The sequence below is a fragment of the Giesbergeria anulus genome, assembly GCF_900111115.1.
Classification (GTDB): Bacteria; Pseudomonadota; Gammaproteobacteria; order Burkholderiales; family Burkholderiaceae_C; genus Simplicispira; species Simplicispira anulus.
Genome location: NZ_FOGD01000010.1, coordinates 1 through 55,818 on the forward strand (window position 1 = coordinate 1; position 55,818 = coordinate 55,818).

The 55,818-nt window shown below is 57.0% G+C and carries 56 protein-coding genes and 1 pseudogene; 25 read left to right on the forward strand and 32 right to left on the reverse strand.

Going from position 1 to position 55,818, the window contains the following annotated elements; all coding sequences use genetic code 11:
* The 9 genes from BMX55_RS12690 to BMX55_RS12730 form a co-directional block, all read right to left on the reverse strand.
* On the reverse strand, positions 1–290 hold a 290-nt coding region (locus tag BMX55_RS12690), incomplete at its 3' end, for a GTP-binding protein (protein WP_245751436.1).
* Positions 291–451: 161 nt separating this feature from the next.
* Positions 452–2,554 carry an elongation factor G gene (gene fusA / locus BMX55_RS12695; RefSeq protein ID WP_091458294.1) on the reverse strand — a complete coding sequence of 701 codons (2,103 nt, stop codon included), beginning with the start codon at positions 2,552–2,554 and terminating at the stop codon, positions 452–454.
* A gap of 151 nt (positions 2,555–2,705) precedes the next feature.
* A complete protein-coding gene (gene rpsG, locus BMX55_RS12700) occupies positions 2,706–3,179 on the reverse strand; it encodes a 30S ribosomal protein S7 (RefSeq protein WP_091458297.1) in 474 nt (157 codons plus the stop codon).
* 162 nt (positions 3,180–3,341) lie between these two features.
* Entirely contained in the window at positions 3,342–3,719 is a 378-nt protein-coding gene (gene rpsL / locus BMX55_RS12705; protein ID WP_056266875.1) for a 30S ribosomal protein S12, read from the reverse strand.
* 121 nt (positions 3,720–3,840) lie between these two features.
* Positions 3,841–5,010 carry a D-alanyl-D-alanine carboxypeptidase family protein gene (locus tag BMX55_RS12710; protein WP_091458298.1) on the reverse strand — a complete coding sequence of 390 codons (1,170 nt, stop codon included), beginning with the start codon at positions 5,008–5,010 and terminating at the stop codon, positions 3,841–3,843.
* A gap of 68 nt (positions 5,011–5,078) precedes the next feature.
* The gene (locus BMX55_RS12715; RefSeq protein WP_091458466.1) at positions 5,079–5,720 is read right to left on the reverse strand and encodes an alpha/beta hydrolase; all 642 of its coding nucleotides are present in this window, start codon (positions 5,718–5,720) and stop codon (positions 5,079–5,081) included.
* A gap of 14 nt (positions 5,721–5,734) precedes the next feature.
* On the reverse strand, positions 5,735–6,085 hold the full coding sequence (locus tag BMX55_RS12720; protein WP_091458300.1) for a (2Fe-2S) ferredoxin domain-containing protein: 351 nt from the start codon (positions 6,083–6,085) through the stop codon (positions 5,735–5,737).
* Between the two features lie 13 nt (positions 6,086–6,098).
* On the reverse strand, positions 6,099–7,211 hold the full coding sequence (locus tag BMX55_RS12725) for a VanZ family protein (RefSeq protein ID WP_091458302.1): 1,113 nt from the start codon (positions 7,209–7,211) through the stop codon (positions 6,099–6,101).
* 28 nt (positions 7,212–7,239) lie between these two features.
* Positions 7,240–7,668, reverse strand: coding sequence for a CopD family protein (locus BMX55_RS12730; RefSeq protein ID WP_091458306.1), 429 nt, complete (start codon positions 7,666–7,668; stop codon positions 7,240–7,242).
* A 31-nt stretch (positions 7,669–7,699) separates the two neighbouring features.
* Here BMX55_RS12730 and hemB point away from each other — a divergent pair, with 31 nt between their 5' ends.
* Positions 7,700–8,707 carry a porphobilinogen synthase gene (gene hemB / locus BMX55_RS12735; RefSeq protein ID WP_091458308.1) on the forward strand — a complete coding sequence of 336 codons (1,008 nt, stop codon included), beginning with the start codon at positions 7,700–7,702 and terminating at the stop codon, positions 8,705–8,707.
* 10 nt (positions 8,708–8,717) lie between these two features.
* Here hemB and BMX55_RS12740 read toward each other — a convergent pair whose 3' ends face one another.
* Together BMX55_RS12740 and BMX55_RS12745 are read right to left on the reverse strand one after the other, a co-directional pair.
* Complete coding sequence (locus tag BMX55_RS12740) at positions 8,718–9,818, reverse strand: helix-turn-helix domain-containing protein (RefSeq protein WP_143059675.1); 1,101 nt, start codon at positions 9,816–9,818, stop codon at positions 8,718–8,720.
* A gap of 118 nt (positions 9,819–9,936) precedes the next feature.
* Positions 9,937–10,179 (reverse strand): hypothetical protein, encoded by a 243-nt coding sequence (locus tag BMX55_RS12745; RefSeq protein WP_091458312.1) that lies wholly within the window; start codon positions 10,177–10,179, stop codon positions 9,937–9,939.
* Positions 10,180–10,543: 364 nt separating this feature from the next.
* Here BMX55_RS12745 and BMX55_RS12750 point away from each other — a divergent pair, with 364 nt between their 5' ends.
* The 5 genes and pseudogenes from BMX55_RS12750 to BMX55_RS12770 all read left to right on the forward strand — a co-directional run bounded on the left by BMX55_RS12750 (position 10,544) and on the right by BMX55_RS12770 (position 13,977).
* The gene (locus BMX55_RS12750; RefSeq protein ID WP_091458314.1) at positions 10,544–10,858 is read left to right on the forward strand and encodes a helix-turn-helix domain-containing protein; all 315 of its coding nucleotides are present in this window, start codon (positions 10,544–10,546) and stop codon (positions 10,856–10,858) included.
* Positions 10,859–10,860: 2 nt separating this feature from the next.
* A pseudogene (locus BMX55_RS12755) lies at positions 10,861–11,262 on the forward strand (type II toxin-antitoxin system MqsA family antitoxin).
* A 306-nt stretch (positions 11,263–11,568) separates the two neighbouring features.
* A complete protein-coding gene (locus tag BMX55_RS12760) occupies positions 11,569–13,137 on the forward strand; it encodes a GmrSD restriction endonuclease domain-containing protein (RefSeq protein ID WP_091458315.1) in 1,569 nt (522 codons plus the stop codon).
* Between the two features lie 136 nt (positions 13,138–13,273).
* Positions 13,274–13,663 (forward strand): RidA family protein, encoded by a 390-nt coding sequence (locus BMX55_RS12765; protein WP_091458318.1) that lies wholly within the window; start codon positions 13,274–13,276, stop codon positions 13,661–13,663.
* 83 nt (positions 13,664–13,746) lie between these two features.
* On the forward strand, positions 13,747–13,977 hold the full coding sequence (locus BMX55_RS12770) for an addiction module antitoxin (RefSeq protein WP_091458319.1): 231 nt from the start codon (positions 13,747–13,749) through the stop codon (positions 13,975–13,977).
* 23 nt (positions 13,978–14,000) lie between these two features.
* Here BMX55_RS12770 and BMX55_RS12775 read toward each other — a convergent pair whose 3' ends face one another.
* Positions 14,001–14,489 carry a GNAT family N-acetyltransferase gene (locus BMX55_RS12775; RefSeq protein ID WP_091458321.1) on the reverse strand — a complete coding sequence of 163 codons (489 nt, stop codon included), beginning with the start codon at positions 14,487–14,489 and terminating at the stop codon, positions 14,001–14,003.
* Positions 14,490–14,525: 36 nt separating this feature from the next.
* On the reverse strand, positions 14,526–15,197 hold the full coding sequence (locus tag BMX55_RS12780) for a cytochrome b/b6 domain-containing protein (protein WP_091458468.1): 672 nt from the start codon (positions 15,195–15,197) through the stop codon (positions 14,526–14,528).
* Between the two features lie 152 nt (positions 15,198–15,349).
* On the opposite strand from BMX55_RS12780, the gene BMX55_RS12785 reads away from it, so the two are divergent.
* Positions 15,350–15,808 carry a c-type cytochrome gene (locus BMX55_RS12785; protein ID WP_091458322.1) on the forward strand — a complete coding sequence of 153 codons (459 nt, stop codon included), beginning with the start codon at positions 15,350–15,352 and terminating at the stop codon, positions 15,806–15,808.
* 9 nt (positions 15,809–15,817) lie between these two features.
* Here BMX55_RS12785 and BMX55_RS12790 read toward each other — a convergent pair whose 3' ends face one another.
* Positions 15,818–16,321, reverse strand: coding sequence for a TlpA disulfide reductase family protein (locus BMX55_RS12790; protein WP_091458324.1), 504 nt, complete (start codon positions 16,319–16,321; stop codon positions 15,818–15,820).
* A gap of 164 nt (positions 16,322–16,485) precedes the next feature.
* Here BMX55_RS12790 and BMX55_RS12795 point away from each other — a divergent pair, with 164 nt between their 5' ends.
* From BMX55_RS12795 to ptsP, 3 genes are read left to right on the forward strand one after another with little or no spacing between them, the layout of a single operon-like run.
* Positions 16,486–16,884, forward strand: a complete 399-nt coding sequence (locus BMX55_RS12795; protein WP_091458326.1) for a PTS sugar transporter subunit IIA — start codon at positions 16,486–16,488, stop codon at positions 16,882–16,884.
* Positions 16,885–16,901: 17 nt separating this feature from the next.
* Positions 16,902–17,171, forward strand: coding sequence for an HPr family phosphocarrier protein (locus BMX55_RS12800; protein ID WP_091458327.1), 270 nt, complete (start codon positions 16,902–16,904; stop codon positions 17,169–17,171).
* Positions 17,172–17,217: 46 nt separating this feature from the next.
* Positions 17,218–18,975, forward strand: coding sequence for a phosphoenolpyruvate--protein phosphotransferase (gene ptsP, locus BMX55_RS12805; RefSeq protein ID WP_091458329.1), 1,758 nt, complete (start codon positions 17,218–17,220; stop codon positions 18,973–18,975).
* A gap of 4 nt (positions 18,976–18,979) precedes the next feature.
* On the opposite strand, the gene mltA is transcribed toward ptsP, so the two are convergent.
* Together mltA and BMX55_RS16270 are read right to left on the reverse strand one after the other, a co-directional pair.
* Entirely contained in the window at positions 18,980–20,113 is a 1,134-nt protein-coding gene (gene mltA, locus BMX55_RS12810) for a murein transglycosylase A (protein ID WP_091458330.1), read from the reverse strand.
* Between the two features lie 210 nt (positions 20,114–20,323).
* On the reverse strand, positions 20,324–20,788 hold the full coding sequence (locus tag BMX55_RS16270) for a hypothetical protein (RefSeq protein WP_143059676.1): 465 nt from the start codon (positions 20,786–20,788) through the stop codon (positions 20,324–20,326).
* A gap of 588 nt (positions 20,789–21,376) precedes the next feature.
* Between BMX55_RS16270 and BMX55_RS12815 the strand changes: the two genes are divergently transcribed.
* Entirely contained in the window at positions 21,377–21,724 is a 348-nt protein-coding gene (locus BMX55_RS12815) for a sll1863 family stress response protein (protein WP_091458333.1), read from the forward strand.
* A 66-nt stretch (positions 21,725–21,790) separates the two neighbouring features.
* Here BMX55_RS12815 and BMX55_RS12820 read toward each other — a convergent pair whose 3' ends face one another.
* The gene (locus BMX55_RS12820) at positions 21,791–22,966 is read right to left on the reverse strand and encodes a cytochrome-c peroxidase (RefSeq protein WP_091458335.1); all 1,176 of its coding nucleotides are present in this window, start codon (positions 22,964–22,966) and stop codon (positions 21,791–21,793) included.
* 116 nt (positions 22,967–23,082) lie between these two features.
* A complete protein-coding gene (locus BMX55_RS12825; protein WP_091458337.1) occupies positions 23,083–23,712 on the reverse strand; it encodes a response regulator transcription factor in 630 nt (209 codons plus the stop codon).
* A gap of 520 nt (positions 23,713–24,232) precedes the next feature.
* Here BMX55_RS12825 and BMX55_RS12830 point away from each other — a divergent pair.
* Together BMX55_RS12830 and BMX55_RS12835 are read left to right on the forward strand one after the other, a co-directional pair.
* A complete protein-coding gene (locus BMX55_RS12830; RefSeq protein WP_091458339.1) occupies positions 24,233–25,987 on the forward strand; it encodes a methyl-accepting chemotaxis protein in 1,755 nt (584 codons plus the stop codon).
* Between the two features lie 18 nt (positions 25,988–26,005).
* Entirely contained in the window at positions 26,006–26,377 is a 372-nt protein-coding gene (locus tag BMX55_RS12835; protein ID WP_091458342.1) for a hypothetical protein, read from the forward strand.
* A gap of 21 nt (positions 26,378–26,398) precedes the next feature.
* Here the strand turns inward: BMX55_RS12835 and BMX55_RS12840 are convergent, their stop codons facing one another.
* A complete protein-coding gene (locus tag BMX55_RS12840; protein ID WP_091458344.1) occupies positions 26,399–27,520 on the reverse strand; it encodes an alkene reductase in 1,122 nt (373 codons plus the stop codon).
* A 230-nt stretch (positions 27,521–27,750) separates the two neighbouring features.
* On the opposite strand from BMX55_RS12840, the gene tauA reads away from it, so the two are divergent.
* From tauA to BMX55_RS12855, 3 genes are read left to right on the forward strand one after another with little or no spacing between them, the layout of a single operon-like run.
* A complete protein-coding gene (tauA, locus tag BMX55_RS12845; RefSeq protein WP_091458346.1) occupies positions 27,751–28,764 on the forward strand; it encodes a taurine ABC transporter substrate-binding protein in 1,014 nt (337 codons plus the stop codon).
* A complete protein-coding gene (locus tag BMX55_RS12850; RefSeq protein ID WP_425432071.1) occupies positions 28,754–29,590 on the forward strand; it encodes a taurine ABC transporter ATP-binding protein in 837 nt (278 codons plus the stop codon). Before tauA ends, BMX55_RS12850 begins: the two co-directional genes overlap by 11 nt.
* A gap of 34 nt (positions 29,591–29,624) precedes the next feature.
* Complete coding sequence (locus BMX55_RS12855) at positions 29,625–30,470, forward strand: ABC transporter permease subunit (RefSeq protein ID WP_091458472.1); 846 nt, start codon at positions 29,625–29,627, stop codon at positions 30,468–30,470.
* Positions 30,471–30,516: 46 nt separating this feature from the next.
* Here BMX55_RS12855 and gstA read toward each other — a convergent pair whose 3' ends face one another.
* The 4 genes from gstA to BMX55_RS12875 form a co-directional block, all read right to left on the reverse strand.
* Positions 30,517–31,122 (reverse strand): glutathione transferase GstA, encoded by a 606-nt coding sequence (gstA, locus tag BMX55_RS12860; RefSeq protein WP_091458348.1) that lies wholly within the window; start codon positions 31,120–31,122, stop codon positions 30,517–30,519.
* Positions 31,123–31,219: 97 nt separating this feature from the next.
* Positions 31,220–32,833, reverse strand: a complete 1,614-nt coding sequence (pap, locus tag BMX55_RS12865) for a polyphosphate:AMP phosphotransferase (protein WP_091458350.1) — start codon at positions 32,831–32,833, stop codon at positions 31,220–31,222.
* Positions 32,834–32,905: 72 nt separating this feature from the next.
* A complete protein-coding gene (locus BMX55_RS16865; RefSeq protein WP_091458352.1) occupies positions 32,906–34,468 on the reverse strand; it encodes a methyl-accepting chemotaxis protein in 1,563 nt (520 codons plus the stop codon).
* The gene (locus BMX55_RS12875; protein WP_091458474.1) at positions 34,465–35,037 is read right to left on the reverse strand and encodes a cob(I)yrinic acid a,c-diamide adenosyltransferase; all 573 of its coding nucleotides are present in this window, start codon (positions 35,035–35,037) and stop codon (positions 34,465–34,467) included. The genes BMX55_RS16865 and BMX55_RS12875 overlap by 4 nt, the downstream gene beginning before the upstream one ends.
* 149 nt (positions 35,038–35,186) lie before the next feature.
* Between BMX55_RS12875 and BMX55_RS12880 the strand changes: the two genes are divergently transcribed.
* Together BMX55_RS12880 and BMX55_RS12885 are read left to right on the forward strand one after the other, a co-directional pair.
* Positions 35,187–36,617, forward strand: a complete 1,431-nt coding sequence (locus BMX55_RS12880) for an FAD-binding oxidoreductase (protein WP_091458354.1) — start codon at positions 35,187–35,189, stop codon at positions 36,615–36,617.
* Positions 36,618–37,300: 683 nt separating this feature from the next.
* Complete coding sequence (locus BMX55_RS12885; protein WP_091458356.1) at positions 37,301–38,719, forward strand: aminotransferase-like domain-containing protein; 1,419 nt, start codon at positions 37,301–37,303, stop codon at positions 38,717–38,719.
* Positions 38,720–38,721: 2 nt separating this feature from the next.
* Here BMX55_RS12885 and ccoG read toward each other — a convergent pair whose 3' ends face one another.
* Positions 38,722–40,164: a cytochrome c oxidase accessory protein CcoG gene (gene ccoG / locus BMX55_RS12890; RefSeq protein WP_091458358.1), complete on the reverse strand. Its 1,443-nt coding sequence runs from the start codon at positions 40,162–40,164 to the stop codon at positions 38,722–38,724.
* Positions 40,165–40,478: 314 nt separating this feature from the next.
* Here ccoG and BMX55_RS12895 point away from each other — a divergent pair, with 314 nt between their 5' ends.
* Both BMX55_RS12895 and BMX55_RS12900 read left to right on the forward strand, forming a co-directional pair.
* On the forward strand, positions 40,479–42,020 hold the full coding sequence (locus BMX55_RS12895; RefSeq protein WP_091458360.1) for a YifB family Mg chelatase-like AAA ATPase: 1,542 nt from the start codon (positions 40,479–40,481) through the stop codon (positions 42,018–42,020).
* 90 nt (positions 42,021–42,110) lie between these two features.
* The gene (locus BMX55_RS12900) at positions 42,111–44,567 is read left to right on the forward strand and encodes a GspE/PulE family protein (RefSeq protein WP_245751448.1); all 2,457 of its coding nucleotides are present in this window, start codon (positions 42,111–42,113) and stop codon (positions 44,565–44,567) included.
* 84 nt (positions 44,568–44,651) lie between these two features.
* On the opposite strand, the gene tnpA is transcribed toward BMX55_RS12900, so the two are convergent.
* Entirely contained in the window at positions 44,652–45,080 is a 429-nt protein-coding gene (gene tnpA / locus BMX55_RS12905; protein ID WP_091458478.1) for an IS200/IS605 family transposase, read from the reverse strand.
* A 45-nt stretch (positions 45,081–45,125) separates the two neighbouring features.
* On the opposite strand from tnpA, the gene BMX55_RS12910 reads away from it, so the two are divergent.
* Entirely contained in the window at positions 45,126–46,208 is a 1,083-nt protein-coding gene (locus tag BMX55_RS12910) for an RNA-guided endonuclease InsQ/TnpB family protein (RefSeq protein WP_091458362.1), read from the forward strand.
* A 102-nt stretch (positions 46,209–46,310) separates the two neighbouring features.
* On the forward strand, positions 46,311–47,204 hold the full coding sequence (locus BMX55_RS12915; protein ID WP_091458363.1) for a CoA transferase: 894 nt from the start codon (positions 46,311–46,313) through the stop codon (positions 47,202–47,204).
* A 33-nt stretch (positions 47,205–47,237) separates the two neighbouring features.
* Here BMX55_RS12915 and BMX55_RS12920 read toward each other — a convergent pair whose 3' ends face one another.
* Positions 47,238–49,628 carry a GspE/PulE family protein gene (locus BMX55_RS12920; protein WP_342707692.1) on the reverse strand — a complete coding sequence of 797 codons (2,391 nt, stop codon included), beginning with the start codon at positions 49,626–49,628 and terminating at the stop codon, positions 47,238–47,240.
* Positions 49,618–50,397: an MBL fold metallo-hydrolase gene (locus BMX55_RS12925; protein ID WP_091458367.1), complete on the reverse strand. Its 780-nt coding sequence runs from the start codon at positions 50,395–50,397 to the stop codon at positions 49,618–49,620. The genes BMX55_RS12920 and BMX55_RS12925 overlap by 11 nt, the downstream gene beginning before the upstream one ends.
* A gap of 208 nt (positions 50,398–50,605) precedes the next feature.
* Between BMX55_RS12925 and BMX55_RS12930 the strand changes: the two genes are divergently transcribed.
* From BMX55_RS12930 to corA, 3 genes are all read left to right on the forward strand, one after another.
* Positions 50,606–50,965, forward strand: a complete 360-nt coding sequence (locus BMX55_RS12930; protein WP_091458369.1) for an HPF/RaiA family ribosome-associated protein — start codon at positions 50,606–50,608, stop codon at positions 50,963–50,965.
* A 109-nt stretch (positions 50,966–51,074) separates the two neighbouring features.
* Positions 51,075–51,293, forward strand: a complete 219-nt coding sequence (locus tag BMX55_RS12935) for a SlyX family protein (protein WP_091458371.1) — start codon at positions 51,075–51,077, stop codon at positions 51,291–51,293.
* Positions 51,294–51,513: 220 nt separating this feature from the next.
* The gene (corA, locus tag BMX55_RS12940; RefSeq protein WP_091458373.1) at positions 51,514–52,500 is read left to right on the forward strand and encodes a magnesium/cobalt transporter CorA; all 987 of its coding nucleotides are present in this window, start codon (positions 51,514–51,516) and stop codon (positions 52,498–52,500) included.
* Positions 52,501–52,520: 20 nt separating this feature from the next.
* Here corA and BMX55_RS12945 read toward each other — a convergent pair whose 3' ends face one another.
* The 5 genes from BMX55_RS12945 to BMX55_RS12960 form a co-directional block, all read right to left on the reverse strand.
* On the reverse strand, positions 52,521–53,072 hold the full coding sequence (locus BMX55_RS12945; RefSeq protein ID WP_091458375.1) for a GNAT family N-acetyltransferase: 552 nt from the start codon (positions 53,070–53,072) through the stop codon (positions 52,521–52,523).
* Positions 52,988–53,260 (reverse strand): hypothetical protein, encoded by a 273-nt coding sequence (locus tag BMX55_RS16620; protein ID WP_218144503.1) that lies wholly within the window; start codon positions 53,258–53,260, stop codon positions 52,988–52,990. The genes BMX55_RS12945 and BMX55_RS16620 overlap by 85 nt, the downstream gene beginning before the upstream one ends.
* A gap of 22 nt (positions 53,261–53,282) precedes the next feature.
* Positions 53,283–53,684 (reverse strand): hypothetical protein, encoded by a 402-nt coding sequence (locus BMX55_RS12950; protein WP_143059677.1) that lies wholly within the window; start codon positions 53,682–53,684, stop codon positions 53,283–53,285.
* Between the two features lie 623 nt (positions 53,685–54,307).
* Positions 54,308–54,814 carry a hypothetical protein gene (locus BMX55_RS12955; protein ID WP_091458379.1) on the reverse strand — a complete coding sequence of 169 codons (507 nt, stop codon included), beginning with the start codon at positions 54,812–54,814 and terminating at the stop codon, positions 54,308–54,310.
* Entirely contained in the window at positions 54,815–55,279 is a 465-nt protein-coding gene (locus BMX55_RS12960; RefSeq protein WP_091458383.1) for a Panacea domain-containing protein, read from the reverse strand.
* Positions 55,280–55,818 lie beyond the last annotated feature (539 nt).

Here is a 55,818-nt window from a genome sequence, read left to right on the forward strand (position 1 = left end):
GCAGCACCAGTAATCATGTTCTTGACGTAGTCGGCGTGGCCGGGGCAGTCAACGTGAGCGTAGTGGCGGTTGGCGGTTTCGTACTCAACGTGGGCGGTGTTGATGGTGATGCCGCGTGCCTTTTCTTCGGGGGCTGCGTCGATCTGGTCGTAGGCCTTGGCTTCGCCGCCAAACTTGGCCGACAACACGGTAGCAATGGCTGCCGTCAGGGTTGTCTTGCCGTGGTCCACGTGACCGATGGTGCCCACGTTGACGTGGGGCTTGGTGCGTTCAAACTTACCTTTTGCCATTTTTCAATTCTCCAAAGAGCAGTGCCTGTGTGCGGGTTTAACGTCTGCATCCGATTGCTGAGTCTTCCCGCACAGGGCAACGGGACGGCATCGGATCGCAGATTGCAAAAAACTTTGCGGGGATTCGGGTTGACCTCTGGGTCAACCCGAAAAGGCCAAAATTACTTGGCGCGGGCAGCCATGATGGCTTCAGACACGTTGCGGGGGGCTTCGCTGTAGTGCTTGAATTCCATCGAGTAAGTGGCGCGGCCTTGGGTGGCCGAGCGCAGCGTGGTGGAGTAGCCGAACATTTCCGACAGCGGAACTTCAGCACGGATGGCCTTGCCGCCGCCCGGGATGTCGTCCATGCCTTGCACCATACCGCGACGGCTGGACAAGTCGCCCATCACCGTACCAGCGTAGTCTTCAGGCGTCTCCACTTCCACAGCCATCATAGGCTCCAGAATCACGGGGTTGGCCTTGCGGCAACCTTCCTTGAAGCCGAAGATGGCAGCCATCTTGAACGCCAGTTCGTTCGAGTCCACATCGTGGTACGAACCGAAGTGCAGCGTGACCTTGACGTCGACCACGGGGTAGTTGGCCAACACGCCTTGCGTGACGGCTTCGTTGATACCCTTTTCGACCGCAGGGATGAACTCGCGTGGCACCACGCCGCCCTTGATGGCGTCGATGAACTCGATGCCCTTACCGGGTTCATTGGGTTCGATCTTGAGCACAACGTGACCGTACTGGCCCTTACCACCGGATTGACGCACGAACTTGCCTTCGGCATCTTCGATGGTCTTGCGGATGGTTTCGCGGTAAGCCACTTGGGGCTTGCCGACGTTAGCTTCGACGCCAAATTCACGCTTCATGCGGTCAACGATGATTTCCAGGTGCAGCTCGCCCATACCGGAAATAATGGTTTGACCCGATTCTTCGTCAGTCTTGACGCGGAACGATGGATCTTCAGCCGCCAAGCGTTGCAAGGCGATGCCCATTTTTTCTTGGTCAACCTTGGTCTTGGGTTCGACAGCCTGCGAGATCACGGGCTCAGGGAAGATCATGCGTTCGAGCAAAATCGGGGTGCCGATATCGCACAGGGTTTCGCCGGTGGTCACGTCTTTCAGGCCCACGCAAGCGGCGATGTCGCCGGCGCGGATTTCTTCGACTTCTTGGCGGTCATTGGCGTGCATTTGCACGATACGGCCAATACGCTCTTTCTTGCCCTTGACCGGGTTGTAAACGGTGTCGCCCTTGGTCAGCACGCCAGAATAGACGCGCACAAAGGTCAACTGGCCGACGAAGGGGTCGGTCATCAGCTTGAAAGCCAGCGCAGAGAACTTCTCGCCGTCATCGGCCTTGCGGGTGATGGGGTTTTCGTCGTCGTCGGTGCCGGTGACATCTGGAATGTCGGTAGGTGCGGGCAGGTAGTCAATCACGGCATCCAGCATACGCTGCACGCCCTTGTTCTTGAACGCGGTGCCGCACAGCATCGGGTGGATTTCGGTGGCGATGGTACGGGTACGCAGGCCCAGCTTGATCTCTTCTTCGCTCAAGTCACCTTCTTCGAGGTACTTGTTCATCAGCTCTTCAGAGGCTTCAGCGGCGGCTTCAACCATCTTTTCGCGCCATTCTTTGGCAGATTCCACCAGATCAGCAGGGATGGGTTCGTAGGTGAACTTCATGCCTTGCGAGGCTTCGTCCCAGAAAATGGCTTGCATCTTCAGCAGATCGACCACGCCCTTGAAGTTTTCTTCGGCACCGATTGGGATCACCACAGGCACGGGGTTGGCCTTGAGGCGCAACTTCATTTGCTCAACGACTTTGAAGAAGTTGGCACCGGTACGGTCCATTTTGTTGACAAAGGCCAGACGGGGCACTTTGTACTTGTTGGCTTGACGCCACACAGTTTCGGATTGGGGCTGCACGCCACCCACAGCGCAGTAGACCATGCAAGCGCCGTCGAGCACGCGCATCGAACGTTCGACTTCAATGGTGAAGTCCACGTGACCGGGGGTGTCGATGATGTTGAAGCGGTGCTCAGGGTAGGAGTTGTCCATACCCTTCCAGAAGCAGGTGGTGGCAGCCGAGGTGATGGTGATACCACGCTCTTGCTCTTGTTCCATCCAGTCCATGGTGGCAGCGCCATCATGCACTTCACCAATCTTGTGGCTCACGCCGGTGTAGAACAGGATACGTTCGGTGGTGGTGGTCTTGCCGGCGTCAATGTGGGCCGAGATACCGATATTGCGGTAGCGCTCAATGGGGGTCTTGCGAGCCATGGTGAATCCTTGATGGGTCGTGTTTACAGGGGGGTCAGGCCACACATGATTGCATCGCAGCCCGAAAATTTTGTGACCGCCTCAACCAGAACAAGGCTGCGGGCAAAATTGCCAGCAGCCTTGTGTGTTGACCGAGACTTAGGCCAATTGCTTAGAAGCGGAAGTGGCTGAAGGCCTTGTTGGCTTCGGCCATGCGGTGAACTTCGTCACGCTTTTTCATGGCACCGCCACGGCCTTCAGTGGCTTCGAGCAGTTCGTTGGCCAGACGTTGGGCCATCGACTTCTCGCCGCGCTTGCGGGCTGCTTCTTTAATCCAGCGCATCGACAGGGCCAGACGACGCACAGGGCGCACTTCAACAGGCACTTGGTAGTTGGCACCACCGACGCGGCGGGACTTGACTTCGACCAGGGGCTTGACGTTGTTGATGGCAACAACGAAGGCTTCCAGAGGGTCTTTGTCGGGGTTCTTCTTCTCGATCAGTTCCAGTGCGCCGTAAATGATGCGCTCTGCAACTGCTTTTTTGCCGCCTTCCATGATCACGTTCATGAATTTGGACAGCTCTACGTTACCGAACTTTGGATCCGGCAGAATTTCACGTTTGGGGACTTCGCGACGACGTGGCATATTGCACCTCTAAATTTGCTTCAGTTGGCATCTTTTCAGATACCGCGAGAGCCAATCAGGACTCCCACTTACTCGACCCACGCAAACTTTGCGCTTGGGGTCACTCTGTTTGAACGTCTGCCAGACGCATCAAACACCGATTGTTTTTGGCAAGGGCCAGGCTTATTTGGCCTTAGGCTTCTTGGCACCGTACTTGGAGCGCGATTGCTTGCGGTCTTTCACGCCTTGCAAGTCGAGCGAACCGCGCACGATGTGGTAACGCACACCTGGCAAGTCCTTGACACGACCGCCGCGCACCAGCACAACGCTGTGCTCTTGCAGGTTGTGGCCTTCACCGCCGATGTAGGAGATGACCTCAAAACCGTTGGTCAGGCGCACCTTGGCAACCTTACGCAAAGCGGAGTTAGGCTTCTTAGGAGTGGTGGTGTACACACGGGTACACACACCACGGCGTTGTGGCGAGTTTTCCATCGCCGGGCTCTTGGATTTGGTCTTTTCGACCTCGCGCCCGTGACGCACGAGCTGGTTAATCGTTGGCATGAATGTCGTCCCTAAACGTAAAACGAAAACGTGAATCCCTTCGGAATTTCCGAAAAGCCTTCCAATGTAGCAGCCCAGCGCCTATAAGGCAAGCGAAAACCCTTGCCCATAGTGCCGCTGCTTATTTGATCCACAGGCGGATGGCGTCCCAAGCGCGGCCCAGCACGCCCGCTTGCTCTACGTCATCGAGAACCAACAGCGGCACATCGCGCACGGTTTGTTCGCCCAGCAGCACCTTGAGTGAGCCAACCGTTTGGCCCTTGGCCAACGGTGCGATCAGCGGGTCTTGGTGCGAGACTTGGGTACTGACCTTGCCGGTGCTGCCCGAAGGCACAGCAACAACAATGCCTTCAGGGCGGCCCATCTTCACGCTGTTGGCCGTGCCTTTCCAGACGGTGGGGGTTGCCACGGCTTGGTTGCTATCAAACAGCCGCACGGCGTCGTAGGCGGTGTAGCCCCAGTTGAGCAGCTTTTGGCTTTCGTTGGCGCGAGCGTTCTCGCTGGACGTGCCAAGCACGATGGAGAGTAGGCGGCGCGTGCCAACCTTAGGAAGCTCGCGTTTGGCCGTAGCTACGAGGCAATAGCCTGCAGCGTTGGTGTGGCCGGTTTTGAGACCATCGACGGTAGGATCACGAAACAACAGCAAATTGCGGTTGTTGCCGTTGGAAGCAGGTGTGCCCGGATAGCTGTAATGCTTGGTGGCGTAGTAATGCAGATGCTCAGGAAAGTCGGTCATCAGCCGCGTAGCCAAGGTGCTTAAGTCGCGCGCTGTGGTCAGATGCCCCGGCTCGGTCAGACCCTCTGGGTTTTTGTAGCTGGTGTTGCTCATGCCCAAGGCTTTGGCCTGCTCGTTCATGAGGCGGACAAAGTTTTCTAGCGTGCCGCCCACGCCTTCGGCCAAGGCCATCGTGGCATCGTTGCCCGATTGGACGATCATGCCCTTGAGCAAATCATCCACCGGCACTTGCATCTTCGGGTCAATAAACATGCGCGAGCCGGGCATCTTCCAAGCGCGTTCACTAACAGGCAGCTTTTGTTGCAAAGACACTTTTTTGGCCCGCACAGCATCAAACACGATGTAGGCGGTCATCAGCTTGGTGAGGGAGGCTTGCTCAATCGGGGTGTCGATGTCTTTGGCCGCCAAAATTTGGTTGGCGGTGACGTCAATCAGCAGATAGTTGCGGGCAGCAATCTCCGGCGCTTGCGGGGCTTGGATTTGTGCCAGTAGAACGGCAGGGGCCAGCGCTGCGGCCAAAGCCAGAGAGCGGAGCGTGTTGAGCAGGGGTTTCATAGGCGAGGAGATTCAAAGCAAAGGTGCCCACACAAGGTGGGCCAAGCCAATCGGAACGGACAGCGCCATCAGGGCTTGCTGTGCAGATGGTGCACCACGAGATTTTTTAACAGGCCCAATTGTCCGTGAAAGAAGTGGCCGCCACCGGGTACCACCGTGACAGGCAGGGTTTGGGGCCGCGCCCAATCCATCACCGTGGACAGGGGCACGGTGTCATCGTGCTCACCGTGGACGATCAGGGTGCGGCTATGGGCCTCGGCAGGAATGGGGGCCACCTGAAAGCGGCTGGTGGCGGTGCCCACCAGCACGATCTGCTCGACCTGGCGCTGGGGCCACAAGGCGGCCAAGGCATGGCTGGTGACAAAGGCACCAAAAGAAAAACCGGCCAGCGCTATCGGCCCTTCTGGAGCCACCTGCTCGACCACAGAGAGAAAATCTTGTGCCTCGCCAGTGCCATTGTCGTGCTCGCCAGCGCTATCGCCCACACCACGAAAGTTAAAGCGCACCGCTGTCCAACCTGCATGGACAAAAGCGCGCGCCAAGGTTTGCACTACTTTGTTGTCCATCGTGCCGCCAAACAGCGGATGCGGATGGGCAATGACGGCCACGCCATGCGGGGCTTGCCCGGCGGCCACGGTGGCTGGGTCACGCAGGGCTTGGATAGCTCCGGCAGCACCTTGCAAGGTTAGGCGTTGAGTATGAGCGTTCATGGTGCAGCGGCCAATCAACGGCCCAGTTCAGCCGGGGTGAGCAGGCGCTCGACCACCTTGCCGTTTTTCAGGTGCGACTCAACGATCTCGTCGATGTCGGAGCTATCGACATAGCTGTACCAGGTGCCTTCAGGGTACACCACGGCCACCGGGCCAGCGGCGCAGCGGTCTAGGCAACCAGCTTTGTTGACGCGCACTTGGCCGGGGCCAGCCAAACCGGCCTCTTTGACCAAGGCTTTGCAGCGATCAAAAGCCGCCTGCGCACCATGCTGGGCGCAGCAGTCTTGGCCGTTGTCGCGCTCATTGAGGCAAAAAAAGATGTGGCGAGAAAAATAGCCAGGGGTGGGGATGGAAGAAGTGCTCATGTGTCTGAATATTCTAGGAATTGCTGTCTTTGCGTGCTGCTTGGAGCACCACATACACCAGTGTGGCATAAGGCCAGAGCCAGCCCAGCCATTGACCGATACCAAAGAAGCGAATAAATCGGCCTTGCTCCCAGGCTTGCAAGGTTTGGGCAAAGTAGGCGCTGGTGGGGGCATTATTAAGCAGGCTCAGGTGCAGGGTGAGTACCAGCATCAACACCACAGCACAGGCACGCAGGGGCAGCCACAACAGCAAAGCGGCCAGTGCTACACCCACCCAAATACCAGCCACCACAGGCGGGTTGAGCCATTCCCACGCATGGGCTGGGCCGTAGCTCAGGGCTGCGGACAAGGCCGTGACTCCCACCCCGATCACCGTACCCAAAAAAGCCAGCGCGGCGCGCCGGCCCTTGTGCGGCATGATGCCATAGGCCAGCAAGCAAGGCACCAGTAAGCCCAAGGCAACACACAGCAACTCAGAGGCGGGCGAGAGTGGCTCCAATAGCTCCAAACCCTCAGGCAGCCAATCGAGAAAAGCTGAGTCCTCTAGCAGCTGCTCTAAAGCGATCTCTAGCCGTTCTAGCACTTGGCCCAAGCCAAAAGGCTCGGCGGCAGGAAACAACAACGCCCAAGGCCAAAGCGCTAACAATACCAAGGCACCGTGGGCATCGGGCACAAACCAGCGGGCGCGAAAGCGGCTCCAGCGATCAATGGCACCAAGGCGCTCGAGCAAAGTAGCCAGCAACGCACCCAGCAGAGTGCCACCGGAGTTGAGCAGCCAATCAAGGTTAGACGGTACGCGCTGGGGTAGGTAAATCTGCAAAAACTCCATCAGCAGCGACAGCAAGGTGCCGCCCAGTGTTGCCAGTGCCAACGCACTGTGCGGCCAGCCGGTACGCAACAGGGCTAAGGCCAGCAAAAAACCCAGCGGCGCATAGCCCACCACATTGATCGTGACATCAAACCCTGTCCAATACGGTGGAGGCAGACGCGCAAACAAGAACACCCAAGGATCAATCCCTTGGGCGCGCCAGCCTGTGAAGGGGAACAAGCTGGCAAAGACCACCAGTGCTGCATAGACCTGTGCCAGTGGCCAAGCCACCGTTTTATGCGCTGCTGTCTGTGGCATTGGCCTTACTTAGATCGAGAACAGGTTTTTAGAACGGCTTGACCACCACCAGCACCACGATGGCCGTGAGCAGCAGCACTGGCACTTCATTGAACCAACGGAACCAACGGTGGCTGCGCTGGCAACTGCCCGCCACCAACTTGCGCAGCAACACAGCGCAGGCGTGGTGGTAGCCCAACACCAGCGCCACCAGTGTGAGCTTGGCGTGCATCCAACCGTTGCCCGGCCCCCAACCAATGCCATAACCAATCCACAGCCACAGCCCCAAAGCCACCGCTGGCACTGCCAGCAAGGTAGTAAAGCGCAACAGCTTGCGCGCCATGAGCAGCAGACGCTCGCGCTCGGCCACCGATCCGGGCGTAATCATGGCCAAATTGACAAAAATACGTGGCAGGTAAAAGAGACCAGCAAACCAGCTGGCGACGAAGACGATGTGAAACGATTTGATCCAGAGCATGGTGGCAGTTTAATGGGGCACAATTTTCGCTATGCATCTTTCTAGCCCTACCCCCTTCCCGGCCAATCGGCCCCGCCGCCTGCGCCGCGACGCTTTCACGCGCAATTTGGTGCGTGAACATGCCGTGAGCGTTCATGACCTGATCTACCCGGTGTTTGTCCATGAGGGCCAGCGCGTGCAGCAGGTAGTGCCGTCCATGCCCGGTGTGGACAGGCTCAGTTTGGATTTGCTGCTGCCGGTGGCCGAAGATTGCGTCAAACTGGGCATTCCGCTGCTGGCGCTGTTTCCGGCCATTGACCCCGCACTCAAAACCCCCGACGGCCAAGAGGCGCTCAACCCCGATGGGCTGATTCCGCGTGTGGTGCGGGCGCTCAAGCAAGAATTTCCGGATTTGGGCGTGATGACCGATGTGGCATTAGACCCCTACACCAGCCACGGCCAAGATGGCGTGCTCGATGAGACCGGCTACATCATCAACGATGCCACGGTAAAGATACTCACCGGCCAAGCCTTGGCCCATGCCGAGGCGGGCGTGGATATTGTGGCCCCCAGCGACATGATGGACGGCCGTATTGGTGCCGTGCGCCAAGCTCTAGAGGCCCACGGCCACATCCACACCCGCATCATGGCCTACAGCGCCAAATACGCCAGTGCCTTTTATGGCCCGTTCCGCGATGCCGTGGGCACCCGTGGAGCCTTGGGCAAGGCCGATAAAAACGTCTACCAGATGGACCCCGGCAACAGCGACGAAGCCCTGCGTGAAGTGGCCTTGGATATTGCCGAAGGCGCAGACATGGTGATGGTCAAGCCCGGTATGCCCTATCTGGACATTGTGCGCCGCGTCAAAGACGAGTTTCGCGTGCCCACCTTTGCCTACCAAGTCTCTGGTGAATACGCCATGCTCAAAGCCGCTGCCGCCCAAGGCTGGCTAGACCACGATGCCGTGATGATGGAAGCCATGCTGGCCTTTAAGCGCGCCGGTGCCGATGGCGTGCTGACCTACTTTGCCCGCGACGTAGCGCGCTACTTGCAAAAATAAGCTGGGTGGCTCATCCAACTGGGTGGGCCTGCCAAGTTTGAGCAGGCCTCGCCGCAGCCCGCACAGCCTGCCGAGACACCTTGGCCACGGAACAAGCCATATCCAAGGCAGCAAACCCGACCGGCTCGCCACGCAAAGCGCTGGCAATGATGTTGTCGGCCCACGGCACGCCGCAGGGGGTGATGGGTTGGATGGGCGCAGGCTCTGGGCTGCGCCATTGGGCTAACAGTGCTTGGATACGCGCTTGGGCCTGTGCGGCTTGTTCTGGAGTCGCTGGCAGATGCGCAGGCTCTGGTGGTGTGTGCAACCGTGGGGGAGCCTCTGGGGCCACTGCGGCCACGGCGGGCAAACGCGGTGGCGGACGTTGGTTGTGGAGCCATGCCGGATCAAACAAAGCCCAATCGTTGAGCGCCATGACTTGCACAATCCAGCCCAACGGTTTGCCCAAGGCTGCGGCATGGTTGAGCAGTTGTTGGCATTGCAGCGCATTGGGCAAGGCTGGGCGTTTTTTGGTTTGGCGCACCTGCTGCCAAGCCTGTAGCGCCGCTTGGTCTTGGGGGTTTTGCAAGGCTTGCAAAAATAAAGAAGAGGGGCACGAAGCGGATGCAGGCAGCAGCGGCGGGGCCACTGGTTCTGGCACGGGCTGCGCTGGGGCATCCGTTATCGTTGTCGGTTCAAATTCGTTCTTTCCGTTATGGGTGGTGATTTGTGCGCCTTGGACGGAAAAATCGCCACCTGCCAGCGCAGCAAACGCCACCTCGGCGGGTAGGTTTTCTGCATCGCTGGCCTTGTCCGTATCGTTTGCTATGCTGGGCAACTGCGCCCAAGCGGCCTCGTGGATGCGGTACACGTTGTTGCTGATGCCGGGCAGTTTGCCCACTTGCAGCAGGCCCTTTTTTTCTAATTGGGCGATATGACATTGCACGGTGCGTTTATGCACGCCGCACATTTTTGCCAAGCGGGGCAAGGACGGAAAAGCTATGCCCCGCGCATCGTTGTAATGGCTGAGGATGCACAGCAGCACCAGTTTGGCCCCAGCAGGCAAGGGGAGTTGCCAAGCAGCGCGCATCAGGCGCAAGCTGGCACGGGTAATAGAAAACATCTCGGTCATGGCAAAGCCTCTCTGCACAGAGAACCAACACACAGCAACACCGGCGCGCAGCCGCTGGCCGCCTGACAAGGCAGTCAGAACAGCAAAACGCCAGAAAAGAGAAGGAAAATGCGGGCGCTTAGTGCGCGCAGTGCGTCATGGCCGCCAACAACAGATCAGCGCTGCCATCGGCGCGAAAACCGGCCAGCAGTTGCAAACACTGCCGATTGCGCCAGAGCAAAGCGCGCTGGCGCTGTTGGCACCACGTACCGGCGCGGCTGTGTGGGGGTTCGGCCAGCAACACTTGCAGGCTATGCAAAGTGCGTTGCAGCAGCTGTGCGCTGGGCGGCGGGGCTGTGGTGGGGGAGAAGGTGTCAGCCATGATGGCTCCTGTGGAACAAATCAAAACCTGTCACCCCCACGACCAAGAGAGGGTGGCAGACCGTACAGGGTTGGTCGACCGGCCACAGGTTCCGGCACACCCTCGCGGGTGTCCCTGCACAGTCCGCCTTAAAGCGAATCCGTGCGCGCAGCATAGAAAAAGAAAAGCCGCTCTCCCAAAGGAAAGTGCGGCAGCTGCGCCTGTGAAAACCGGGCGACCAAACCCGTACTGCGCCTTTTTCGCGCAGCGGGCCAAAGTCTAACGGGAAATGGCGGATAGGCGCAAGCCCCAGAGAGCGGGTGATTCTGTCGCGTGCAGTCCAACAATCACATTGATCTATACGCAAGCAACGTATGCTTGTTCGATGAAAAAACGAGATTTATTTGCAGAATTGACCGAAGGTTTTGATGCTCTGGCTTTGAACCGTGTAGGCAAGCAAACACTGCGCACCCACGAAGTAGAGATCAAACCCACCGTCGGGGTGACGGCCAGCGAATTGCAAGCGTTGCGCCAGCGTTTGAATTTATCGCGCCCAGTATTTGCCCGTTACTTACGCACCAAGCCGCGCACCTTAGAAAACTGGGAGCAAGGCCGGGCTAAACCCAATGCCCAAGCCGCCTTACTGATCCGTTTGGTAGAGAGGTTCCCTGACACGATGCAACGGCTAGAAATGGTTTGACAATGAAGCATTTCTGTTTGCAATGCGACGATGGCACAGAACTGGTGCATGAGCGGCGCGATTTAAGCATCCATGCCGATGAGTATGTGGACAACGTGGCACAGGTCAGCGGTTGGCATTGCCCGGTGTGTGGTGAGTGCGAGTTTGATGCCGGTGAAGGAGCACGGTATACGCAGGCATTGGCTGCCCTGCGGGCCAAAGCCAATGAACAACGTGCTGCAGCCATACGAGCCACATGCAAAAATTTGGGCCTACGCCAAGCAGAGGCCGGACGGCTGTTGGGTGGCGGTGCATAGGCATTTTCTGAGTGTGAGCGCAACAAGACGCAGCCACATAAGGCGATGGCGATGCTGTTCCAATGGCTGGATAAACACCCAGAATTACTGGAAGAAATTAGAGCGTGATTTATTTTGAAACAAAATGAAACGTTATGACTACTTCCCATAGATGGGGACGGTTCAGGTGCTGTAATACCATATGCATAAGTGGATACGTTATATGTTCCAGCAACCTTGGTTAACGTAGGGCATCGATTTTTGGGGTGTAGGGCGAGACAAGCATCCGCAAAAATTTAGTTTTTCTAAAAAACTGGCTATTGGCATTTCCCTGTGGATAGGGTAGGATGCTGCAACTTTATTCGACTGCTAGCAAGCGTGGGACAGTCGTCTAATCATAGTTAAGTTTTTTAAAACCATAACAAAGCGATTAACATGGCAGATTTGGAACGAACTGACAAACCCGTAAGCATTCTGGTAAAAGAGCTTGCAAATGGTGTAATTGGTGTGCCTGAGATTCAGAGAAATTATGTATGGAATGCTACACAGGCCCGTGATTTAGTTGATTCTTTGTACAGAAAATATCCATCTGGATTAATTTTGCTTTGGCGACCAAAAAATAATCCAATGTATGGCAAGGCAGTCACAAAGCATAAAACGCCAGATTACCTAATATTAGATGGACAACAACGAATTACCGCCTTACAAAAGGTGCTATCGGGAGAGATAAATCTACACTTTCACATACTAGATGGAACCCTTCATATTTTCAATAAGAAAGAAAGCACAAATCGACTTCTTGTGCCATTAACGGCATTAATTAAAAATGCATTTAAAGTACTAACAGATGCGACAGACGGCATAATTCTAAAAGAAGATCAAAAGGAACAAATTCAGCAAAACATACGCAATATATGTAAGATTGAAGATTATATGTTTCCTGTCATGATCATGCACACTGATGATTACGAAGAAATTACGGAATCCTTTATTCGTTTAAATTCGAAAGGCACGCGCCTTAACAGTACTGAACTTGCAATTGCTCGTTTGGCTTTTCAGTGGCCTGGAGCAGTAACAAATGAGTTTGACGTAACACTAAAAGAATATGCAAAGGCCGATTATGATTTGGAGATGAACGTATTGGTTAGGCTTTTTATTATAATAGGCAAATTTCAAAATGGTGTTTATGAAAAATCAAGCTCTGTTTTTGACAAGGGCAGCGCAGAGTTAATGGATATTTGGAAAAGAACCAAGCGATCATTCAACGGCGCAATAATGTTTCTCAAGAATAATGCGGGAATAGAGTCAAGTAAATGGCTAACATCACAATATGTTATCATTCCACTGGCATTTTTCTTTTACAAAAAAGATAGATCCAAAATAACTGATCGAGAAATAGCCGGATTATTACTTTGGTTTTTTATTACAACAATATACACGCGACTAACAGGGAGAATGTCAAATTTAGATAAAGACATTCGTGCAATCAGTACAGAAGCCCCTATTGATGAACTAATAAAAAATCTTTACGAGGATGTATCATCATTCTCAGTAACACCCGAGATGATCAAGGGTGCATACAATAGATCGAACTTAATACCATTGCTGCGAATAATTCTATCTCAACGAGATGCAAAAGATTTTTTCACTGGCATCTCAATAAAAACAAACAGCATTGGGTATGAAAATCAAATCGAAGGCCATCACATTTTCCCAAAAAGCATTTTAAAGAAAAATGGTATACCAACAAAAGAATACGATGACATCACTAACATTGCATTTATATCTCAAAAAATTAACAATCACATATCAAATGCAGATCCTTCCGAATACTTGAAGGACATCGATCCGATTCGCTTGGAAAGTCAGCTCATTCCAACATATAAAGAACTGTGGAAAATTTCTCGGTTCAATGATTTTTGCGAGGAGCGCAGAAAGCTAATTGCAAAAGCAATCAATGATTTTTTAAACAGCCAACTGATAATCTGCAACAGAAAAACTTAACAGGCCATTGCACCTGACGCCCAAAAATGCCCACCGCCTGTCGGTGGCGTTCATCTTGTGTCGCAGGTGAAATTTACGTTATGCTTCAAATTCCCGCATCCTCCACATCCACAGAGAAAAAATGTGAGAACAAAATATGCCAAGAGAATTCATAGAATGCAGTTTATTTAAGCCAATCGGCCCATACAGTCATGCTGTCAAATCCGGTAATCTGATCTTTGTCTCGGGAACACCGGGAGTTAATCCAAAGACTGGTGAGTTGGCTGGAGCCACCGCGTATGCACAGGCAGCGCAGGCAATACGAAACGTAATTGATTGCGTTGCTGCTGCGGGTGGCACCGAGGCCGATATCACCACCGTTCAGGTGAACTTGGTTCATGTGGACGACTTCACCGAAATGAACCGGGCTTACGCAGAGTATTTCTCTGAGCCGTTTCCGGCGCGAACTGTCATTGGCATTGCCGCACTACCAAAACCCGGAGCCTTGCTCACTATCAACGCAATGGCGGTGCTGCCATCCAAGTGATTCCTTGTTCCACTGCTCCCCAAACCCCGTAGAGACAAACGCATTAGGATGCGTTAGACGTATAACGTTCTAAGGGGATTGGAATGCACAAACGGATGACCATTACGCTCGATGAGGCGGTGTATGAGGGGCTGTATAGCCGGGTGGGTAAGCGGCGCATGAGCCAGTTCATTGAGGATTTGCTGCGCCCCCATGTGATGGATACGGCACTCGATGATAGCTACCGGGCAATGGCTGCCGATACGCAGCGTGAGGCCGAAGTGATGGAGTGGTGCAATGCGCTTGCCGGGGATATGGCCGATGCTGCGCGGTGAGCAGCCAGTGCCCCTTCTGGCCCTCAAATATTGACCTTGAGGTAATGTGACCCGGCAATCGGGTTGTGATAATAGGGCGGAATCTCCTCAAACCCTAAGTCGGCATAGAGAGCGCGGGCCGATTCCATCTCATCCAGAGTATCGAGCAGCACGCAGGCATAACCGGCTTGGCGCGCTACATCCAAAATACCTTCGGTGAGCTGGCGGCCCAGCCCAAAACCCCGAAACGCTTTGCGCACATAAAGGCGCTTCATCTCAGCGGCATTGGGGTAGTCGGCGGTGTCCAAGGGGCGCAGCGCACAGCATCCGGCCACAGCACCATCCACCAGCGCCAGCAACAGGCCACCACGCGGGGCGGCATAGTCGCCGGGCAAGTTTTGCAGTTCTGCGGCAAAATTCTGAAAGCACAAATCGATGCTCAGGCTCTGGGCATACTCGGCAAACAGGGTGCGCACGGCATCCAGGTCTTCGGCGGTGTTCAGGCTAGAAAGGGTAACGCTAGGGGTATCCATAGGCACTCCGGCAAGGCAAGGTTAAAACAAGCTGGCTCAAGTGCCTAAGCTAACAATCCAAGCAACCACTGCGCTGCACAGCAGAAAAATGACCAGTGCGCTCAGGCGCGACACCGTATCATCACGCGATGGCGCGACCGGCATGGTCACAGTTTTGTTGCCGGTAATCATGGCGGGCACCAACGATAACTTTTTTACCACGCTGTAAAACGCAATCGCCAGCAAGTGCAAGGCCACCAGCGTCATCACCAGATACTGGCCCACGTCTTTGTGCAAGCTGGTGGCTAGGCTCACCCCATCGCCAGAGACAAAACGGGTCAGGGGGCCAGCAAAGGCGATTTCGTCGTCGCTAAACAAGCCTGTGCCCACCTGCAAAGCCAGCATGGCTAGCAGGCCAAACACCGAGAGCGCACCCAAGGGGCTGTGCCCCACACCGTCTTCTGGTGTGCCTTGCCCACGCAAATAGCGCAACATGCGGGCGGGAGAATACAAAAACGCCGCAAAGCGCGACCAGTAGCCGCCCACCAAGCCCCACACCAGCCTGAACAGCAACAGGGCCAACACGGCATAGCCGAACCGAAAATGCCACAGCATCGCGTTGCCACCTATCTTGGCACTGATGACCAGTGCGATGGTGCAAACGGCCAGCAGCCAGTGAAAGAGACGGGTGGGAAGATCCCAGATACGAACGGTGTGCTTGTTCTGCATGGAGAAATGGCATGGAGTGATAGCAAAGTGTGGCACACCCATGCAGCCCTCTGCTTTTTAGAGGACTGAAAAAGTGCGACTTTCACACCATCGTGGCAGGTGCAGGTGATACTAAAGCCTCTTTTTGTTTCATCACACCAAGGAACCCCACCATGAAAAAAACCCTTGCCCTGTTGGCTCTGGCCGCCGCTGCAATCACCACAGCTGCACCCGCCGCTGCCCAGTTTGCCAAGCCAGAAGACGCCATCAAATACCGCCAATCGAGCTTTTTTGTGCTCGGCCAGCACTTCAGCCGCATTGGCGCAATGGCCAACGGCAAAGTGCCGTTTGATGCCAAAGCAGCCCAAGAAAATGCCGAACTGGTAGCCATCTTGGCTAAACTGCCCGCAGCAGGTTTTGGCCCCGGCACCGACAAGGGCGCAGACACCAAGGCCAAGCCTGAAGTGTGGACAGAACAAGCCAAGTTCAAAGAGCACGCCGACAAGCTGCTGACCGAAACCACCAAGCTGGCCGCCGCCGCCAAGACCGGTGATGTGGCCCAGCTCAAGGCCGCCTTTGGCCCCGCAGCCCAAACCTGCAAGGCTTGCCACGACGCCTTCAAGAACAAATAAACCAGCCGCTCAGGTTTGCGCCAATAGTTTTTCGATCAAGCGGTGCAACTCGGCAAAATCGGGGGCACCCACATAACTCTTGACGATTTCGCCCTGCTTATTGACCAAATAGGTGGTGGGCGTGAGGCGCACATCGCCCCAAGCCTTGGCTACGGCCCCGGTGTTGTCCAGCGCTACCTTGAACGGCAATTGCCGCGACTGGGCAAAGTTGAGCACATACTGCGGCGGGTCGTAGTTCATAGCCACAGCCAAGGTGTCAAAGCCTTGGCTTTGGTATTTTTGGTAGGTAGCTACCAATGCAGGCATTTCTGCCACGCAGGTGGTGCAACTGGTGGCCCAAAAATTGACCAGCGTCACCTTGCCGCGCAAATCGGCACTGCTGCGCTGTGAGCCATCGAGCAGCACAAAGGTAGATTCGGGCGCTGGTGCCCGGCCTGTGCCCCAAGCCACCCAAGCGCCAGTGCCTGCCACTGCGGCCAAGACCAGTGCTGCCACGGTTTTTTTGATTTTCATATCTATCCATCGGCTAAAACATCTGCGAGCGATTGTGCGGCAGTCGGTTCCCTTGGCAGCAAAATCCCCATCAAGCACCGGGCATCCTCTGCGCAGGTGGTGTGCGCGGCGCGGCCATAATGTGCGCCACCCACCGCATTGACTGCACAGATTCCATTTGCCCTATGAGTACGCGCATCCTTTTGCTTGCCCATGCCCCGCTGGCCCATGCCCTGCGCGAGTGTGCCCTGCACGTTATGGCCGATTGTGGCGACAGCGTGCTGGCGCTGGACGTGCTGCCCCATGATCGCCCCGAAGACTCCCTAGCCCAAGCCTTGCAACTATTGCAACCCTTGGGGCAAACCCCCACCTTGGTGCTCACCGATGTGTTTGGTGCCACCCCGTGCAACATTGCCCAGCGGCTGGTGCAACAGTGCCCGCAAATGCGGCTTATCACTGGAGTCAATTTGCCCATGCTGCTGCGGGCGGTGTGCTATCGGGCAGAACCTCTGGATGCTTTGGTGCAGCGGGCTGTGGTGGGTGGAACCCAAGGCGTGATGCAGGTGGATGTCCACGCACCCTGATTTTTTTGAGTGTTTGCATGATTAAAACTTCGACCACTATCGTCAACAAGCTGGGCCTGCACGCCCGCGCCTCGGCCAAACTGACCAAACTGGCAGGCAGTTTCCCCTGTGAAGTCTGGATGAGCAAGGGCAGCCGCCGCATCAATGCCAAAAGTATCATGGGGGTGATGATGCTAGCCGCCGGTATTGGCTCTGAAGTAGAGCTTGAAACCAACGGCGAGCGCGAGCAAGAAGCGATGGACGCTCTGCTAGCGCTGATTGCCGACAAGTTTGGCGAGGGCCAGTAAGCGCCAGCACACCGGCCCTGACCGGGGCCAGAGAGGCAGATTTCTCATGACATTTTCCGTTCCGGGGCTGGTAGTTGCGCGTGGCATTGCCATTGGGCGCGCCGTGCTGGTGGGCTCTAGCCGCATTGAAGTAGCGCACTACTTTATTGAGCCTGCGCAGATCGAATCTGAAATCGCCCGTGTGCGCCAAGGCCGCGACACTGTGGCCGAAGAATTGCAGCGGCTGCTCGATACCATGCCCGCCGATGCGCCGCATGAGCTGGCCGCTTTGCTAGAAGTGCATTTGCTGCTGCTCAACGACGAGATACTGAGCAGTGGCGTCAAGCACTGGGTCACAGATCGCCTCTACAACGCCGAGTGGGCGCTGACCACGCAGCTAGAAGTGATCTGCCGCCAGTTTGACGAAATGGAAGACGCCTACCTGCGCGAGCGCAAGGCCGATTTGGAGCAGGTGGTAGAGCGCATTTTGCGCACCATGCAAGGTGTAGCCCAGCCGGTGCTACCACCAGTGGCGGGCACCTCGCGGCGCAAGACGCAGCAAGACCTGCTGCTCGACGATGGCATGGATGTGCCCTTGGTGCTGGTGGCACACGACCTCTCACCCGCCGATATGCTGCAATTCAAAAGCAGCGTTTTTGCCGGTTTTGTCACGGATGTGGGCGGCAAAACCTCGCACACCGCCATTGTGGCGCGCAGCATGGACATCCCTGCCGTGGTGGGTGCGCGCATGGCCAGCCAATTGGTGCGCCCAGACGACTGGGTGATTATTGATGGCGATGCCGGGGTCATCATTGTCGATCCATCGCCGATCATTTTGGCCGAATACGGCTATCGCCAGCGCCAAATCGAGCTAGAGCGCGAGCGCTTGATGCGGTTGCTGCATACGCCCTCTATCACGCTGGATGGTCAGAAAGTTGAACTGCTGGCCAACATTGAGCAACCCGCCGATGCCGCCAGCGCCGTGCGTGCTGGCGCGGTAGGGGTGGGCTTGTTCCGCACCGAATTTTTGTTCATGGGCCGCCACGGCAACCTGCCCGACGAAGAAGAACAGTTCCAAGCCTACCGCAATGCTGTGGATGGCATGCAGGGCCTGCCTGTCACCATCCGCACCATTGACGTCGGGGCCGACAAGCCCTTAGACAAAGCGCACAAAGACGACCACCTGAACCCAGCCTTGGGCTTGCGCGCCATCCGCTGGAGCTTGGCCGATCCGGCCATGTTTCGGGTGCAGTTGCGCGCCTTGCTGCGTGCGGCGGCATATGGCAAGATCAACCTGCTGTTTCCAATGCTGGCCCATGCCAGCGAGATCCACCAGACCTTGGCCCAAGTGAATCTGGCCCGCACTGAATTGGACGCACGCGGGCAAGCCTATGGCCCAGTGCGTTTGGGAGCGATGGTCGAGGTGCCTGCGGCAGCGCTGATCGTGCGCACCTTTTTGCGCTATTTTGATTTTCTCTCCATTGGCACCAACGACCTGATCCAGTACACCTTGGCCATTGACCGCGCCGATGAGTCGGTGTCACACCTGTACGACCCGCTGCACCCCGCCGTGCTGCGCTTGGTGGCCGAAGTGATTGCCGAGTGCCAAGCGCAAGGCAAAAGCGTGTCGGTGTGTGGCGAAACTGCCGGTGATGTGGGCATGACCCGTTTGCTGCTGGGGCTAGGATTGCGCAGCTTTTCTATGCACCCGGCGCAAATTTTGACCATCAAGCAAGAGGTGCTGCGCGCCGACACGCGCAAGCTGGCCCCTTGGGCGCAGCAGGTGCTAGAGGCCGAAGAACCCGCCCTGCTGCTGGGCCATTAACGCATTACCGAGGCCACAGCACCCACAAGCGCAGGTTCTGCTTGAGCCGCCCGGCAATATCACCCGCCTGCGTGCCCCAGCCAGTAAAGTAGTCGGCGCGCACAGCCCCCACAATAGCGCTGCCGGTGTCTTGGGCCATCACCAGCCGCTGGATTTGGCCGGTGGGGCCGCTGGAGGCCATCCATACCGGGGTGCCATACGGAATGCTTTGGCGATCTACGGCAATCGAGCGCCCCGGCGTGAGCGCTACCCCTTGGGCACCACGGGGGCCAAACTCGGCATCCAAGCCCTGCAAGGGTTCTTCTTTAAAAAACACATAGCGCGGATTGCTCCAGAGCAGTTCTTGTACCCGCTGTGGGTTTTGCCCAATCCATGCCTGAATGCCGGGCCAAGAGGCATCACGGATCAGCCCTTGGTCTAGCAGCCAACGGCCCACGCTTCGGTAGGGGTGGTCATTGGTGCCCGCAAAGGCCAAGCGTACCAGCCGCACGCGGCCATCGGGCTCGGTGATGCGCAAGCGCCCGGAACCTTGGATGTGCAGCACCAGCGCTTCAATCGGGTCAGCCACCCACGCAATGGCCCGGCCTTGCAACGCCGCTTGGGCTTCGGGCAGGGTATCGATTTGCTGGCGCGAGTACCAAGGCTTGCGTGCGCCCAAGCTGGCCGGGGGGCTGTACAGCGGCACGTTGTAGCCAGCGCTGGGCAGGCGCATGGCGTTGAGTTCTGGCTCGTAATAACCAGTAAGCAGGCCATCGGCATTGCCGCTGGCAGCCTCAACGCGGTAGGGCTGGAAACGCGCAAACAAAAAGGCGCGCTGCTCTTGGGCGGTGCCGATGCTCAAACGGCGCACTTGGGGGCACAGACTCTGAAACGCCGGGTGCGGGCGCTCGCAACTGCGCACCCAAGCGTTCCATGCTTCGTGCAGGGCGTCTTCATCCAAGCCGGGCAGTTCTTGCCAAGGCACAGGAATCCAGCGGCTGCCAGACTGGGCAATAGGAGGCACACCGGGCAGGGCCGCAGGGGGCACGGGCAAGGGGGCGGGCGCTGAATAAGGTGGCTCAGGCGGCGCAGTGGAACAAGCCGTTAGCACGGCGGCCACCACAGCGGCCATGCCAAGGCGCAGGGATGCGATTGTCATGGGGGCCGATTGTGCGACACATCGTCTTACAGCGGCATAGCAACGGGGCTGTTAAGGTGTGTTGGGGCAGGTTTGCAATGGCCTGCCTCATTCAGATGGCACGGTGGCTGGTTTCATTGCAGAAGTTCCAGACCTGATTGACCTCACGTGCCATCGCAGACTCAGGGTTTTGGTGCAATCTATGCTGTGTATTTTGCAATCCAGATCAGTTTATAACCAATAAGCACGCTTCTGAACTATGCGATGAGTGACATTGTCTACGTCAACATTTATCACATTCGACATCCCAGAACCCCAAGAAAATGACTCATATGAATAATTAGCGCAGCCTATGCAATTATCATGAACACTCTTCTCTGGCGGATTGTATTGACATCCTAAAATTTTATTTACATCATCAAGAGTCATGCCAATTTTAATCAAATCAAAATTGGCTTGCGTGATAGTATCCCTTCCACAAACACGCAATCCCGCTGGTGCCTGACTAACAATTCCAGTGTCAACCACTTCAAAAGAAAGTGGACGAATTCTAGGAAAGTTATAACGCACACCATCAATCTGGACACTAGGGATGGTGATTATATTCTGCTCTACATCGTAGCCAGTACGAGTAGCATGAACCTGCCCAGCAAATAACAAAGCGGACATTGTTGCGACTATATAACGAGCGATCATAATCTACCTTTCATTCCCAAGTGGTGGCACCAAAAACAATCTCACCGGAAACAGCATCGCCCTCAATAAGCATTAAAGTAAATTTATTTACAAATACCCATAAAAACCAAGCCATTTCCTAAGATTCAATCTTAGCACCACCCATTCAAATCATTCGATATAAAACAAATTATTACTTTAAGTTACCTTTACGAACAAAATAGAGTAGTAGCAGGAACGGTTAGCATAACTTCCCTTGAAAAGGAGTCAAGCATTAAGTAACATTTTGCAAATATTGTAGATTTTTTATTGGGAATGGTAAATTTTTGGCGATGATCGACACTACCTGCACCTAGCTTGCGCCTGACCTGACAAGATTGATCCGGGTAGGTGTAGCGCCTAGAGCCAGCGTCGCCCAGCCATCCAAATTGCTGGGCAAGCCCTTCGATAAAAATCAGAATTTTATTTTCACTGTGTTCGGTTGCGCACAGACCCGATGGTTGTGGCTGCTTATTATTTCTTCACATGCTTCACAAAGCGCATGTGTCGGTAGAAACCTGCATCCGGCTGTTCTCGATTCATCCATTACTATCACTAGGAATTACGAATATGTCACAACGCGCTGCCTACATTGAGAAGATGGAACTTCAAATCGACAAGCTGAATAAGAAAATGCTGGGCCTCGAAACCTCGGCACAGGAAGCCAAAGAAGAAGCACGTCAAAAATACAAGGAAGAAATGGGGAAATTGCGTCAGCAATCCAAGGTTGCCGCCGCCAAGCTAGACGAACTCAAAGTGGCCGGTGCTGATTCTTGGGCCACGTTGGTGGCCGATATGGAGAAGATTCACGATTCTTTTACGCATTCTTTCTTCTCATTCTTCCAAATCCCCAACACCAGCGAGCCTGCGGCCACATCGACAAAAGCAGAAACTGCTACCGCTCCTAAAAAATCTTAAAAGCAGCGCGTACTTTTTGCAGTTTCAAAAAATCAGGGGCCATAAGCCCCTGATTTCTTATACTGCTCAATGGTTTTTCCATCCATCGGAGAGTGTTTTTAAGAATGCGATTAGATCATCGATTTCTGCATCGTTCAGTGCTGGAGCTTGCCCCGGTTGGCGGCCATAAGGTGCTTCAGCGGTATTAACGTTGGCTTGCCACTGCACCGGTATATCATCAAATTTTTGCACACTGCCATCGGCATTGAGCGGATACCACTTTTCGGGATTGGTATCGCGTTGCACATAAAAGTTTAGTGCATCTTTGAGCGTATTGAATTTGCCATTGTGAAAGAATGTTTGGCGCAAGGCCACATTGCGCAATGAGGGCACCTTGAAGGCCCCGCACAAATCTTGCCGTGCTGCTAGCTCCGGGCGCGCACACAGCCCCAAATCGAAATAACTGGGATCGTTGTTGGCGGTAATATTGCGGTTGCGGGGAACGCCTAAATTGTCGTAAGTAAAGTCGGTAAACAGGGGATGGCTACCATCGGCACTTTTGCCTGATGGGTGGCATGCGGCGCAGTTGCCTTTGTTCTCGTCATTAAACAGTGCCAAGCCACGGGCCTCTGGTGCCGTGAGCGTGGCTTGGCCGCGCAACACAGCGTCGTACTTGCTGGTATAGGCGTTGAACTCGCTGTCTTCGCGTTGGTAACGCTCTAGGGCTTGGAGTAGCTTGTCAAACGCCACATCGGTGTTTTGCAGCACCTCAGCGCCATAAAGCGCCTTGAAGTTGCTGGCCCATGCGGTTTGCCCGATTTTGGCAACCACGCTGGCTTTGTCTGGGTTAGCCATTTCGCGGGGGTTCAACAGCGGCCCGGCGGCTTGCTCGGCCAAGGTGTTGGCCCGCCCATCCCAAAAAAATCCACCCGTTGGGGTGTCTTCTTCGTCAAAGTGAAAGGGCGTGTTTTTTGCCAAGTAGCGCAGTGCCGGAGAGGTGCGCAAGCCCTGAACATCTAAATGCTGACCGCCCAATTGCGCGGCCAGTGCATTGGGCGCGCTGTGCCCCGACGCGCTGGCATGGCAACTGGCACAAGACTGCTGGCCTGAGGCGGAAAGCAGCGGCTCATGAAAGGCACGCTCGCCCAAGGCGGCCTCTGGGCTTAAAGTGGACTGTGTACCGTCGCCACTACAACCGGCCAGTACACCCACCGCCAACAGACATCCAACCCAAGAAGTGCGAAAAGCAGTGCAAAAAAGCATAAGAAGAAGGCCAATAGCGGCGCAGTGAATGGGCAAATTGCCATTCACAATTCTAAACAAGAATTATTCTTAATTGTAAGAATATACCGCACGTGTGTGCCACCAGCGGCGCTTTTTCAGTGGCTGGGGCGTAGCAAATTGGCCAGCTCGACCGCCGATTTGACTTGCATTTTGTCGAACACGCGCGCGCGGTGGACTTCCACCGTGCGCACGCTGATGTCCAACTGGTCGGCAATCAGCTTGTTGGGCAGCCCCTCGACCACACATTGCATCACGGCGCGCTCGCGCTCAGTGAGATCGGCCAAGCGGCACTGCACGCTCTGGCGCTGGCGCAGGTGCTCCAAATGCTGCGCCGATTGGGCCAGTGCCTGCTCAATGCGGTCTACCAAGGCGTTGTCGGAAAAGGGTTTTTCGCAAAAATCAAACGCGCCGCGCTTGACGCTATCGACAGCAGTGGGCACATCGGCATGGCCGGTTAGAAAGATCACTGGCATGGCGGCCACAGCGCCACGGGCCAGCAGGGCGTCAAACAGGGCCAACCCGCTCATGCCCGGCATACGCACATCCAGCAGTAGGCAGCAAGGCTGGGGCGTGCCGCTGCGCAGGGCCAGTGCGACCTCCAACGCCTCGGCGCTGGCGTAGGTCTCACTGGGCAGGCGGCGCGAGCGCAACAGCCAGGCGAGCGCCTCGCGTACGCTGGCATCGTCATCAACGATATAAACGGTGGCATTGGCAACAGGCTCCATAGTCTTCTCAGGTTTTTTCTGGTTCGGGTGCGGTGGTGGGCACGGTCAAGAAGAGTACCGCAGGCAGCACCACCTTTTTAGGCGGTAGCTTTTGCCATCTTCCAAGAAGTGGCACCTATCTATAGACATTACAGCGCCACTTCACGCACTGCTCCATCCAGTAGTTCTTGGGGGACACTGTGTGTGTTTTCAGTGCAGCTACCAACCGTTAACCGTTGTTGGCCGTACAGATTAAATCGGGCCTCGTCTCGGCGCAAGCCTTCACTCAGGTAGGAGGTGAGCAGCGTTTGGTAGCCTGCCAAACCTCACTTAGGGGCCATGCAAAAATCGTACTCTTCCCCCCTATTGTTACAAAGGGAGCGCTTGCGAGGCCTGTGCCGCAGTGCAATTGGCAATCGGACTGCTGTTGTACTTATAAAAAAATGATGGCGTTGCGCTGCTAGCATGGCAAACTGTCATGTTGTTGACAATTGCCCAAAAATTTTGCGGCTAGATACATTTTCCAAAGGAGTTCCTCACCATGACGATCAATTCGCTCATGCGCCATTTCACTATCCGTACGCGCATGTTGGGTGCTATTGGGGTCGTGATGGGTTTGCTCGCGCTGCTGGGAGGCTCGGGTTTGCTGGGGATGTACCGCATCACCGTACTGACCGAAAAATTTTTGATCATGTCTTACAGCGAGCTGCAATTGCTAGGTCAGTTGCGCACCGAGCTCGGTGCCGTGCGGCTGTACGAAAAAGACATGATCATCAACTACGAAAAGTCTGCGGCGGTGCGTGAGGCACACCGTCGCTGGCAGGCTAGCCTGCAAAAGACCGAGGAACTGACAAAAAAAATGCAGGAGGGTGAGCCAGATGAGGACAACGCCATTGCGGAAAAACTGTGGGAGGCAATAGCAGCCTACCGTGACCAATTTGCCCCCATCGTGCGCCAATTAGAGAATGAGGGCTACGATTCGGCCACGGTGGCCAACCGCCTGAGCCGCCATGCGGTGGCCCAGTTTGATGCAGCCGACAAGCTGCGCATGGAGCTAGAAGCATCATTGGAGCGAGAAGCCAAAGAAGCAGTAGCTATGCAAGAGCACCTGACACTCCAAACACAGTGGCTGTTTGGTTTACTGATGGTATTGACTGTGTTGATCGTGGCACCCACCACGGTGCTCAATATGAACTCAATTTGTCGCCCGCTGGCAGAGGCCGAGCGCTTGGCCAAAGCCATTGCTGGGGGTGATCTGTCGCAGCGGTTGGAGGTGACAGGCCAAGACGAAGTGGCTAATTTGCAACGCTCTTTGCTCGATATGCAGCAGGGATTGAGCGGACTGGTGGCCCAAGTGCGTGATGCCAGCAGCAATATTGCAACGGCCAGTGCCGAAATCGCGATGGGCAACCAAGATTTGTCTTCGCGCACCGAGCAAACCGCCCAACACGCCCAAGGGGCCGTTGGCTTTTTGTCACAACTGACTACTACGGTGCAACAGGCGGCCTCGTCGGCACAGTTGGCCAATCAGTTGGCGTTGTCGGCCTCTAGCACCGCCAGCAATGGCGGCACAGTGGTGGCCCATGCGGTGGGCAGTATGCACGGCATTGCGCACTCGAGCCGCAAAATTGCCGACATCATCAGCGTGATTGATGGCATTGCATTTCAAACCAACATTTTGGCGCTCAATGCGGCAGTAGAGGCTGCGCGTGCCGGTGAGCAGGGCCGGGGCTTTGCTGTGGTGGCCTCCGAGGTGCGCAGTTTGGCCGGGCGCAGTGCTGCGGCTGCCAAAGAAATCAAAACCCTGATTGATGCCAGTGTACAAGCGGTAGATGGCGGTGTGCGCCATGTAGAGGATGCGGGCCGAGTGATGGGAGAGATGGTGCAAAGCGTGCAGCACGTGGGTGACATCATTGGTGAGATCAGTGCAGCAGCTTCTGAGCAGTCCAGTGGTATTGGTCAGGTCAATGATTCGGTGGCCGAGATTGACCGCATGACACAGCAAAATTCGGCGTTGGTTGAGCAGTCGGCAGCCGCCGCGCAGTCGCTGCGCGAACAGGCCCGGCGCTTGTCGCAGGTGGTGCAACAATTTCACTTGGCTGATGATGGTTTGAGGGTTTTCTCGCCATTTTCTGCTTCTGCTTCTGCTTCTGCTTCTGCTTCTGCTTCTGCTTCTGCTTCTGCTTCTGCTTCTGCTTCTGCTTCTGCTTCTGCTTCTGCTTCTGCTGTCACGCGCACGGCTCCAGCTTTACCCACGGCAGTACGGCGCAGCGCGCCTCGCCTTGGTCAGGCGTAAAAACGGGGGGGTTATGCCATGACAACCAAGCACTTTGGCTTTCGTGTGGCGGCTGTGCTGCTCTTATGGGGCAGCTTGGCCGGGGCACCTGCCTTGGGCATGAACAAATGCACCAGCCCCAACGGCGGTGTGACCTACCAAGACGACGCTTGCACCCTTGGCAGGGCAGAAAAAGCCAACATTCCGCATTACACGCCACCACCACCGCCAGGTGCTGCGGCTGTTGCCACTGCAGTAGTGCCGGTGGCCGGCACTGCGCCGCCACCTAGCACTCCCAAGGCCAAAGCCAAGGGCCTGCCTGAGGATGCAGTGGTGCATACCGGCCCACGTGGGGGCCGCTACATTATTTTGCCCACCGGCAAAAAGCGCTACCTACCCAAAGAGTCTTGAGCTGGGTGCAAGGCGGCGGCTTTAGGCTTTGGCCAGTGTGGGGTAGTCCAGATAGCCCGCAGCGCCGCCACCATAAAAGGTGCTGCTGTCCCAAGGGTTGAGCGGCGCATCTTGTTGCAAGCGCTTGACCAGATCGGGGTTAGAGATAAAGGGTTTGCCAAAGGCCACCAAATCGGCATGGCCGCTGCGCACCACATCTTGCGCCAGTGCGTTGGTATAGCCGTTGTTGAGCATCCAAGCGCCCTTGCCACCGGCGTTGCGGTAGGCGGCCTTGAGGGCGGCATAGTCAAATGGTTGCCCGGGCAGTTCACGCGGGCCGCCGGTGGCACCCTCCACCACATGGATATAGGCCAAGCCCAGCGGGGCCAGATGCTGCACCACGTATTCAAACAGCGCTTGGGGGTCGGCGTCGCTGATGCCATTGGCGGGCGTGACTGGCGAGAGGCGAATGCCTACCTTGCTGCCACCAATGGCCTCCGCCACCGTGCGGGTTACTTCTAACAGCAGACGGGCGCGGTTTTTGATGCTGCCGCCGTAGTCGTCCTTGCGCTGGTTAGCTCCGGTTTTGAGAAACTGCTCTAGCAAATAACCATTAGCGGCATGGATTTCAACGCCATCAAAGCCAGCGCTGTCTACGGCGTTGCGCGCTGCGCTTTGGTAATCGTGAACAATGCCGGGCAGTTCGGACACATCCAGCGCGCGGGGCGTGGAGGTGGGTACAAAACGGCCTTGGCCGGTGGCCGCATCGATAATAAAAGTTTTGCTTTGCGCTGCAATGGCCGAGGGGGCCACGGGCGGCTGGTTGCCCGGTTGCAGCGAGGTATGCGAGATGCGGCCCACATGCCACAACTGCACCACCACCTTGCCGCCACCATCGTGGATGGCGCTGGTAACCTTTTTCCAGCCATCCAATTGCTCGGTGCTGTACAGGCCGGGGACATCGGCATAGCCTTGGGCCTGCGGGCTGATGGCCGTGGCCTCAGTGATGATGAGGCCCGCGCTGGCACGTTGACCATAGTATTGCGCCATCATGGCGGTGGGCACGGCACCCGGTGCCCGGTTGCGTGTAATGGGGGCCATCACGATGCGGTTGGCCAGACTCATGTCACCGACATGGGTGGGAGAAAACAAGGTAGTGGGCATCGAAAAACCTTTCAGGGGTGTGACAGGTGGAAAAACCATAGCGTAACGCCGTGGTGCAAAACTTGGTGTGAAGAACTAGGTTGGCATTACTTCATCATTTTTTGCATATGCAAACGCAAAAGCGTTCCAAGACGCTATGCCTGCTCCTGCCTAGAATTTTTCCTCATACTAGGTGCGCCAAAATTGCTGCACCCGGTCTTTTCCGCTGGATTTAGACAGGACATTTTTCGATGGCAACACGTAGAACAAGCATTCAGGCTGTGGGCTTGGCTCTGGGCACGCTGCTGGGCTTTGGCGCTCTGGCACAAACCCGTGAGGTGGTGATCGGCTACCAAGACATGGTGGTGCCTTGGCGCTACGCGCAAGAAACCCGCGAGGTCGAAAAGCGCACCGGCTACAAGGTGACTTACCGTAAGCTCGGTAGTGGTGCTGAGGTGGTACGTGCGCTGGCCTCGGGGGCCATTCACATTGGTGAGGCTGGCTCATCGCCATTTGCTTCTGCGCTGTCGCAGGGCGTACCTATTGAGGTTTTCTGGATTCTGGACAACATCAACGATGCCGAAGCCTTGGTAGCGCGCAACGGTGCGGGCATCACTCAACTGGCCGACCTCAAGGGCAAAAAAATTGGCCTGCCGTTTGTGTCTACTACACATTTTCATGCGCTAGTGGCCTTGCAAGACGCGGGTGTCGATCCTAAAAACGTGCAGGTTTTAAACTTGCGGCCACCCGAAATTCTGGCCGCTTGGGAGCGTGGCGACATTGATGCCACCTTTGTCTGGGACCCAGTGCTAGCCAAGGTTAAAAATAATGGCAAGGTGATTGTGACTTCGGGTCAGATTGCAGCTAAGACGGGCAAGGCTACGTTTGATGCTTTGGCCGTCACTAAAGCCTTTAGCAAAGAGCATGACACCTTCCTCACCCAGTTTGTGCAGGTGCTGGCTGATGCAGACAAGGCCTACACCAGCAACAAGGCAGCGTGGAGTGCTGATTCGGCCCAAGTCAAGGCACTAGCCAAATGGAGTGGCGCAGAGGCCCCCACCGTGCCCGCCAGCCTAGCGCTCTATGCCTTTGTGCCCCCGGCAGAGCAAGCGTCGCCGCAGTGGCTTGGTGGCGGCAAGGATTCGGTGGTGGTGCGTTCGCTGGCGGCTACAGCCGCGTTCCTGAAAGAGCAAGGCACGATCCAGAACGTGCTGCCCGATTACTCGGTGGGCGTAAATCCAGCATGGGTGCGGCGTGCCAAGTGAGGGGCATGCAGTAGCACGCGGGCTACAGATACACGGCCTGAACGTGCGGTATGCCGACGCACGGCATTCCTCGTCCGTGCTGGCGTTGCACAACGTGGATTTGGACATTGCTTCAGGCGAGCTGGTGGTGGCGCTGGGAGCCTCAGGCTGTGGCAAAACCACGTTGCTCAACTGCATTGCCGGCTTTACAGAGGCATCGTCTGGCCGCATCACGTTGGACGGTCGTGATGTGACCGGGCCGGGGGCAGAGCGCGGCGTAGTGTTCCAGAAGCATGCGCTCATGCCTTGGCTGAATGTGGTTGACAACGTAGCGCTGGGCTTGCGCCTGCGCGGTGTGCCACGCGACACCCGCCGCCGCTTGGCCGCCCAGAAGCTGGCCTTGGTGGGCCTAGAAGCTTTTGCGCAGGCCCCCGTGTGGCAATTGTCGGGTGGCATGCAGCAACGCGTGGGCATTGCGCGGGCTTTAGCCAGCGACCCCGACGTGCTGCTCATGGATGAGCCGTTGGGCGCGCTTGACGCATTCACGCGTGAATCTTTGCAGGAGCTGGTGTTGCAGTTATGGCAGCGCACAGGCAAAACCATTTTCTTTATCACCCACGACGTGGAGGAGGCACTGTTTCTTGCCTCGCGCCTGATTGTGATGACACCACGCCCTGGCCGCATTGCCCAGCAGCATGGGCTGGCGTTCAATCGCGAGTACCTAGGTGGCCGGGCGGCCCGTGCAGTCAAGTCAGATGCGCAGTTTATCGCTTGGCGTGAACGGGTGCTGGACTGGATTGCCCCCGGCGTGGCCAACGATGCCGATGTGGGGCTTGTCCATGCCTGACACCATCAGTCATGCTCTATTGGCCCAGCCGGGCATGGGCAGCGATGCACCAGCAGTCAGCGTGCCCAATGCACCACCTGTGCTGCGCGCTGTAGAGCCCTTTCGTTTGCCGGGCAGTGCACCCAGCCGGGCCATCAGTGCAGGCTGCGTTACGACCCTCGTGCTGCTGTGGTGGCTGGCTACATGCCAAGGCTGGGTTGCACCCCTGTTCTTGCCTGCACCAGACGCTGTGCTGCGCGCATTGAGCGATGGTTGGCAGGGCAACATTCAGGGGGGTGAACCCCTGTGGGTTCACCTACAGTGGAGTGCCATGCGTGTGTTTGGCGCATTTGCGCTGGCGGTAGTAACGGCGGTGCCAGTGGGCATTGCTATGGGCGTCAGCCATGTGGCACGTGGCCTGTGTGATCCGCCTATCGAGTTCTATCGCCCGTTACCACCACTGGCCTATCTGCCACTGATCGTGATCTGGTTTGGCATTGATGAGACAGCCAAAATTTTGCTGATCTACCTGGCCTGTTTTGCTCCTATGGCACTGGCAGCGAAGGCGGGGGTGCGCAGTGCCAGCGTGGAACAGATCAATGCTGCCTTGTCCCTGGGCGCGACGCGCTGGCAACTGGTGTGGCATGTGATCGTGCCCGCCGCGTTGCCCGAGATCATGGTTGGGCTGCGCATAGCCATCGGTTTTGGCTGGACTACGCTGGTAGCTGCTGAGATGGTCGCAGCCACGGTGGGGCTGGGGCAGATGGTGCTCAATGCCTCTAACTTTTTGCGCACCGACGTGGTGGTAATGGGCATCTTGGTCATCGGCCTGATGGCTTGGGGGTTTGACTGGTGGATGCGCTGGCTGGAACAGCGCTTTGTGCCTTGGAAAGGCCGGTAGGCCGCCGCAGTGCACACAAGACGGCCCACGCCAAGCGCAGTGCTTGTTAATTCAGCAAACCTTCGGCACGCAGGGCAGCTTGCACACCGGGGCGAGCTTCCATGCGCTGCTTGAAAGCGGCAAGGTGGGCCATCGCACTGGTATCTACACCCACCAACCGGCCCCAGCGGCTGGTGGTGTAGAGGTAGGCATCAGCCACGCTGAACGCGCCCAGCAGATAGTCTTTGTCTGCCAGTTGCTCATTGATCCAAGCAAAGCGCGACAGCAAGCGCTCACGCACCACGGGTTTGTAATCTTCGGGGGTGGTAGGAGCAAACAGCGGGCTGTGGCCCTTGTGGATTTCAGTGCTGATGAAGTTGAGCCACTCTTGCAGGCGGTAGCGCTCTAGCGTGCCATTGGCGGGAGCGAGGTTTTTGTCTGGCACCTGATCGGCAATATATTGCACGATGGCCGGGCCTTCGCGCAGGCGTTCGCCGTTGTCTAGTTCTAGCACGGGCACATACCCCAGCGGGTTGATGGTGTAGAAATCGGTGCCATCGGGCAACAGGTGCGTTTTGGTGCTAGCCACAATCGCTTCAAACGGCAGGCCCGCTTCGTGCAACGCGATATGGGGCGAGAGGGAGCAGACACCGGGCGAGTAATACAGCTTCATGGGAAAAAAGTCTCCAAGGGTTGAAACAACACATTCAGGGTGCCATGCTATGCGTTGCCGCCCGGCAGCGTTGGCTGCGGGCTACAAAAGGCATGGATCACTCAGGCTTTTCTGCGCCGGGGGCTTGCTCGGTAGCCAGCTTCTGCGGCTTGTCTTTGCCCTTTTTACCCTTGTGGGGTTTGCTGGGTTTTTCGGGTTTTTCGGGGCGAATGGCTGTTTGCCTAGAGGGCGGTGCTTGCAACTCAGCTTCTAGGCGCTCGCACAGGGTGCGCAAAATTTTGATACGGGCATATCTTTTGTCATTGGCCTCGATCAGTGTCCAAGGAGCGGTGCCGGTGCTAGTGCGCTCCACCATATCGCACACTGCTTGCTGGTAGGCATTCCATTTTTCGCGGTTGCGCCAGTCTTCATCGGTAATTTTGAAGCGCTTGAAGGCGATTTTTTCGCGCTCTTTAAAGCGGCGCAATTGCTCATCTTGGCTGATCTGCAACCAAAACTTGATAACGATGGTGCCCGCATCAGCCAGCTCGTGTTCAAAGTCGTTGATCTCGGTGTAAGCGCGCAGCCAGTCGTGTTCTTTGCAAAAACCCTCTACGCGCTCGACCAGTACGCGGCCATACCAAGTGCGGTCAAACAGCGTGATATGGCCGTGGCGCGGCAGGTGACGCCAAAAGCGCCACAGGTGTGGCTGGGCACGTTCTTCTTCGGTGGGAGCAGCAATGGGCACCACTTGGTACAAGCGCGCATCGAGTGCAGCGCAAACGCGCCGGATGGCACCGCCCTTGCCTGCGGCATCGGAGCCTTCAAAGGCGCAGACCACGGCCCGGTTGCGGAACGCTGGGCTGCGCGAGAGTTCGGCCAGTCGGCCTTGCCAGTGCGCCAGCTCGTTTTCGTAGTGGTCTTGGGTTAAGGACAGTTGTTGGTTGAGTACCGACAGCACATTGCGGCCATCAATGTCGGTGCGTACCAGCGGTGCCACAGTGGAACCTAGGAGGTTGGGGTTGTCTAGGCGCGCGCGCATGGCACTGAGCACGGTTTGGCCCACGGTCAGGGAGCGGTAGCAGTCATCACTGCCATCGACCACCACCCAAGGTGCCCAAGGCGTGTTGGTCATGCGCAAAAAATGCCCAGCCACTTTTTGCAATTTGTCGTGGGTTTTGAGGCGATCCCAGTTCCATTTGGTCACGCGCCATGCGGTGTGTGGGTCGCTCTCTAGGTCTTTGAGGCGCTTTTTTTGTGCGTCGCGCGTCAGGTGGAACCAAAATTTGAGCACCAGCGCCCCCTCGTTGACCAGCATGGCCTCAAAGCGGTTGATCTGGTCGGCGTGGGCATCGACCTCTTGCAAGGTGATGTTGCCCAAAATGCGCTCGCGGATGGTGTCTGAATACCAAGAACCAGCAAAGATGCCCACGCGCCCCTTGGGCGGCAGAGCGCGCCAGTAGCGCCACATGGGGGGGCGTTCGCGCTCTTCTTCGCTGGGGAGAGAAAACGCCAAGGTGGACAAAAAGCGTGGGTCCATCCACTCGTACAACAGGTTGATGGTCTCACTCTTTCCAGCACCGTCTTGGCCGCTGATGAGCAGCACCACCGGCATTTTTTTGCCCTCGTACAGATCGACTTGGGCCTCTAGCAGTGCTGCTCTTAGGGCCGGGACGGCAGCTTTGCAGACCGATTTTTTGATCTTGTGGGCAATCTCTGCGGATTCAAACATGGCTGACCTCCTGCATGGGAAGCAACCAATATAGCCTTTGATGGGTGGTTTGGGCAGAGGATTAGGGCCACTTTAGCCATCATTGCGCAGCCGAAACACACTGACAGCTTGCACCAAGCACTGCGCCTGCTGCTCTAGTGACTGGGCGGCAGCGGCGGCTTGCTCGACCAGCGCCGCGTTGGACTGCGTGACCTGATCCATTTGTGACATGGCTTGGTTGATTTGGTCGATACCGACGCTTTGGTCTTGGCTGGCGTGGGTAATGTCGCCCATGATGTCGGTCACCCGGCGCACATTCACAACGATTTCATCCATCGTGGCACCGGCGCGCTCAACATGGACACAACCCTCACTGACATTGCTCACCGAGGTGTCAATCAGTGCTTTGATCTCCTTGGCGGCACTGGCCGCTCGCCCAGCCAAGCTGCGCACTTCGGAGGCCACCACGGCAAAGCCCCGGCCTTGCTCACCAGCACGGGCCGCCTCTACTGCTGCATTGAGCGCCAAGATATTGGTTTGAAACGCAATGCCATCAATCACGCTGATGATGTCGGCAATTTTGCGCGATGACACATTGATAGCCTCCATTGTGTGCACCATCTGTGCCACCACCGCGCCGCCCTTCACGGCCACTTGCGAGGCAGCATCGGCAATTTGGTTGGCCGTTTTGCTGTGCTCAAAGTTTTGGCGCACGGTGCTGGTCAGCTCGTGCATGGAGGCCACGGTTTGCTCTAGCGCGCTGGCCTCTTCTTCGGTGCGCGAAGATAGATCAATATTGCCTGCTGCAATTTGCCGCGTGGCACTGGCCATGCTTTCAGCCCCGCTGCGCACTTGGCTCACGATGCTGCTCAGGCCCTCGTCCATCTCGCGCAGGGCGCGCAGCAGATCAGTGGTTTCGTCGCGGCCCTTTATGTCGTTGATCGGGCTGCCCAAATTACCGGCAGCCACTTGCTGGGCAATTTGCACTGCCCGCTTGAGCGGGGCCACAATGGAGCGGGTAATCCACAGCGCCAGCACTGTGCCCAGCACCAGCCCCGCCAAAGCCTGGGCCATTAGCAGCCAGCGCGCCGTGCCAATCTCGCGCAGCACATAGTGGCCGGTGTCGTCCACGCGCTTTTGTTGCAGGCTATTGAGCGCATCGACAGGCCCTTGTAGGGCATCTAGCGCGGGTAGGGTCTCTTCTTGCAGCAATTGCCGGGCCTTGGCGTGGTCACCGGACTCTACCAACGTGCGCACGCGGCTAAACGATTGCACATAGTGCCCACGCATCTCCCTCACTTGGGCCAACAGAGCTTTGCCCTCGGCACTATGCACCAGTTGCTCTAGTGTGGCTAAGGCTTTGTCGATGGCTAAGCGGTTGGCGGCAATTTTTTCTTTACTTTGGGCGTGATGGGCATCGTCCATAAACAGCACCAGCGCCATCGTGTGGCGGGCGTTGGCGCGTGTCAGGGCTTCGATGGTGCTGGTGGCTTCGGCCTTCACCCAGTCTTCATCGACCAATTGGCTGTTGGCATCAGCCACCCGGCTCATTTGCAAAATGGCAATGGCAGCCATCAGCAGCATCATGCACATTAGCAGACCAAAGCCCAGCTTGAGGCGCAGGCCAATTTTGAGTTGTGACAGGCCCCAGTTCATGCTGTGCTCTCTTGCTGTTGCGTCAACCGGACGCTACGCCAGTACACATCGTCACCACCATCAACGCGGTTGAGCACGCGTGCCAGCACAAACATCAGATCAGACAGGCGGTTGAGGTATTGGCGCGGTGCATCGTGCAAAGACTCCTCGTTGCCCAGTGCTACCACGGTGCGCTCGGCGCGGCGGGCCACGGTGCGGCAGACATGGGCTTGGCTGGCAGCACGGTTGCCAGCGGGCAAGATAAATTCCAGCAGACGCGGCAGCATCGCGTTGTAGTGGGCCAGTGCCTCATCGAGCTGCGCCAAGGCACTGGCCTGCAACAACTGGTAACCCGGAATGGACAGCTCCCCGCCCAAGTTGAACAACTGGTGCTGCACATCGCCCAGCAGATCGCGCACATCTTGTGGCACTGCCTCGCACAGGAGCAGACCAATGTGGGCATTGAGCTCGTCCACCTCGCCCATGGCATGGATGCGCAGGCTATTTTTGGAGACGCGCTGGTTGTTGCCCAAACCTGTGGTGCCGTTGTCACCGGTGCGGGTAGCGATTTCTGTTAAACGATTGCCCATAAATTTTGTCTCTCTGGTCTGTGGCGGCCGCACGGTGCGGATAGCCGATGTGCCATTGTCGGACACAGCAGCCGAAAATTCGATGTCAGGGCCTTTGAGGCTTGCTACCGGCCCGGTGGTATTCTTCGCCGCCACCGCAGAGCCAGTTTATGAACCGCCCAGCCACCCCGCTCCACGCCCCCCTCCCCGAACTGGCCCCCCGTGCCATACCTGCGGCCTTCATGCAGGCCCTGCAAGCCCGTTTTGGCAGTCAGTGCGCTACTGCCCAAATCGTGCGCGAGCAGCATGGCCGCGATGAATCGGCCTACGCCGCCATGCCCCCGCCCGATGCCGTGGTGTTTGCCGAAAGCACCCAAGACGTGAGCGATGCCCTGCAACTGGCCCACCAGCACGCCGTGCCGGTGATTGCCTTTGGTGCCGGTAGCTCACTAGAGGGGCACTTGCTGGCGGTGCAGGGCGGTATCAGCTTGGATGTATCGCGCATGAACCAAGTGTTGTCGGTCAATGCCGATGACCTGACGGTGACGGTGCAAGCGGGCGTAACGCGCAAACAGCTTAATGAGGCGGTGAAATCCACCGGCCTGTTTTTTCCGATTGACCCTGGTGCCGACGCTACCTTGGGTGGCATGTGTGCCACCCGTGCCAGCGGCACCAACGCCGTGCGCTACGGCACCATGCGCGAGAACGTGCTGGCGCTGCAAGTGGTGATGGCCGATGGCAGCGTGGTTCGCACCGGCTCGCGGGCCAAAAAAAGCAGCGCAGGCTACGACCTGACGCGCCTGATGGTGGGCAGCGAAGGCACCTTGGGCATCATCACTGAAGTGACGGTCAAGCTCTATCCGCTGCCCGAGGCGGTATCGGCTGCCATTTGCTCGTTCCCCAGCATTGAGGCTGCAGTACGCACTGTGATCCAGACCATCCAATTGGGCGTGCCCATTGCCCGTGTCGAGCTGATTGATGCTAACAGCGTGCGCATGGTCAACCGCTATGCCAAACTGGGCCTGCGCGAAGAGCCGCTGCTACTGATGGAGTTTCATGGCTCGCCCACAGGGGTGCAGGAGCAGGCACAGACGGTGCAAGACATCGCCCGCGAACTGGGCGGCAATGATTTTGAATGGGCCAGCACCCCCGAAGAGCGCACCCGGCTGTGGACGGCCCGGCACAACGCCTTGTTTGCCGCCATTGCCAGCCGCCCCGGCTGCAAGGCTATATCGACCGATACCTGCGTGCCCATCAGCCGCTTGGCCGATTGCCTGCTGGACTCGGTGGCCGAGGCCGATGCCAGTGGCATCCCGTATTTTCTGGTGGGCCATGTGGGCGATGGCAATTTTCACTTTGGCTACCTGATTGACCCCGACAGCACCGACGAGCGCGCACGGGCCGAGCAGCTCAACCAATCACTGGTGCAACGGGCCATTCAGATGCAAGGCACTTGCAGCGGCGAGCATGGCGTGGGCTTGCACAAAATGGGCTTTTTGCTGGAAGAAGCGGGCGCGCCTGCGCTGGCCGTGATGCGCGCCATCAAGCAAGCGCTAGACCCGCACAATATCCTCAACCCCGGCAAGATTTTTAGCCTGTAGCGCGCACCCTGGTGGCTGCTGCCCACACGGCCTACCATGAAGGTACCATGCGCGCAGCATGAGAAAACCTAAAAAGCCGCTGCCTCATGAAAAGGGTCGGCTGCTGCGCCGTTTGCAACCAAGCTTTCGTCGCTGCCCAAGCAGATAAAAACACCTACGCTTTAGCAGTTTGGGCTGGCGTTTGCAAAATTCTAGGTTTGCCTCGATGGTGGGCTATTAATTTTTTCCTATGGGTGGAGTAGGGTGATTCGGTATGAAAAGCCGAAGCATTTTATTTATTGACCACCACATTTTTGCAAAAATTTAAGCAAATGGATGCAGCAAAAAAACAACCAAAAAGGTAGCAAATATATTATATTTTAATTAAAGAAGGCAGAATCAAAAATGGCAACATTATGAAATTCAAGCGCCATTATTTAATTTTATTAGACAAATCAAAAAATTTACCGCCTCTCTCCGGAATAATTATTCAAAAATCTAGTTGTATTTTTAAAAAAACATAAAATTCTCTGCGCGCAAAAATCAATATGCATTTACCATCCACCGACTGACGACATTGATTGCTCGTATGCTTGCGGCACAGCAATTAGCCACAATACCCAAGGAACAGGCCAGAGTAAATTAAAAATAATGACAGATACAAATTATTTAACCATTATTTAGATAAAAATTTACTACCCCGAATGAAACGCTACGAAACCTTGGCTGCCGATATCGCAAGCTCTATCCAGAGTGGTTTGCTACGCCCCGGCGACCGGCTGCCCTCGGTGCGCCATACCTGCACCAGCCGGGGCGTCAGTGCCTCCACGGTGTTTCAAGCCTATTACCTGCTAGAGGCGCGTGGTTTGGTGCAAGCGCGCGAGCGCTCCGGTTACTACGTCAACCCCAGTTTGCGCCGGGCACCACCAGAGCCAGAATTGCCCTCACAACCGGGTGATGCCGCCATTGCCGTGGATGTGAGCGAACGGGTGTTTGAGGTGCTGCAATCGAGCATGGCCCGGCAAGTGGTGCCGCTGGGGTCGGCCTTTCCTAGCCCACTGCTGTACCCACTGCAACGCCTAGGCCAGTGCCTTGCCACCAGCGCACGCACCCTCAACCCGTGGAGCACGGTAGACGACCTTACCCCCGGCCATGCGGGCCTGCGCCGCCAGATTGCACTGCGCTATCTGGCCGCAGGCGTGGCCGTGCCTGCCGAAGACATCGTGATTACCAACGGCGCACTAGAGGCACTGAACCTGTGCCTGTCTGCCGTTACCCGCCCTGGGGATGCGGTGGTGGTGGAGTCCCCCACCTTTTACGCCGCCCTGCAAGCGCTGGAACGCCAAGGCTTGCAAGCCATAGAGGTGCCCACCCACCCGCGCGAGGGCATCGACTTAGGGGCACTGGAGGCGGCCATCGTGCGCCACCGGCCCCAAGCCTGCTGGCTGATGACCAATTTTCAAAACCCGCTGGGCAGTTTGGTGCCCACGGCAAAGAAAAAAGCACTGGTAGAACTCATCACCCGCTACCAATTGCCGCTGATTGAAGACGATGTCTATGCCGAGCTGTATTTTGGCGACCAGCGCCCGCTGCCCGCCAAAGCCTTTGATACCGAAGGGCTGGTGCTGCATTGCTCTTCGTTTTCCAAATGCTTGGCACCGGGCTATCGCATTGGCTGGGCAGCACCGGGGCGCTTTACCCGCGCCGTAGCGCGGCAAAAACTCACCACCACACTCAGCGCCTCGGTGCCAGTGCAAATGGCGCTGGCGCTGTATTTGGAGCAGGGTGGCTTTGACAAGCATTTGCGCAAACTGCGCCAAACGCTGGCCGGGCAGCAGGCACTGTTTGCCGAGGCCGTAGGACATTACTTTCCCGCAGGCACACGAGCCACCCGGCCCGAGGGCGGCTACCTTTTGTGGGTAGAGTTGCCTGAAGGCTGCGATACGCTGCACTTGCACCGGCAAGCACTGGCCCAGCACATCAGCGTGGCACCGGGGCCAATTTTTTCGGCATCGCACGCCTTTAGCCACTGTTTGCGCCTGAACTACGGCCATGCTTGGAATGCCCGCACCGAGCAAGCACTGGCCACGCTGGGCCAATTGGCAGGTACCTCGCTGGCGTAGCTTCATCGCGGCAGCAAGAAGGTGGTGTTCTCACGCAGGGACAGCCCCGGCTGCCCTAAGGCGACAAAGTCCAGCACCACCGAGTGCGGGCCGGTGGGCAAGGCATCGTGGGGCGCGCGCAGGCGCAGCACCACCCAGCGCGAACTGGCCGCCTGCACTTCCACCTCAGCCTCCGAGGCCACTTGCAAGCCTACTATGCCGCTGGCCGCTACCCGGTAGCGCTGAGGCTGCTCGGTGGCATTGGCAATCTGCAAGCGGTAAACGTTTTCCACTAGCCCTTGCCCCACCTGCCGCGCCAGCACGCCCCGGTCACGGATGACATCGACTTTCAGGGGCGTACGCACCGCCAAACTGACCACACTAGCCACCGTCAGGGCTACCAACGCTACGCTGTAGAGCAATACACGCGGACGCAGCACCCGGCGCAACACCTGAGGCAGACTCCAGCCTTGTGCCAACGCATTGGCAGTGGTGTAGCGGATCAGGCCACGCGGGTATTGCATCTTGTCCATCACCGAATTGCAAGCATCTACACACAGGCCACAGCCAATGCACTCGTACTGCAAACCGTTGCGGATGTCGATGCCCACCGGGCACACCTGCACGCACAGGGTGCAGTCAATGCAATCGCCCAGCCCCTGCGCCTTGGCATCCACTGCCTTGCTGCGCGGCCCACGGGTTTCGCCACGGGCGCTGTCGTAGGTGACGATCAGGGTGTCGGGGTCAAACATGGCGCTCTGAAAGCGCGCATAGGGGCACATGTATTTGCAGATTTGCTCGCGCAAAAAACCTGCATTGCCATAGGTCGCTAAGGCATAAAACAGCACCCAAAAGATCTGCCAAAAGCCTTGCAGCGCCATGACTTCTACCGCCAGCGTGCGAATGGGCACAAAGTAGCCGACAAAGGTAAAGCCCGTCCACAATGCTACGGCCAGCCATAAACCCTGTTTGAGCGATTTTTTCCAGAGCTTTTCTGCCGTCCACGGCGAGGCATCCAAGCGCAGGCGGGCGCTACGGTCGCCTTCGACATGGTGCTCAATCCACAAAAAGATTTCGGTGTACACCGTCTGCGGGCAGGCAAAGCCGCACCACAAGCGCCCCGCCACCGCTGTGAACAAAAACAGCGACAGCGCCGAAATAATCAGCAGTGCCGTGAGATAGATAAAGTCTTGCGGGTACAGCAGCCACCCAAACAGGTAAAAGTGCCGCTGCTCCAGATCGAATAGCAACATCTGCCGCCCGTTCCACTGCAACCACGGCACGATGTAAAAAAACAACTGCGTCAGCCACACCATGATCCAGCGCCAGCGCGCTAGCACCCCCTTGATAGAGCGCGGCTGGATTTTGACCTGCGCCTCGTAGAACGAAACCGATGCAGGCTCCGGGGTGATGGGAATGACTTTGCGCGGTACAGGCGGGCGTGGGGGAAGGGAAGGGTCTGACATAGGGGCCTTGCAACAATCGCCGGTGGGCGTATACGGCTCCCCCGGCTTCAAGGCCCCAACTATGGAATGGCAAGCAGATAGATAACAGCAGCAGATGCAGCCATCTGGGGCATATCAGATGCACACGCACACCCAAGTAGATGGGGGTTAGCGCAGCGTCATCCAACAAATCCGCTAAAACTGGCAGCAGTTGGGTAGCCATGTGGCAGCGGCCCTTGCTGCTAAAGTAATTGCCCGGCTGGTGTAAAACCGCTCTGCTTCAGAACGTGTTTGCGATCTATCTGGTGCGGCACCTGTCTAGGGAGAAAAAGCCAATGAGTCTTGCGCTAGTGCAAAGTCGTGCCCTGTTGGGCTTGCAGGCCCCACCCGTAACGGTAGAGGTGCATCTGGCCAACGGCCTGCCCAGTTTTACGCTAGTAGGGCTGGCCGATGTAGAAGTCAAAGAGGCCCGCGAGCGCGTGCGCTCGGCGCTGCAAAACGCCGGGCTAGAGTTTCCACACAACAAACGCATCACCGTCAATTTGGCCCCGGCAGATTTGCCCAAGGATTCGGGGCGCTTTGATTTACCCATTGCCTTGGGTATTTTGGCTGCCAGCGGCCAAATTGACGCTGCCCGGCTGGCCGGGTACGAGTTTGCGGGCGAGTTGTCGTTGTCGGGCCAGTTGCGGCCCGTGCGTGGCGCGCTGGCCACCAGTTTGGCCTTGCACACCGGGCAGGTACAGGCCCGGCTGGTGTTGCCGCCGGGCAGTGCCGAAGAGGCCGCGCTGGTGCCGGGCGCTCAGGTCTATCGCGCCCGCCATTTGCTTGATGTGGTGCAGCAGTTTTTGCCGCAGGGGTGCTTATTGGATGGCGATGCGGCCCCAGAGGCTGATGGTTGGGCACGCATGAGTGCCCAGCCCGCACAGGCCCCGGCAGCCTGTGCCGATTTGGCTGATGTCAAAGGGCAGGCTGGAGCACGGCGGGCGTTAGAGATTGCCGCTGCCGGGGGCCACAGCCTGTTGTTGCTGGGGCCACCGGGTTCAGGCAAATCGATGTTGGCGCAGCGCTTGGCCGGGGTGCTGCCCGCCATGAGCGTGGATGAAGCCCTGCAAAGCGCCGCCGTAGCCAGCTTGGCCGGGCGCTTTGCACTAGAGCGCTGGGGCCAGCGCCCTACTTGTAGCCCACACCACACGGCCAGCGCTGTGGCGCTGGTGGGCGGTGGCTCCCCACCACGGCCCGGAGAAATCTCACTGGCCGATCATGGCGTGCTGTTTTTGGATGAGCTGCCAGAGTTCTCGCGCCCAGCGCTGGAAGCGCTGCGCGAGCCACTAGAGAGCGGCCAGATCACCATTGCCCGCGCCGCGCAGCGGGCGCAGTTTCCGGCCCGCTTCCAACTGGTGGCAGCAATGAATCCCTGCCCCTGCGGCTACCGTGGCTCGCCCCAGCGCGCGTGCCGCTGCACCCCAGACCAAGTGGCGCGTTACCAAGGCAAACTCAGTGGGCCACTGCTCGATCGCATTGATCTGCATGTCGAGGTGCCCGCCCTGCCCGCGCAAGACCTGCTGGGCACGCCGCCGGGCGAGTGCAGCGCCAGCGTGCAGGCGCGCGTGGTGCAAGCGCGCGCACGGGCGCTACAACGCCAAGGGCGCAGCAACCAAGCCCTGCAAGGCCAAGCCATTGATGAGCATGTGCAATTAGAGCCAGCGGCAGCACAGTTTTTGCAACAGGCCGCAGCGCGGCTGGGCTGGTCGGCGCGGGCCATGCACCGGGCGCTGCGCGTGGCGCGCACGATTGCCGATTTGGCCGGGGCGCAACACACCCAAATCAGCCATGTGGCCGAGGCCATGCAATACCGGCGTGGCTTGCACGGCGGCTAAAACCACAGACCACCGAGGTAGTTTTGTCGTGGTGCTTTGACGGGCGGGCATACTCTTTTGCTATTGCCTGCTCCGATGTAATGGTTGACTATGCCCGCTACTACCGCACCTTCAACCCTTGTTTCCGCTGAGACCATCCACTGGCCAGCCATCCCCGGTGGCGGTTATGCGTCCGTTGTCACGACCCCAGACGGGCTGGCCTGCCAGATGGAGGCCATCAACGGCCAAGTGCGCCGCCTGTTGTTGGTATCTGCCAGCGAAGCCGGGCGTTTTTTTTTGGTGCAGCAGCCCCCAGCCCGTACCACCATGACGCTGCGCTTTGCCATGGTGCGCAAACTGTGGCTCAACACACCACTGCAACCGGACACGGCCACCGCCGGGGCTGCCCAGCCCAGCCGCTTTTTGTTAACCCTGCGCCATGCCGATTTGGTGCGGGGCCAGACCGTGGGCCATGTAGAAAACGGCATGGGCCTGTTTTTGTTTCAGCCTGTGGGGGGCGAAGGTGGGCCGCTGGAATGTGTTTTTTACCCCCGCGAGGCTTACCAAAAGGTGCGGTGGCTGGATGATTCGGCCCCAGCGGTGCCGCCTGCCCCCGCCACAGCCAACCCGGCACCCGCTGCACCAGCCCCTAAGGAGAGCGAGCCGGCCCCGCCCGCTTCGTTGTCCAACAGCGCCATCGTCGATCCTGAGCAACTCTTGGTGGCTCTAGAGCAGCAGGCGCGCATGCCGGTGGTGCGCATTGGTGAGGCACTGACCACACTGGGGCTGGTCACCAGAGAGCAGTTGGCCGAGGTGCTAGAAAAGCAAAAGACCGAGCGTGGTGCCCCGCTGGGTGAGATGCTGGTGCAAAGCGGCACAATTTCGCGCGAAGACTTGCAGATGGCGCTGGTACGCAAGATGGGCTACCCGGTGGTGGATGTGTCCCGGTTCCAAATTGATGCCGAATCCCTGAAAAAAGTACCCTTTGCGATGGCCCAGCGCCTGCATGTGTTGCCGCTGTTGTTGCGCCCCGGTCTGTTGGTGGTAGCCGCCGAAGACCCGTCCTTGCGCTCCACCATTGATGCATTAGAGTTTTTAACCCAGTCGCGTGTGTTGGCGGCGCTGGCCAGTGCGGCCCAGCTTGCAGAACTGGTTGAGCCCAGCTACGCCCATGCAGGACTCAATACTTCTGGCGGCCATGCCAGCGGACGGCCCCAAGAGCAGGCAGCGCCCGCATCAGCCAACGAACTGCGCGCCTCGCTAGAGTTCGATAGCAGCCAAGAAGAAGAGACCATAGACAACGCCCCCCAGATTACCCAGACCGACAACTCGCTGGTGCGCCTGATTAACACCATGATCTTGGATGCGCAAAAGCAAGGAGTCTCAGATATCCACATCGAAACCTACCCCACCAAGCGCAAAATTCGCATTCGTTTTCGGCGCGATGGTGTGCTGGCCCCGTACATGGAGCTGCCGCACACCTACCGCTCGGCATTGGTAGCCCGCATCAAAATCATGTGCGAGCTAGACATCTCCGAGCGGCGCAAGCCCCAAGATGGCAAGATCAACTTCAACAAATTTGCCAGCGGCCACCATTTGGAGTTGCGCGTAGCCACCATCCCCACGCAGGCCGGTGCCGAAGACGTGGTGCTGCGCCTGCTGTCATCAGCCAAAGCTGTCAGCTTGCAAGCGCTCAATCTCTCGCCGCCCAACCAGCGCCAACTGACCGATGCCATTGAACGCCCCTATGGCATGGTGCTGTGCGTAGGCCCCACAGGCTCTGGCAAGACCACCACATTGCATTCGGTGCTGCAACACCTCAACACCCCTGAGCGCAAAATTTGGACGGCGGAAGACCCGGTAGAAATCACCAACCCCGATCTGCGCCAAGTGCAGGTCAATCCCAAAATCGACTGGACTTTTGCCAAGGCGTTGCGCTCTTTTTTACGTGCTGACCCCGACATCATCATGGTGGGCGAAATCCGCGACCAAGAAACTGCCCAGATCGCCATTGAGGCCTCGCTCACCGGTCACATGGTCTTGAGCACCCTGCACACCAACAGCGCTGCCGAGACGGTGATTCGCTTGTTGGACATGGGCATGGACCCCTTTAATTTTGCCGACTCGCTGTTGGCCGTGCTGGCCCAGCGCTTGGCACGCCAGTGGTGCCAGCAGTGCAAACGCACCGAGGTAGCCGATGAAGACTACATCCAAGCGCTGCTGCATGAGTACCTGCGCTCTTTTACCCCAGCCTTGTGCCCCGAACCCCAAGCCCTGCGCGAGGACTGGGTGCGCCAGTATGGCAAAGGCGGCCAGTTGTTGCGCACCCATGCGCCCGGCTGCGCCCATTGCCACCACACCGGCCTGCGTGGGCGCTTGGGGCTGCACGAACTGCTGGTGGTGGGGCCAGAGGTGCGCCAGTGCATACAGCAACACGCCCGGCCCGAAGAAATCGTCCAAGCAGCAATGGCACACAGCCACTTTCGCACCTTGCGCCAAGATGGCATTGACAAGGTGCTGGCGGGCCTGACCAGCCTAGAAGAGGTGCGTGCCAACTGCAACGGTTGATGGCGCTGGGGGGCATAGCATCACCAGTGCGCGGGAAGCCTCGGGGTTCAGCCCGAGGTCGAGAGTGCGGATGCCGTAGGCATCCTAATGGGGCGTTTGCTGTTCTTCGATGTATTGCCGAAGAATGTCTATCGGCGCACCACCGCAGCTTGAGGCAAAGTAAGAAGGCGACCATAGAACGCCTCTGCGTTGAAGCCACGGATGGAAGTCCCCAAACCGCTGGCGCAGCAAGCGCGCAGATACTCCTTTGAGCGAGGCCACTAAGTTGGACAAGGCTACTTTGGGCGGGTAGGTAATCAGCAAATGAACGTGGTCGTGCTCGCCGTTGAACTCCACCAACTCAGCATCAAAATCCCGACAAACACTGGTAAGAATGGGTTGCATGGCATCGAGATGCTCTTTCTTGAAGACATTGCGCCGATATTTAGTTACAAATACCAAATGAACATGGAGGGCAAATACACAATGTCTTCCGTGGCGTAAATCGCTATCTGTTTTGCGTGGACGGGCCATAAATTTCTCTTGAATTTGTTTCTTAGACCAATCATAATCCACAGCATGGATTGCACCAAAACCCTGCGCCTACGCATCAAAGACAAGCACGCCAAGGTGCTACGTCAGATGGCGCGGGAGGTCAATCAGGTTTGGAACTTTTGCAACGAAACCAGCCACCGTGCCATTCGTGAACGCCACCAGTTTCTCAGTGGCTACGACCTGCAAAAGCTAACCAACGGTTTCAGCAAATGCGATGGGGTGCAGATTGGCTCGCCTACCGTGCAACAAGTCTGCGAAGACTACGCCAAAGCACGCAAGCAATTCAAAAAGGCCAAGTTGCGTTGGCGCGTCTCCAACCCCCAAAGCAGCAAATACAGTTTGGGCTGGATTCCATTCAAAGCGCGGGCTTTGCAATACAAAGCAGGGCAGATTAGCTTTGCTGGCCAAAAATTTTGCCTTTGGGACAGCTACGGCTTGGCCGACTATGAATTGCGTGCAGGCAGCTTCAGCCAAGACAACCGAGGACGCTGGTACTTAAACATTGTCGTCAAGGTGCAGGCCAAGGACAACCAAGCCACGACATCGGTGGGCATCGACCTGGGATTAAAGGAAGCAGCCGTGGCTTCCAATGGTGAGCGCATCGAGGGACGTTTCTACCGCAAGCTGGAGATGGATTTAGCTATCGCCCAGCGTGCCCACAAGAAGCGGCGCGTGAAAGCCATCCATGCAAAAATTGCCAACCAGCGCAAAGATGCGCTGCACAAATTCAGCACGGCAATGGTGCAACAAAACGCCGCCATTTTCGTGGGCGACGTAGTGAGCAGCAAGCTGGTGAAAACCAAGATGGCCAAGTCCACGCTGGATGCGGGCTGGGCCATGCTAAAGACGATGTTGGAATACAAGAGCCATCAGGCCGGTGTCGTCTTTATGGAAGTCAACGAAGCCTATTCAACCCAGACTTGCTCGTGCTGCGGGAGTATTCCCGCCAGCAGTCCGAAAGGTAGAGCAGGACTTGGAATAAGAGAATGGAGGTGTAGCGATTGCGGGACGAACCACGACCGCGATGTAAACGCAGCACGCAACATTCTTGCGCTTGGACTCGAGCGTCTCGCAGGAGGAATCCAAGGCACTATTCCCAAAGGATAGTGTCGATGGAAGGCTCATTGCTGCAAGGCAGTGAGGAATCCCCGTCATTCATGACGGGGAGGAGGTCAAAATGTGGCGCTTGACCACCGCCTCTTTTTTGCCATGACTACTGCTTTTTCTGTCCAGCCCCTGCGCGGCGTGCGCGTCTTGAGTTTGGCGCTCAACCTGCCCGGCCCCGCTGCCCTGCTGCGCTGCGCTGGCATGGGTGCGCAGTGCACCAAGCTGGAGCCACCGCCCCCCGCCGGTCAGCCCACCGCCGACCCGATGCAGCACTACAGCCCAGCAGCCTATACCGCGCTGCACGAGGGCATCCAAGTCTTGCACGCCCAACTCAAGACCAGCGAAGGCCAAGCCGTGCTGCACGCTGCGCTGGCCGAGTCGGATGTGCTGCTGACGTCGTTTCGGCCCTCGGCGCTCAACAAGCTGGGGCTAGGCTGGGAGGCTCTGCACGAGCGCTATCCCCGGTTGTCATTGGTGCGCATTGTGGGTGCGGCGGGTGCGCGCGCCGAAGAGCCCGGCCACGACCTGACTTACCAAGCCGAAGCTGGGCTGCTGCAAGGCTTGCACATGCCCCCCACCCTGTTGGCCGATATGGCCGGTAGTTTGGCTGCCAGTGAGGCGGTGTTGCAGGCCCAACTGGCCCGCGCCCAAGATGGACAAGGCGTATGTTTAGAGGTGGGGCTGGCCGAGGCCGCCCACTGGATCGCTCTGCCGCAAAGCTGGGGCTTGATGCACACCGAGAGTGATACCGGTGGTGCCCATGCGGGCTACCAGATGTACCCGTGTGCCGATGGCCGGGTGGCGTTGGCTGCGCTAGAGCCCCACTTTGCTGCCCGTCTGTGCGCGGCGGCGGGCTTGCCCGCCCAAGGCGATGCGGCCACCATGCGCACTGCGGCCACCCGCGAGGCCATTGCCCAGTTTGTGGCTCCGCAAAGCAGAGCGCAACTAGAGGCGCTGGCGCAGGAAAAAGACATTCCGCTCTACACCTTGCCCTGACCAGCGCCAGCGCCAGCAAAAGCTGGCCGCTGGTTATTTGATGCACACCAGCCGCACTTGGCGCAGGTCGGTCAGGCCCTGCAAGGCTTTTTCGATACCGTCCATTTTGAGCGTGCGCATACCGCTGGCTAGGCACGATTGCAGCAACTGTGCCACCCGTGAGCGCAATTGGATGTGCTCTTTGATGGCGTCATCGGCCACCAACAGCTCGTGCAGGGCCACACGGCCTTTGTAGCCGCTGCCTTGGCATTTGTCGCAGCCCACCGGGCGGTACAGGTGCAACTGGCCTTGGGCATCACCGTATTGGCTGCGCCAGCTTTGCAGCAAGGCTTCGCGCTGCTGCGGTTCGGGTTGCGCCTCGGTAGAGGTGTGCAGGTATTCATGGGCGCAGGCGGCCAGCTCGGCCTCGTCGGGCAGGTAGCTTTGCTTGCAACTGCACAACTTGCGCGCCAGCCGCTGCGCCAGCACCCCCAGCAGGGCATCGGCAAAATTGAAGGGGTCCATGCCCATGTCCAGCAAGCGCACGATGGATTCGGGGGCCGAATTGGTGTGCAGCGTAGAAAACACCAAATGCCCGGTGAGCGAGGCTTCAATGCCCATACTCACCGTTTCCAAGTCGCGCGATTCGCCCACCATGATGATGTCGGGGTCTAGGCGCAAAAAGGCGCGCATCACCGTGGCAAAGTCCACCCCAGCCTTTTTGTTGATTTGCACTTGGCGCAGGCCGCGCTGGGTGATTTCTACCGGGTCTTCCGCCGTCCAAATTTTGGTGTCGGGGGTGTTGAGGTGCTTGAGGATGGAGTGCAGCGTGGTAGTTTTGCCGGAGCCGGTGGGGCCGCAGACATAAAACAGGCCATAGGGCTTGGTGATGGTGCTAATAAGCCGTTGCAGGTTGTGTGCGCTCAGGTTGAGCTGCTCTAGCGGCAGCGGCTCGCCGCCGCGCAACAGGCGTAGCACCACATCCTCCACGCCGCCCATCGAGGCGATGGTAGCCACGCGCAGCTCAATGTCTAACGGGCCAAAGCGCCTAAATTGAATCTTGCCATCTTGGGGCTTGCGCCGCTCCGAGATGTCCAAATCGCACATGATTTTGATGCGCGTGACCAGCGGTGCGCGGTAGGCTGCCGGAATCTCAATGTAGGGCCGCAGGCCGCCATCAATGCGAAAGCGGATTTGGGTTTTTTCTTTGCCCGGCAGTGGCTCAATGTGGATGTCAGAGGCCCCCTGCTGGTAGGCATCCAAAATAATGCGGTTGACCAGCTTGACCAGCTCGTTGTCGGCAGCGGCAGAGACCAAGATCGAATCATCCACGCTGTCGTCGGGCGTGATGTCGCTCAGATCGGCCAACATCCGATCCACGCTGGTGTCAGTTTGACTGGGGTAGAGCTGATCGAGGGTTTGCAGAAACTCTTGCCGCGTTGTCACCACGTAGTCAATCGGGTGAGCCTGCGGGAACACCTGACCCACGATGCGGGCGCTTTGCACCGCTTCGGGGTCTAGGCACATCACTTGCAGGCCGTTGTGGCCCTCTTCCAGCGGCACCCAACCTTGAGCGAGCAAAAACTCGCGCTTTAAGGCCCCGTGCAATGATTCAATGCGCAGGCGCTGCGGCTCAAAGCCGACATAAGGCACGCCAAAAAATGCTGCCAAGCTGGCACCCATCGCTGCCACGGCCACGCCTTTTTGTAGCAGCATGGCTTCGCCCGGCAACCCCACCTCACGGGCCTGTTGCAGGCATTGGGCCAAATCGGGGGCCGTGATATGGCCCTGCTGCACCAGCCATTGGTAGCGCATACTGCCCGGAGGCGATGCAGGCGGGTGGCCGGTGGTGGCTGGGGCTGCTGACGTTGGCAGGCTCAACGGCTGCCCCCGGTGCTTAAAGGCAATAGCCAGGGTTTGGCACAGTTCGGCCACACCCTGTTCTGCGGCGTGGCTAAACGGAGCCCCGCTGCGGGTGTTGATAAGTTGCAGCACCCCATACAAGGTACTGTCTTGCACAATGGGGGCGGTGAGTAACTGGCGCGTCAGGTAGCCGGAGCGGCGATCCACTTCGGGCTGAAAATTCAAATCGGGCGCAATGCGCAGCAAGGCCGCCGCGTCGTGGGCATCGGCCACATTGACCAACTGGCGCTTGAGCGCCACATACCCGGCCACGCTGTTGTTGTTGATGCGCAGGCGGATGCTGCGGATGGTTTGCAACCCGGTTTTGATGCACGAAACAATGTAGCTGCCGTCCTCGGCCACGGTGTAGATGGTGATGCGGTCGGCACCAAACAGATCACAGATGGGCTGCGCCAGATCGACCATGATCTGCTCGATGCGCTCAGTGTTGTGAATGCGGTTGCTCAGATGTTGCAGGGCACGAAAAAACGCGCCCTCATCAAGCGCCGCAGGGGTGGCTTGGCCCATGGATTTAGAACTCAAAAGTTTGACCAGCTTCTAGCCAGAACAGGGGATATTGCTCGGCCAGCCCCAGTGCTTGTACTTCTGCGCGCAACAGAGCTTGTTCCAGCGGCTTGGTGTGGGTCAGGCCCAAACGCCAGCCCGGTTGCAACGGGGCTTGCAAGTGGGCCAGCTCTTGGGCCAGCACCTGTGGGCACAGGTGGGCACTGATCTGGGCCAATGCACTGGCGCGTTGGCTAAAAGTCAGCTCAATCACTAGCATGGCCAGTGGCAACTGGCGCAGGCGCTGCCAAAACGGCGGGTTGCGCTCGGTGTCGCCGGTAAACACCCAATAGCCCTTGGGGGTAGCCACGGCAAAGCCCACGGCGGGCACGGTATGGTGGGCGGGCAGCACCTCTATGCGCTGGCCGCTCAAAGTCAGCACCTGCCCCACTTCAATCGGGTGAAACTGCACCATTGGTTGCTCTGGTGACGGAATGACCGAAAAATCCGGCCAAATAACCCCATTGAAGATATGGTTGCGCAGCGCGGCAATGGTGGCGGGCAAGGCATGCACGCGCAGTGGCTGGCTGCGCAGTCCGGCCACCGCATCGAGCATCAACGGCAAGGCGGCGATATGGTCTAGGTGCGAGTGCGTGAGCAGCACATGGTCAATGCGCACCATCTCGCCCAAAGGCAAATCGCCCACACCGGTGCCGGCATCGATCAGGATGTGCTCATCGAGCAAAAAAGAGGTGGTGCGGGCATGTTGCGCAATGGCACCGGAACAGCCCAGAACCCGTATTTTCATAAATTTGCACGTGAGAACGGAAAGGAAAACACCCAGTCTGGGCCAAGCCACGCTACAGCAGCAAGCATTCTGGCACGACCGACGGGGCCTGTGGGCTTTTCCATGCAAGACGTCAAAAATCTGTCACTCAAGAGCAGAAAGGGGTGCGTCCTGGTTTACAGTGGTGTTGTCGGCACCGAGCCGACCGAAGTTCGAAAAGGAGATCAACATGCAAGTGCAGGTACACGCTAACGACCACATTCAAGGCGGTGAGTCTCTGGCCCAATGGATTCAGGCTGAGGCTCTTGAGCGGCTGGCCCGTTTCCGCGAGCACATCACCCGCGTCGAAGTGTTCCTGACCGATGTGGACGCCGGCAAATCCGGTGCCAACGATAAGCGCTGCCGCCTAGAGGCACGCCCCGCCGGGCGTCAGCCCGTCACCGTCACTGCCGATGGCGATAAGGTAGCCGTGGCTTTTATCAGTGCGGTAGATAAACTGATCCACGCTTTGGATGCCGATCTGGGCCGGGTCAAGGCCCGCCACGCCCGCGACACCATTGGCGCACATTTGCAGGACGACGCAGAGTAAACGGCACCGGCTGCCCCCGTACAGCCTAATGCCCATCTATCGCCCTGAAGGCGCAAGTTGCTGCGGCACTTGCGCCTCTTTTTTATGCCTATGCCTTTGTACCCAGCCCATGCCTTCTTGCCCCGACACCGACCAGCGTTTGATTGATTTAGAAACCAAACTGAGCTTCCAAGAAGACACCATTGACCAGCTCAATGGGGTGGTTTACCGCCAGCAGCAACAGATTGACTGGCTGCGGGAACAGGTGCAACGCCTAGGGCAGCAGCAGTCCGAAGCACAGGGCAGCGCGCCGCGCAATTTGCGCGATGAATTGCCGCCACACTATTGAGCCAGCGCGTGGCAGTACTGCTTTACACCAGCGCAGCAAACAGGTCACACCCCCATCACAGCCCGGTGCGATAATCGGGTTTTCCCGTGTTGCAGATGGAGATTTTTGTCATGGAAACCTACCCGAGTCGGTAGCTTTCAGCTCCTAGGCCAGGTGCCGGGGTTGAAAGCGTCCCCTTGTTTCACCCACACCACCCGCCTGTCCATTTTGGGAGCAAGCCATGCTCAATATTTTTACGCTGGCCAGTGGCCGCCTCGTACAGCAAGAAATCGAGGCGCTAGAAGACCTGTCGCACTTCAAGCCAATTTGGGTTGATTTGCAGTCGCCCACCCTCGAAGAAAAACGCTGGGTCAAACAGCATTACGGCCTGTCCATCCCTGAAGATGCGATGGACGAGGACATCGAAGAATCCGCCCGCTTCTACGAAGAAGACAACGGCGAGCTGCACATCCGCAGCGACTTTTTGATTGACGACGAGGAAGACCCGCGTTCGGTGCGGGTGGCTTTTATCCTCAACCTCATCAACCCCGACCTGCGCAGCAAGGGCGTGCTGTTCTCTATCCACGAAGAGGATATTCCGGTGTTTCGCCTGCTGCGCCTGCGGGCGCGCCGCGCCACCGGGCTGATCGAGGATGCGCGTGAAGTGCTGCTGCGGCTGTTTGATACCGATGCCGAATACTCTGCCGACACCCTTGAAGGCATTTACGACGATTTGGAAAAAGTCAGCACCCAAGTGCTCTCTGGCAGCGTGACCGACGCCCGTGCCAGCGAGGTGCTCTCGGCCATTGCGCGCCAAGAAGACTTGAATGGCCGCATCCGGCGCAATGTGATGGACACCCGCCGCGCCGTGAGCTTCATGATGCGCAGCAAGATGCTCAACGCCGAGCAGTTTGAGGATGCGCGGCAAATTTTGCGCGACATTGATTCGCTCGATAGCCACACGGCGTTTTTGTTCGACAAGATCAACTTCTTGATGGATGCCACGGTCGGTTTTATCAACATCAACCAGAACAAGATCATCAAGATGTTCTCAGTCGCCAGTGTGGCGCTGCTGCCGCCCACCTTGATTGCCAGTGTGTATGGCATGAATTTTCAGTACATGCCGGAGTTGGCCCAAGAATGGGGCTACCCCTATGCACTGGTGCTGATGCTGGCCAGTGCCTTGGTGCCAATGTGGTACTTCCGCAAGCGCGGCTGGCTGAAGTAAACCACGGCTGGAATGGGTTGTTATGCGCCATAGTGGGCGCGTGGCAGACGGTACAAACAGTGCAAGCGCAGCGAACTATCTTCAGGCACCTGAGGATGCTCAAAAGTGCCTGACTCGCACATCTGGAGCCTTTCCATCACGGCACGAGACCTGACATTCTTCACTGCCGTGAAGGACACGATTTCCTGAAGGCCAAGGGTCATGAAGCCGACGCGCAGTGCGCCCCGCGCCGCCTCCGAAGCCAAGCCTTGGCCCCAATGCGAAAAGGAAAGACGCCACCCAATTTCTACGCATGGCGAGAACGGCAGTGCTGCTGCGGGCGTGTGCAAGCCGACAAAGCCAATAAACTCGCGAGAAGCCTTTAACTCAGCGGCCCAAAACCCCCAGCCGCGCTCTCGAATCAAAGACTCGCAGCGGTCAGCGATTGCATCACTTTCGGCCCGTGTGAGCAGCGCAGGAAAGAACTCCATCACCCTTGCATCTGCGTTCAATGCGGCAAACGGTTCGCGGTCAGCGGGCGTCCACTGCCGTAACAAAAGGCGCTCAGTTTCGAACTCGATGGGATTAGCCATTTGCGACGGCATTGGTGAACCAACAACTCCGCCTGCTCAGGAGTGAGACGGATTTCTGAATAAAAATCGGAGTGCAGCGCCTTGAGCTGCGGAAAATCTCTAGGTGCCTCGGCGATGTACGCAAAGAGGTACTCGTCTTGGGCGTAGATGGCCTCGTGCCTATCGCCCGCATACATATCAAATGCCACAGCGTTTCTCTGGAATGTCAGATTAGGCGGCGTTTGCACGGGCACGACGCGCCACCACCCAATGAAAGGCAAAAATAATGGCGTCAATGAGCATGATGATGAGACACTTCACCAGCGTTTGAGATCCACCACGCTGCTCATTGGACAAGCTCCGCGCATAAGAATCTTCGCGCTGCTTGGTCAGCTCAGCCTCATGGGGGCGCTCTTTCTTCTTCTCATTTGGCCCGCAAAATCGGCTCTCGCCACAGCCGTTCCAAAAGGCATCATTGGTTTGGTGCTGCGTGTATTGCCAAGCGCTGATGGTGAAATCTGGTTTGGAAATTTCCAAGACGCTGTACCCCGCTATTCCAAGGGCTACCGCGAAACAAACGACCGTCACAAAGCAAACGGCGAGGGCATATATTTCAAGAATTGATTTTTTCAAAGGGTTGAGTCCTTTCTTGCGATAGCGGTGTATGTTGCCTAACGAACAAAGTAACCAGCGGCTTTAAGCCATCCGCTTTGACTACCGCGTTAGAACCAAACCCACAGATTAGTCACCTAAAGCCAGCAGCATAGCTGGAAAAACGAACCTACACCAGCACCAATAGGAAACTAAGAAAACCCGGAAAAGAACTAAGTTTTACGAAGATAACGTAGGCTTGGGATTAATTCCGTTTTTGCAACATGACCACAGCTATCGCAGAAAGCAACGTTAAACCATGTATCTCTACCTTTTGATGCTTCTTTACTTTCTTTGCTAACGATGTGCTCAATGCCTTCAACTCCGCATTCCGGAAAGATTAGATTTGCTATGATGATTCCTATGGTGAGATAAATGAAAATGCTAACGTAAAGGTAACCGGCTCTGTGCAATTTTATCGTTCAGCATCCGTTTGAAGTACCGGGTCATGCACATCGTGTTGCAAATATCTCTGTAACTTATTGATTTTTATGGAAATCATCGTAAATTCGATATCAATTGAATCAACATTTCACGAAATTGTGTATAATTCTATGGGTTATGCAGGGTTCACCCCTGCTGTTTAGCAGGGGGAGTACAATAAATTACGCGGGAAAGACCCTGTGCTCTCGATCAAGCAACACCAAGAAGAATGCTGCCTGCGACTGAAAACCATGTACCCGAAGTTTTTGGCTTACCCGAAGTTCGAATACATTTATATCAGGGGAGAGCATCTGCTTAACCTTTTTTAGGTGTTCGTCTCCAGCCTTCATATCGTCGATATCGTAACGTGTGTACCCTAGCCCAACTTTGTTTTCTCCTTTGCCGCCTGACTTGTAGACGCTATTCCAAGTGTGTGCACTGAAGGTGGCTAAGAAATTGGAAAATTGAGCCAACTCATCTTTCGTCCAGTCTGAAAAGCACTCCCAATCCTTCTGGAAGTATTTAAGAACAACATAAGGATTCTTATCGCAGACCCCTTCTCGCGAACCATCTTTTTTGTATAACGGAATATCAAATATTTTCCGTTCAAGATCAGTTGATGCACTTCCATTGTTTATGGATTTTGCTTCATTATTGATCTTTGTCTTGGGAATGGATTTTTTAACCATTTACTGTTCAGAGTATTTCTTCTCAAAATATTCTTTAATTTTCACCTTCGGAATTACGGCCTCACAACGAGCCTCGGGGGCGATATCACCGCGCGCAGCAATCCAAGGCTCATCTTTATGAGTCATCGCTTCAAGTGTTTTTGCAGGAAGTTCGCCGTAGGCGTCATAAACTTGATTTAAGACATCTACGACTCCTTCTGCCACTTTAGGAACCTCTTGTTCTTGAGGAACAGGGAGAGTATTCCAACCATACGTCTTGAATTCGTGGAAAACCTCTGGAACAACTGGGCCATGCGCCCATGCCTGCATTTGCTCACCAAATAGTTCATTGCCAGTAATAACCTCAGTCCAAGCTTCTGCGTAGTAGAGCAGTTTTTGAACTTTCAAATGAGTGAGGTGGTCACCAGATTCAGCAGCTTTGGCAATAAACCAATTGGCAATTTCAGTCGCATTATGTAGAGCCATTATTCCTCTCCTTGTGTTCAGTATTATCGTTTGTCACGAATGTTATCTGAGCGTCAATTTGTCTGAGACATGGATCATATGATCAGAGTCCTTGCCGCCTAACGTGGAAGTTCAGCGGCGCAGCGAAGCGGAGTCCGCTGCAATGCAGGGTTAGGGGAGCAGATGGTTAAAATTACGAAATTCCCAAAGTTCGCCTAGCGATTTGAACATCTTGTGGCGTGAATAGGTTGGAGTTTGAAATGACGATTGATTCTATGGACGTCAAGCCTTCACGGTGGAGTTCCCAGCCATTTGCCAAGTTATCTTGATTCCGAATTAGCCTTTGCATGAAGGCGACCAATTCCACGTCCGTCTGATATTGCCGCCAATTACCGAGCCGGTTCGCTGCACCTTGTCCGAGCCTCTGCCTTGTATGCTCCTCGCATTGTGCAAGCTGATCTCGTATCGACATCTTTTTCCCCTCTGATAGTGCAAATTGATATCGGAATGCTGTTGACACCGAACAGCCCCTAACTAGGATTAGACGACAGTCCTGCACT

What these genes read in the sequence shown, in the direction of transcription:
- fusA (WP_091458294.1), bottom strand. Translation starts at nt 2,554, where the DNA reads ATGGCTCGCAAGACCCCCATTGAGCGCTACCGCAATATCGGTATCTCG.
- rpsG (WP_091458297.1), bottom strand. Translation starts at nt 3,179, where the DNA reads ATGCCACGTCGTCGCGAAGTCCCCAAACGTGAAATTCTGCCGGATCCA.
- rpsL (WP_056266875.1), bottom strand. Translation starts at nt 3,719, where the DNA reads ATGCCAACGATTAACCAGCTCGTGCGTCACGGGCGCGAGGTCGAAAAG.
- BMX55_RS12710 (WP_091458298.1), bottom strand. Translation starts at nt 5,010, where the DNA reads ATGAAACCCCTGCTCAACACGCTCCGCTCTCTGGCTTTGGCCGCAGCG.
- BMX55_RS12715 (WP_091458466.1), bottom strand. Translation starts at nt 5,720, where the DNA reads ATGAACGCTCATACTCAACGCCTAACCTTGCAAGGTGCTGCCGGAGCT.
- BMX55_RS12720 (WP_091458300.1), bottom strand. Translation starts at nt 6,085, where the DNA reads ATGAGCACTTCTTCCATCCCCACCCCTGGCTATTTTTCTCGCCACATC.
- BMX55_RS12725 (WP_091458302.1), bottom strand. Translation starts at nt 7,211, where the DNA reads ATGCCACAGACAGCAGCGCATAAAACGGTGGCTTGGCCACTGGCACAG.
- BMX55_RS12730 (WP_091458306.1), bottom strand. Translation starts at nt 7,668, where the DNA reads ATGCTCTGGATCAAATCGTTTCACATCGTCTTCGTCGCCAGCTGGTTT.
- hemB (WP_091458308.1), top strand. Translation starts at nt 7,700, where the DNA reads ATGCATCTTTCTAGCCCTACCCCCTTCCCGGCCAATCGGCCCCGCCGC.
- BMX55_RS12740 (WP_143059675.1), bottom strand. Translation starts at nt 9,818, where the DNA reads ATGACCGAGATGTTTTCTATTACCCGTGCCAGCTTGCGCCTGATGCGC.
- BMX55_RS12745 (WP_091458312.1), bottom strand. Translation starts at nt 10,179, where the DNA reads ATGGCTGACACCTTCTCCCCCACCACAGCCCCGCCGCCCAGCGCACAG.
- BMX55_RS12750 (WP_091458314.1), top strand. Translation starts at nt 10,544, where the DNA reads ATGAAAAAACGAGATTTATTTGCAGAATTGACCGAAGGTTTTGATGCT.
- BMX55_RS12760 (WP_091458315.1), top strand. Translation starts at nt 11,569, where the DNA reads ATGGCAGATTTGGAACGAACTGACAAACCCGTAAGCATTCTGGTAAAA.
- BMX55_RS12765 (WP_091458318.1), top strand. Translation starts at nt 13,274, where the DNA reads ATGCCAAGAGAATTCATAGAATGCAGTTTATTTAAGCCAATCGGCCCA.
- BMX55_RS12770 (WP_091458319.1), top strand. Translation starts at nt 13,747, where the DNA reads ATGCACAAACGGATGACCATTACGCTCGATGAGGCGGTGTATGAGGGG.
- BMX55_RS12775 (WP_091458321.1), bottom strand. Translation starts at nt 14,489, where the DNA reads ATGGATACCCCTAGCGTTACCCTTTCTAGCCTGAACACCGCCGAAGAC.
- BMX55_RS12780 (WP_091458468.1), bottom strand. Translation starts at nt 15,197, where the DNA reads ATGCAGAACAAGCACACCGTTCGTATCTGGGATCTTCCCACCCGTCTC.
- BMX55_RS12785 (WP_091458322.1), top strand. Translation starts at nt 15,350, where the DNA reads ATGAAAAAAACCCTTGCCCTGTTGGCTCTGGCCGCCGCTGCAATCACC.
- BMX55_RS12790 (WP_091458324.1), bottom strand. Translation starts at nt 16,321, where the DNA reads ATGAAAATCAAAAAAACCGTGGCAGCACTGGTCTTGGCCGCAGTGGCA.
- BMX55_RS12795 (WP_091458326.1), top strand. Translation starts at nt 16,486, where the DNA reads ATGAGTACGCGCATCCTTTTGCTTGCCCATGCCCCGCTGGCCCATGCC.
- BMX55_RS12800 (WP_091458327.1), top strand. Translation starts at nt 16,902, where the DNA reads ATGATTAAAACTTCGACCACTATCGTCAACAAGCTGGGCCTGCACGCC.
- ptsP (WP_091458329.1), top strand. Translation starts at nt 17,218, where the DNA reads ATGACATTTTCCGTTCCGGGGCTGGTAGTTGCGCGTGGCATTGCCATT.
- mltA (WP_091458330.1), bottom strand. Translation starts at nt 20,113, where the DNA reads ATGACAATCGCATCCCTGCGCCTTGGCATGGCCGCTGTGGTGGCCGCC.
- BMX55_RS16270 (WP_143059676.1), bottom strand. Translation starts at nt 20,788, where the DNA reads ATGATCGCTCGTTATATAGTCGCAACAATGTCCGCTTTGTTATTTGCT.
- BMX55_RS12815 (WP_091458333.1), top strand. Translation starts at nt 21,377, where the DNA reads ATGTCACAACGCGCTGCCTACATTGAGAAGATGGAACTTCAAATCGAC.
- BMX55_RS12820 (WP_091458335.1), bottom strand. Translation starts at nt 22,966, where the DNA reads ATGCTTTTTTGCACTGCTTTTCGCACTTCTTGGGTTGGATGTCTGTTG.
- BMX55_RS12825 (WP_091458337.1), bottom strand. Translation starts at nt 23,712, where the DNA reads ATGGAGCCTGTTGCCAATGCCACCGTTTATATCGTTGATGACGATGCC.
- BMX55_RS12830 (WP_091458339.1), top strand. Translation starts at nt 24,233, where the DNA reads ATGACGATCAATTCGCTCATGCGCCATTTCACTATCCGTACGCGCATG.
- BMX55_RS12835 (WP_091458342.1), top strand. Translation starts at nt 26,006, where the DNA reads ATGACAACCAAGCACTTTGGCTTTCGTGTGGCGGCTGTGCTGCTCTTA.
- BMX55_RS12840 (WP_091458344.1), bottom strand. Translation starts at nt 27,520, where the DNA reads ATGCCCACTACCTTGTTTTCTCCCACCCATGTCGGTGACATGAGTCTG.
- tauA (WP_091458346.1), top strand. Translation starts at nt 27,751, where the DNA reads ATGGCAACACGTAGAACAAGCATTCAGGCTGTGGGCTTGGCTCTGGGC.
- BMX55_RS12855 (WP_091458472.1), top strand. Translation starts at nt 29,625, where the DNA reads ATGGGCAGCGATGCACCAGCAGTCAGCGTGCCCAATGCACCACCTGTG.
- gstA (WP_091458348.1), bottom strand. Translation starts at nt 31,122, where the DNA reads ATGAAGCTGTATTACTCGCCCGGTGTCTGCTCCCTCTCGCCCCATATC.
- pap (WP_091458350.1), bottom strand. Translation starts at nt 32,833, where the DNA reads ATGTTTGAATCCGCAGAGATTGCCCACAAGATCAAAAAATCGGTCTGC.
- BMX55_RS16865 (WP_091458352.1), bottom strand. Translation starts at nt 34,468, where the DNA reads ATGAACTGGGGCCTGTCACAACTCAAAATTGGCCTGCGCCTCAAGCTG.
- BMX55_RS12875 (WP_091458474.1), bottom strand. Translation starts at nt 35,037, where the DNA reads ATGGGCAATCGTTTAACAGAAATCGCTACCCGCACCGGTGACAACGGC.
- BMX55_RS12880 (WP_091458354.1), top strand. Translation starts at nt 35,187, where the DNA reads ATGAACCGCCCAGCCACCCCGCTCCACGCCCCCCTCCCCGAACTGGCC.
- BMX55_RS12885 (WP_091458356.1), top strand. Translation starts at nt 37,301, where the DNA reads ATGAAACGCTACGAAACCTTGGCTGCCGATATCGCAAGCTCTATCCAG.
- ccoG (WP_091458358.1), bottom strand. Translation starts at nt 40,164, where the DNA reads ATGTCAGACCCTTCCCTTCCCCCACGCCCGCCTGTACCGCGCAAAGTC.
- BMX55_RS12895 (WP_091458360.1), top strand. Translation starts at nt 40,479, where the DNA reads ATGAGTCTTGCGCTAGTGCAAAGTCGTGCCCTGTTGGGCTTGCAGGCC.
- BMX55_RS12900 (WP_245751448.1), top strand. Translation starts at nt 42,111, where the DNA reads ATGCCCGCTACTACCGCACCTTCAACCCTTGTTTCCGCTGAGACCATC.
- tnpA (WP_091458478.1), bottom strand. Translation starts at nt 45,080, where the DNA reads ATGGCCCGTCCACGCAAAACAGATAGCGATTTACGCCACGGAAGACAT.
- BMX55_RS12910 (WP_091458362.1), top strand. Translation starts at nt 45,126, where the DNA reads ATGGATTGCACCAAAACCCTGCGCCTACGCATCAAAGACAAGCACGCC.
- BMX55_RS12915 (WP_091458363.1), top strand. Translation starts at nt 46,311, where the DNA reads ATGACTACTGCTTTTTCTGTCCAGCCCCTGCGCGGCGTGCGCGTCTTG.
- BMX55_RS12925 (WP_091458367.1), bottom strand. Translation starts at nt 50,397, where the DNA reads ATGAAAATACGGGTTCTGGGCTGTTCCGGTGCCATTGCGCAACATGCC.
- BMX55_RS12930 (WP_091458369.1), top strand. Translation starts at nt 50,606, where the DNA reads ATGCAAGTGCAGGTACACGCTAACGACCACATTCAAGGCGGTGAGTCT.
- BMX55_RS12935 (WP_091458371.1), top strand. Translation starts at nt 51,075, where the DNA reads ATGCCTTCTTGCCCCGACACCGACCAGCGTTTGATTGATTTAGAAACC.
- corA (WP_091458373.1), top strand. Translation starts at nt 51,514, where the DNA reads ATGCTCAATATTTTTACGCTGGCCAGTGGCCGCCTCGTACAGCAAGAA.
- BMX55_RS12945 (WP_091458375.1), bottom strand. Translation starts at nt 53,072, where the DNA reads ATGGCTAATCCCATCGAGTTCGAAACTGAGCGCCTTTTGTTACGGCAG.
- BMX55_RS12955 (WP_091458379.1), bottom strand. Translation starts at nt 54,814, where the DNA reads ATGGTTAAAAAATCCATTCCCAAGACAAAGATCAATAATGAAGCAAAA.
- BMX55_RS12960 (WP_091458383.1), bottom strand. Translation starts at nt 55,279, where the DNA reads ATGGCTCTACATAATGCGACTGAAATTGCCAATTGGTTTATTGCCAAA.